General features: G+C 52.8%; 55 protein-coding genes and 2 tRNA genes (2 of these 57 cut by a window edge). 27 read left to right on the forward strand and 30 right to left on the reverse strand.

Annotated elements, in window-relative coordinates; all coding sequences use genetic code 11:
• Together asnS and pncB are read right to left on the reverse strand one after the other, a co-directional pair.
• Positions 1-219: the 5' portion of an asparagine--tRNA ligase gene (gene asnS, locus LJN55_RS07595; RefSeq protein ID WP_133841019.1), read on the reverse strand. The gene continues 1,182 nt to the left of window position 1, outside the view; 219 of the gene's 1,401 nt are visible here — the first part of the coding sequence; it begins with the start codon at positions 217-219; its stop codon lies off the left edge, out of view.
• A 226-nt stretch (positions 220-445) separates the two neighbouring features.
• Positions 446-1,651: a nicotinate phosphoribosyltransferase gene (gene pncB, locus LJN55_RS07600; protein ID WP_159337126.1), complete on the reverse strand. Its 1,206-nt coding sequence runs from the start codon at positions 1,649-1,651 to the stop codon at positions 446-448.
• A 264-nt stretch (positions 1,652-1,915) separates the two neighbouring features.
• Between pncB and pepN the strand changes: the two genes are divergently transcribed.
• Positions 1,916-4,531, forward strand: coding sequence for an aminopeptidase N (gene pepN, locus LJN55_RS07605; RefSeq protein WP_227535964.1), 2,616 nt, complete (start codon positions 1,916-1,918; stop codon positions 4,529-4,531).
• Positions 4,532-4,588: 57 nt separating this feature from the next.
• Here the strand turns inward: pepN and ssuB are convergent, their stop codons facing one another.
• Genes ssuB through ssuE form a run of 5 tightly spaced genes read right to left on the reverse strand, consistent with a single transcriptional unit; the run spans position 4,589 to position 8,861 of the window.
• A complete protein-coding gene (gene ssuB, locus LJN55_RS07610) occupies positions 4,589-5,377 on the reverse strand; it encodes an aliphatic sulfonates ABC transporter ATP-binding protein (RefSeq protein ID WP_227535965.1) in 789 nt (262 codons plus the stop codon).
• Positions 5,374-6,165 carry an aliphatic sulfonate ABC transporter permease SsuC gene (gene ssuC / locus LJN55_RS07615; RefSeq protein WP_133841015.1) on the reverse strand — a complete coding sequence of 264 codons (792 nt, stop codon included), beginning with the start codon at positions 6,163-6,165 and terminating at the stop codon, positions 5,374-5,376. Before ssuC ends, ssuB begins: the two co-directional genes overlap by 4 nt.
• A gap of 9 nt (positions 6,166-6,174) precedes the next feature.
• Positions 6,175-7,320 carry an FMNH2-dependent alkanesulfonate monooxygenase gene (gene ssuD / locus LJN55_RS07620; RefSeq protein ID WP_227535966.1) on the reverse strand — a complete coding sequence of 382 codons (1,146 nt, stop codon included), beginning with the start codon at positions 7,318-7,320 and terminating at the stop codon, positions 6,175-6,177.
• Positions 7,321-7,335: 15 nt separating this feature from the next.
• Complete coding sequence (locus LJN55_RS07625; protein WP_227535967.1) at positions 7,336-8,295, reverse strand: sulfonate ABC transporter substrate-binding protein; 960 nt, start codon at positions 8,293-8,295, stop codon at positions 7,336-7,338.
• A 14-nt stretch (positions 8,296-8,309) separates the two neighbouring features.
• On the reverse strand, positions 8,310-8,861 hold the full coding sequence (gene ssuE, locus LJN55_RS07630; protein ID WP_133841012.1) for an NADPH-dependent FMN reductase: 552 nt from the start codon (positions 8,859-8,861) through the stop codon (positions 8,310-8,312).
• 257 nt (positions 8,862-9,118) lie between these two features.
• Between ssuE and pyrD the strand changes: the two genes are divergently transcribed.
• Positions 9,119-10,129 carry a quinone-dependent dihydroorotate dehydrogenase gene (gene pyrD, locus LJN55_RS07635; RefSeq protein ID WP_133841011.1) on the forward strand — a complete coding sequence of 337 codons (1,011 nt, stop codon included), beginning with the start codon at positions 9,119-9,121 and terminating at the stop codon, positions 10,127-10,129.
• A 184-nt stretch (positions 10,130-10,313) separates the two neighbouring features.
• On the forward strand, positions 10,314-10,859 hold the full coding sequence (locus LJN55_RS07640) for a cell division protein ZapC (protein WP_227535968.1): 546 nt from the start codon (positions 10,314-10,316) through the stop codon (positions 10,857-10,859).
• A gap of 16 nt (positions 10,860-10,875) precedes the next feature.
• On the opposite strand, the gene LJN55_RS07645 is transcribed toward LJN55_RS07640, so the two are convergent.
• Positions 10,876-11,985 (reverse strand): YcbX family protein, encoded by a 1,110-nt coding sequence (locus LJN55_RS07645; RefSeq protein WP_227535969.1) that lies wholly within the window; start codon positions 11,983-11,985, stop codon positions 10,876-10,878.
• 132 nt (positions 11,986-12,117) lie between these two features.
• Here LJN55_RS07645 and rlmKL point away from each other — a divergent pair, with 132 nt between their 5' ends.
• The 6 genes from rlmKL (at position 12,118) to rmf (ending at position 20,091) form a co-directional block, all read left to right on the forward strand.
• On the forward strand, positions 12,118-14,235 hold the full coding sequence (rlmKL, locus tag LJN55_RS07650) for a bifunctional 23S rRNA (guanine(2069)-N(7))-methyltransferase RlmK/23S rRNA (guanine(2445)-N(2))-methyltransferase RlmL (protein ID WP_133841008.1): 2,118 nt from the start codon (positions 12,118-12,120) through the stop codon (positions 14,233-14,235).
• Positions 14,236-14,241: 6 nt separating this feature from the next.
• Complete coding sequence (locus LJN55_RS07655) at positions 14,242-16,155, forward strand: ABC transporter ATP-binding protein (protein WP_133841007.1); 1,914 nt, start codon at positions 14,242-14,244, stop codon at positions 16,153-16,155.
• A gap of 32 nt (positions 16,156-16,187) precedes the next feature.
• Positions 16,188-17,462: a membrane integrity-associated transporter subunit PqiA gene (gene pqiA / locus LJN55_RS07660; protein ID WP_133841006.1), complete on the forward strand. Its 1,275-nt coding sequence runs from the start codon at positions 16,188-16,190 to the stop codon at positions 17,460-17,462.
• Complete coding sequence (gene pqiB, locus LJN55_RS07665) at positions 17,449-19,089, forward strand: intermembrane transport protein PqiB (RefSeq protein ID WP_227535970.1); 1,641 nt, start codon at positions 17,449-17,451, stop codon at positions 19,087-19,089. The genes pqiA and pqiB overlap by 14 nt, the downstream gene beginning before the upstream one ends.
• Positions 19,089-19,646: a membrane integrity-associated transporter subunit PqiC gene (pqiC, locus tag LJN55_RS07670; RefSeq protein ID WP_133841004.1), complete on the forward strand. Its 558-nt coding sequence runs from the start codon at positions 19,089-19,091 to the stop codon at positions 19,644-19,646. The genes pqiB and pqiC overlap by 1 nt, the downstream gene beginning before the upstream one ends.
• Before the next feature lie 277 nt (positions 19,647-19,923).
• The gene (rmf, locus tag LJN55_RS07675; protein ID WP_072277417.1) at positions 19,924-20,091 is read left to right on the forward strand and encodes a ribosome modulation factor; all 168 of its coding nucleotides are present in this window, start codon (positions 19,924-19,926) and stop codon (positions 20,089-20,091) included.
• Between the two features lie 193 nt (positions 20,092-20,284).
• Here the strand turns inward: rmf and fabA are convergent, their stop codons facing one another.
• A complete protein-coding gene (fabA, locus tag LJN55_RS07680; RefSeq protein WP_133841003.1) occupies positions 20,285-20,803 on the reverse strand; it encodes a bifunctional 3-hydroxydecanoyl-ACP dehydratase/trans-2-decenoyl-ACP isomerase in 519 nt (172 codons plus the stop codon).
• A 68-nt stretch (positions 20,804-20,871) separates the two neighbouring features.
• On the reverse strand, positions 20,872-22,632 hold the full coding sequence (locus tag LJN55_RS07685) for an AAA family ATPase (RefSeq protein ID WP_227535971.1): 1,761 nt from the start codon (positions 22,630-22,632) through the stop codon (positions 20,872-20,874).
• A 185-nt stretch (positions 22,633-22,817) separates the two neighbouring features.
• Between LJN55_RS07685 and matP the strand changes: the two genes are divergently transcribed.
• The gene (gene matP, locus LJN55_RS07690; RefSeq protein ID WP_133841001.1) at positions 22,818-23,273 is read left to right on the forward strand and encodes a macrodomain Ter protein MatP; all 456 of its coding nucleotides are present in this window, start codon (positions 22,818-22,820) and stop codon (positions 23,271-23,273) included.
• Positions 23,274-23,362: 89 nt separating this feature from the next.
• Here the strand turns inward: matP and ompA are convergent, their stop codons facing one another.
• Positions 23,363-24,430 carry a porin OmpA gene (ompA, locus tag LJN55_RS07695; protein ID WP_159337121.1) on the reverse strand — a complete coding sequence of 356 codons (1,068 nt, stop codon included), beginning with the start codon at positions 24,428-24,430 and terminating at the stop codon, positions 23,363-23,365.
• 349 nt (positions 24,431-24,779) lie between these two features.
• Complete coding sequence (gene sulA / locus LJN55_RS07700) at positions 24,780-25,286, reverse strand: SOS-induced cell division inhibitor SulA (RefSeq protein ID WP_227535972.1); 507 nt, start codon at positions 25,284-25,286, stop codon at positions 24,780-24,782.
• 1,014 nt (positions 25,287-26,300) lie between these two features.
• Here sulA and LJN55_RS07705 point away from each other — a divergent pair.
• Complete coding sequence (locus tag LJN55_RS07705) at positions 26,301-26,930, forward strand: TfoX/Sxy family DNA transformation protein (RefSeq protein ID WP_133840998.1); 630 nt, start codon at positions 26,301-26,303, stop codon at positions 26,928-26,930.
• On the opposite strand, the gene yccS is transcribed toward LJN55_RS07705, so the two are convergent.
• Together yccS and LJN55_RS07715 are read right to left on the reverse strand one after the other, a co-directional pair.
• On the reverse strand, positions 26,927-29,068 hold the full coding sequence (yccS, locus tag LJN55_RS07710) for a YccS family putative transporter (RefSeq protein ID WP_227535973.1): 2,142 nt from the start codon (positions 29,066-29,068) through the stop codon (positions 26,927-26,929). The genes LJN55_RS07705 and yccS overlap by 4 nt on opposite strands.
• Positions 29,069-29,077: 9 nt before the next feature.
• Positions 29,078-29,524, reverse strand: coding sequence for a YccF domain-containing protein (locus LJN55_RS07715; RefSeq protein WP_133840996.1), 447 nt, complete (start codon positions 29,522-29,524; stop codon positions 29,078-29,080).
• Positions 29,525-29,660: 136 nt separating this feature from the next.
• On the opposite strand from LJN55_RS07715, the gene helD reads away from it, so the two are divergent.
• Complete coding sequence (gene helD, locus LJN55_RS07720; RefSeq protein WP_227535974.1) at positions 29,661-31,715, forward strand: DNA helicase IV; 2,055 nt, start codon at positions 29,661-29,663, stop codon at positions 31,713-31,715.
• A gap of 15 nt (positions 31,716-31,730) precedes the next feature.
• On the opposite strand, the gene LJN55_RS07725 is transcribed toward helD, so the two are convergent.
• Both LJN55_RS07725 and LJN55_RS07730 read right to left on the reverse strand, forming a co-directional pair.
• Positions 31,731-32,189, reverse strand: a complete 459-nt coding sequence (locus LJN55_RS07725) for a methylglyoxal synthase (RefSeq protein WP_133840994.1) — start codon at positions 32,187-32,189, stop codon at positions 31,731-31,733.
• 75 nt (positions 32,190-32,264) lie between these two features.
• Positions 32,265-32,906, reverse strand: coding sequence for a DUF2057 family protein (locus tag LJN55_RS07730; RefSeq protein WP_133840993.1), 642 nt, complete (start codon positions 32,904-32,906; stop codon positions 32,265-32,267).
• A gap of 189 nt (positions 32,907-33,095) precedes the next feature.
• Between LJN55_RS07730 and LJN55_RS07735 the strand changes: the two genes are divergently transcribed.
• Positions 33,096-33,509: a CoA-binding protein gene (locus LJN55_RS07735; protein WP_133840992.1), complete on the forward strand. Its 414-nt coding sequence runs from the start codon at positions 33,096-33,098 to the stop codon at positions 33,507-33,509.
• Between the two features lie 29 nt (positions 33,510-33,538).
• Here LJN55_RS07735 and hspQ read toward each other — a convergent pair whose 3' ends face one another.
• Both hspQ and rlmI read right to left on the reverse strand, forming a co-directional pair.
• Positions 33,539-33,856 carry a heat shock protein HspQ gene (gene hspQ, locus LJN55_RS07740; protein WP_133840991.1) on the reverse strand — a complete coding sequence of 106 codons (318 nt, stop codon included), beginning with the start codon at positions 33,854-33,856 and terminating at the stop codon, positions 33,539-33,541.
• 65 nt (positions 33,857-33,921) lie between these two features.
• Entirely contained in the window at positions 33,922-35,112 is a 1,191-nt protein-coding gene (gene rlmI, locus LJN55_RS07745; protein ID WP_133840990.1) for a 23S rRNA (cytosine(1962)-C(5))-methyltransferase RlmI, read from the reverse strand.
• An 88-nt stretch (positions 35,113-35,200) separates the two neighbouring features.
• Here rlmI and yccX point away from each other — a divergent pair, with 88 nt between their 5' ends.
• A complete protein-coding gene (gene yccX, locus LJN55_RS07750) occupies positions 35,201-35,479 on the forward strand; it encodes an acylphosphatase (RefSeq protein ID WP_133840989.1) in 279 nt (92 codons plus the stop codon).
• A 3-nt stretch (positions 35,480-35,482) separates the two neighbouring features.
• Here yccX and tusE read toward each other — a convergent pair whose 3' ends face one another.
• Positions 35,483-35,809, reverse strand: coding sequence for a sulfurtransferase TusE (tusE, locus tag LJN55_RS07755; RefSeq protein WP_133842087.1), 327 nt, complete (start codon positions 35,807-35,809; stop codon positions 35,483-35,485).
• Between the two features lie 104 nt (positions 35,810-35,913).
• Positions 35,914-36,570, reverse strand: a complete 657-nt coding sequence (gene yccA / locus LJN55_RS07760; protein ID WP_133840988.1) for an FtsH protease modulator YccA — start codon at positions 36,568-36,570, stop codon at positions 35,914-35,916.
• Positions 36,571-36,798: 228 nt separating this feature from the next.
• Here yccA and LJN55_RS07765 point away from each other — a divergent pair.
• Together LJN55_RS07765 and LJN55_RS07770 are read left to right on the forward strand one after the other, a co-directional pair.
• Positions 36,799-36,886 (forward strand) — tRNA-Ser (locus tag LJN55_RS07765).
• Positions 36,887-37,131: 245 nt separating this feature from the next.
• Positions 37,132-37,219 (forward strand) — tRNA-Ser (locus LJN55_RS07770).
• A gap of 43 nt (positions 37,220-37,262) precedes the next feature.
• Here LJN55_RS07770 and LJN55_RS07775 read toward each other — a convergent pair.
• Positions 37,263-38,114, reverse strand: a complete 852-nt coding sequence (locus LJN55_RS07775; RefSeq protein ID WP_133840987.1) for a hypothetical protein — start codon at positions 38,112-38,114, stop codon at positions 37,263-37,265.
• A gap of 403 nt (positions 38,115-38,517) precedes the next feature.
• On the opposite strand from LJN55_RS07775, the gene LJN55_RS07780 reads away from it, so the two are divergent.
• From LJN55_RS07780 to agp, 7 genes are all read left to right on the forward strand, one after another.
• Positions 38,518-39,045: a fimbrial protein gene (locus LJN55_RS07780; protein WP_133840986.1), complete on the forward strand. Its 528-nt coding sequence runs from the start codon at positions 38,518-38,520 to the stop codon at positions 39,043-39,045.
• 130 nt (positions 39,046-39,175) lie between these two features.
• Positions 39,176-41,662, forward strand: coding sequence for an outer membrane usher protein (locus LJN55_RS07785; protein WP_227535975.1), 2,487 nt, complete (start codon positions 39,176-39,178; stop codon positions 41,660-41,662).
• A gap of 5 nt (positions 41,663-41,667) precedes the next feature.
• A complete protein-coding gene (locus LJN55_RS07790) occupies positions 41,668-42,417 on the forward strand; it encodes a fimbria/pilus periplasmic chaperone (protein WP_133840984.1) in 750 nt (249 codons plus the stop codon).
• Positions 42,414-43,349 (forward strand): fimbrial protein, encoded by a 936-nt coding sequence (locus LJN55_RS07795; RefSeq protein WP_133840983.1) that lies wholly within the window; start codon positions 42,414-42,416, stop codon positions 43,347-43,349. Before LJN55_RS07790 ends, LJN55_RS07795 begins: the two co-directional genes overlap by 4 nt.
• A 163-nt stretch (positions 43,350-43,512) precedes the next feature.
• Positions 43,513-43,986: a LuxR C-terminal-related transcriptional regulator gene (locus LJN55_RS07800; protein WP_166653670.1), complete on the forward strand. Its 474-nt coding sequence runs from the start codon at positions 43,513-43,515 to the stop codon at positions 43,984-43,986.
• The gene (locus LJN55_RS07805) at positions 43,983-44,486 is read left to right on the forward strand and encodes a fimbrial protein (RefSeq protein WP_133840981.1); all 504 of its coding nucleotides are present in this window, start codon (positions 43,983-43,985) and stop codon (positions 44,484-44,486) included. Before LJN55_RS07800 ends, LJN55_RS07805 begins: the two co-directional genes overlap by 4 nt.
• Before the next feature lie 304 nt (positions 44,487-44,790).
• Positions 44,791-46,410, forward strand: coding sequence for a bifunctional glucose-1-phosphatase/inositol phosphatase (gene agp, locus LJN55_RS07810; protein ID WP_159337115.1), 1,620 nt, complete (start codon positions 44,791-44,793; stop codon positions 46,408-46,410).
• A gap of 133 nt (positions 46,411-46,543) precedes the next feature.
• Here agp and LJN55_RS07815 read toward each other — a convergent pair whose 3' ends face one another.
• The gene (locus LJN55_RS07815) at positions 46,544-47,917 is read right to left on the reverse strand and encodes an NAD-dependent succinate-semialdehyde dehydrogenase (RefSeq protein WP_133840979.1); all 1,374 of its coding nucleotides are present in this window, start codon (positions 47,915-47,917) and stop codon (positions 46,544-46,546) included.
• Between the two features lie 168 nt (positions 47,918-48,085).
• On the reverse strand, positions 48,086-48,316 hold the full coding sequence (locus LJN55_RS07820) for a YccJ family protein (protein WP_133840978.1): 231 nt from the start codon (positions 48,314-48,316) through the stop codon (positions 48,086-48,088).
• A gap of 331 nt (positions 48,317-48,647) precedes the next feature.
• On the opposite strand from LJN55_RS07820, the gene LJN55_RS07825 reads away from it, so the two are divergent.
• Both LJN55_RS07825 and LJN55_RS07830 read left to right on the forward strand, forming a co-directional pair.
• The gene (locus LJN55_RS07825; RefSeq protein ID WP_227535976.1) at positions 48,648-48,836 is read left to right on the forward strand and encodes a con-10 family general stress protein; all 189 of its coding nucleotides are present in this window, start codon (positions 48,648-48,650) and stop codon (positions 48,834-48,836) included.
• A 118-nt stretch (positions 48,837-48,954) separates the two neighbouring features.
• On the forward strand, positions 48,955-49,860 hold the full coding sequence (locus LJN55_RS07830; protein ID WP_171149384.1) for a DMT family transporter: 906 nt from the start codon (positions 48,955-48,957) through the stop codon (positions 49,858-49,860).
• Positions 49,861-49,980: 120 nt separating this feature from the next.
• Here LJN55_RS07830 and rutG read toward each other — a convergent pair whose 3' ends face one another.
• From rutG to rutA, 6 genes are read right to left on the reverse strand one after another with little or no spacing between them, the layout of a single operon-like run.
• The gene (gene rutG / locus LJN55_RS07835) at positions 49,981-51,309 is read right to left on the reverse strand and encodes a pyrimidine utilization transport protein G (protein ID WP_133840975.1); all 1,329 of its coding nucleotides are present in this window, start codon (positions 51,307-51,309) and stop codon (positions 49,981-49,983) included.
• Positions 51,310-51,360: 51 nt separating this feature from the next.
• Positions 51,361-51,894 carry an NADH-dependent FMN reductase RutF gene (gene rutF / locus LJN55_RS07840; protein ID WP_133840974.1) on the reverse strand — a complete coding sequence of 178 codons (534 nt, stop codon included), beginning with the start codon at positions 51,892-51,894 and terminating at the stop codon, positions 51,361-51,363.
• Positions 51,879-52,703, reverse strand: a complete 825-nt coding sequence (gene rutD, locus LJN55_RS07845; RefSeq protein ID WP_227535977.1) for a pyrimidine utilization protein D — start codon at positions 52,701-52,703, stop codon at positions 51,879-51,881. Before rutD ends, rutF begins: the two co-directional genes overlap by 16 nt.
• A 10-nt stretch (positions 52,704-52,713) precedes the next feature.
• Positions 52,714-53,100, reverse strand: a complete 387-nt coding sequence (gene rutC, locus LJN55_RS07850) for a pyrimidine utilization protein C (RefSeq protein ID WP_133840972.1) — start codon at positions 53,098-53,100, stop codon at positions 52,714-52,716.
• 29 nt (positions 53,101-53,129) lie between these two features.
• A complete protein-coding gene (gene rutB, locus LJN55_RS07855; RefSeq protein ID WP_227535978.1) occupies positions 53,130-53,876 on the reverse strand; it encodes a pyrimidine utilization protein B in 747 nt (248 codons plus the stop codon).
• Positions 53,876-54,967: a pyrimidine utilization protein A gene (gene rutA, locus LJN55_RS07860; protein ID WP_133840970.1), complete on the reverse strand. Its 1,092-nt coding sequence runs from the start codon at positions 54,965-54,967 to the stop codon at positions 53,876-53,878. Before rutA ends, rutB begins: the two co-directional genes overlap by 1 nt.
• A 299-nt stretch (positions 54,968-55,266) precedes the next feature.
• Here rutA and rutR point away from each other — a divergent pair, with 299 nt between their 5' ends.
• Together rutR and LJN55_RS07870 are read left to right on the forward strand one after the other, a co-directional pair.
• Positions 55,267-55,932 carry an HTH-type transcriptional regulator RutR gene (rutR, locus tag LJN55_RS07865; RefSeq protein ID WP_133840969.1) on the forward strand — a complete coding sequence of 222 codons (666 nt, stop codon included), beginning with the start codon at positions 55,267-55,269 and terminating at the stop codon, positions 55,930-55,932.
• Between the two features lie 25 nt (positions 55,933-55,957).
• Positions 55,958-56,938, forward strand: a complete 981-nt coding sequence (locus LJN55_RS07870) for a metal-dependent hydrolase (RefSeq protein WP_227536359.1) — start codon at positions 55,958-55,960, stop codon at positions 56,936-56,938.
• 35 nt (positions 56,939-56,973) lie between these two features.
• On the opposite strand, the gene cycA is transcribed toward LJN55_RS07870, so the two are convergent.
• Positions 56,974-57,546: the final stretch of a D-serine/D-alanine/glycine transporter gene (cycA, locus tag LJN55_RS07875; protein WP_133840967.1), read on the reverse strand. 822 nt of this gene lie beyond the right edge of the window; the window shows 573 of its 1,395 coding nt (coding positions 823-1,395); its start codon lies off the right edge, out of view; its stop codon occupies positions 56,974-56,976.

Genomic DNA, 57,546 nt, shown 5'->3' on the forward strand with positions numbered 1-57,546 from the left:
CGAACAGCCGGTAGTCAGGCGCAATACTTCTTCCTGATAATTATTCAGAGAATTATTAACGACAGCCTGAACGGGATTAAAGCAGGAACCGTCATAAACGGCGATAAAGGAAATACCGGCTTTTGAATCTCTTCGTGTACGCACCCAACCACGTACGGTGACTTCGCTGTCAACCGCGACCCGGCCGTGCAGTACATCCGCTACAGGCACAACGCTCATATAAGTCTCTCACTATTAATCTGAATGAATTACCCCGAATTTAGGGTCTTGCTATGTTACTTGCCGGGCGATGATAAACAAGCGAAATTCCGGCAATAAAGGCAGATTTCTTTAGAAGAAGAGGGAATCTGGGGCCGACACGTGTGCCGACCCCTGAGGTATTCCTATAAATTAAGACAGGCATAAAGCGGAGTGGCCGACCTTCTGTTTCGGTCGGCCAGTGATGCTAGCTGGCTTTTTTGACCAGCGGCAGGTCGAAGGCTTTGCGCAGGGCGCGAACAAAGGCTTTATCCTGGCAAATGGTTTTACCCGGACTGTCCGACAGTTTAGCAACGGGTTTGCCGTTACACTCCACCAGCTTAATCACGATATTAAGCGGTTTAACCTGAGGAATATCGCAGGTCAGGCGGGTACCAATGCCGAAAATAACATTAATACGCTGACCGAAATGGCGGTAAAGCTCCACCGCTTTTTCCAGATCGAGGTTGTCGGAAAATACCAGCGTTTTACTTAGCGGGTCGATACCCAGCTGTTGATAATGTGCGATGGCTTTTTCACCCCATTCCAGCGGATCGCCAGAGTCGTGGCGCAGTCCTTGATAAGCGCTGGCAAACTCAAGGCCGAAATCACGCAGGAAGGCATCCATAGTAATACAGTCTGTCAGGGCAATACCTAACTGGTCCGGGTACTCTTCAAGCCAGGATTGCAGTGCGGCGCGCTGGCAGTTAGCCAGCACCGGGCTAAGCTGCTGGTGGGCCTGGAACCACTCGTGTGCCTGGGTGCCCACCGGCATGATATCCAGCTGACGTGCCATCTCGTAATTACTGGAGCCAACCAGCCACGGGAAATCCTGTTTCAGCGTACTGACGATCGCCAGCTGAACATCGTGTGAGAAACGGCGACGCGTGCCGAAATCCATCAAACGAAAACGCGACATATCGAGATCGGCGGTCAGCGCTTTAAACTGTGCCAGTTTACTCTTCAACTGACTCACAGCCATTTCCGGCGTGACCTGCGGTGAACGATGGCGATGCACCACTTCGCTGATCAGCGCCAGCAGCGGCACTTCCCACATAATCACTTCACGCCACGGCCCGCTGATGCGGATATCCAGTTTTCCCTGGTGATTGCGCACGCGAACCTGAGCGGGGTCATAGCGGTAACTGCGCAGCCAGTTGAGATAATCCGGGGTGAAAAACGGCAGGCCAGAGAGATAAGTGAATTCATCTTCGGTCAGCGTTAATGCGGACATGGTTTCGATTTGTTGCTGTATTTCATCAACATAAATACCCAGCATGTCGTCACCCCGGCAGCGAAACTCGGCGGCCACAGTCACATCGTAATAACGATGGAATACTGCCTGCTGCATATGGAGTTTGTAGGCATCGGTATCGAGCAGCGTAGTCAAAATCGGGGAAGCGTGTCGTGTCATGGTGCGTTTCAGCATCCTCTGGCGAAGAGCGTTATCCCTGGTTCAAATGAAGAAAAAGTCGCAGGAGTATAACCCGAATAGATATTTAGTGAACCCAATCACAGCACAATTCAGGCTGAGAGGTCGAGGTAAATACGTGCGATTGTTAATGAAATGTCTTCTTTTATGGCAAAGGCCGCAATTGGCAGTGATTCAACGTGGCAACCTGGTGATAACAGGAATAGACTTGAAAAGGTTAACTAATTATCGACGTGAGAAGGACTTATGACGCAACTGCCACAAGCCAAAAATCGCCATGATTATCGTGCGCCTGACTACACTATTACCGACATTGATTTGACGTTTAATCTTGATGCCAGTACCACCCAGGTCATCGCCGTCAGCCAGATTAAACGGTTGGGAGCCAGTGGCGCCGAATTGCGCCTGGATGGCGAAGACCTGACGCTGATCTCGTTACATGTCGACGATCAGCCCTGGCCGCACTATCGGCAGGAAGAAGGGGCACTGGTGTTACAACAGCTGCCTGAGTCCTTCACGTTAAAAATCGTCAATGACATTCATCCGGATAAAAACACCGCGCTTGAAGGTCTGTACAAATCAGGCGAAGCACTATGTACCCAGTGTGAAGCGGAAGGTTTCCGCCATATTACCTGGTATCTCGACCGTCCCGACGTGCTGGCGCGTTTTACCACCACCATTATTGCAGAGCAGAAGCACTATCCCTTCCTGCTTTCAAATGGTAATCGCGTTGATGCCGGGCATATGGAAGATGGCCGCCACTGGGTTAAGTGGCAGGATCCATTCCCGAAACCTTGTTACCTGTTTGCCGTGGTGGCCGGTGATTTCGACGTGCTGCGCGACAGCTTCACCACCCGTTCCGGCCGTGATGTCGCGTTGGAAATCTTCGTTGATCGGGGCAACCTTGACCGTGCTGACTGGGCGATGACCTCGCTGAAAAACAGTATGAAGTGGGATGAAGAGCGTTTCGGCCTGGAGTACGATCTCGATATCTTTATGATTGTCGCCGTCGACTTCTTCAATATGGGGGCGATGGAGAATAAAGGGCTGAATGTCTTTAACTCCAAATACGTGCTGGCCAAAGCGGAAACCGCCACCGATAAAGACTATCTCGGGATTGAGGCGGTTATCGGTCATGAATACTTCCACAACTGGACCGGTAACCGCGTCACCTGCCGCGACTGGTTCCAGCTCAGTTTGAAAGAAGGACTGACGGTGTTCCGCGATCAGGAGTTCAGTTCTGACCTCGGTTCGCGTGCGGTCAACCGCATTGATAACGTGCGTGTGATGCGCGGTTCACAGTTTGCTGAAGATGCCAGCCCGATGGCGCACCCGATCCGCCCTGAGCAGGTGATCGAGATGAACAACTTCTACACCCTGACGGTGTATGAGAAGGGGTCTGAAGTGATCCGCATGTTGCACACCTTGCTTGGCGAAGAAAACTTCCAGAAAGGCATGCAGCTCTACTTCGAGCGCCATGATGGCAGTGCAGCGACCTGTGATGACTTTGTTCAGGCGATGGAGGATGCTTCCAATGTTGACCTGTCACAGTTCCGCCGCTGGTACAGCCAGTCGGGTACGCCCGTGTTGTCCATCCGTGATGACTACAATCCTGAGCTGGAACAGTACACGTTGCACGTGACACAGATGACGCCGCCAACCGCCGATCAGAAAGAGAAGCTGCCGCTGCATATCCCGCTGGATATTGAACTGTACGATGGGGAGGGGCAGGTCATTCCGTTACAGCACAATGGCCATCCGGTGCATCATGTACTCAATGTCACCGAGTCTTTCCAGACCTTCGTCTTTGATAAGGTTTACTTCCAGCCTGTGCCTTCCCTGCTGCGTGAATTCTCTGCGCCGGTGAAACTGGACTACAACTGGAGCGATGCGCAGTTAACCTTCCTGATGCAGCACGCACGCAATGATTTTGCCCGCTGGGATGCGGCACAAAGTCTGATGGCGAACTACATCAAAATTAACGTGGCCCGCCAGCAGCAGGGGCAACCGCTGTCGCTACCCTTGCACGTTGCGGATGCCTTCCGTGCGGTGTTGCTCTCTGAGTCCAGCGATCCTGCCCTGATGGCGTTGATACTGTCGCTGCCGGGTGAGAATGAGATTGCCGAGCTGTTCGACATCATTGACCCGCAGGCAAATGCTGTTGTGCGTGAGGCGCTGGTTCGCACGCTGGCAACCGAGCTGGAAGATGAGCTGCTGGCGGTGTATTACGCCAGCCAGACCCCGGAGTATCGCATTGAACACGCGGATATCGGCAAGCGGTCGTTGAAAAATGTCTGCCTGAGTTACCTGGCCTTTGCGGATGTGCCGCAAGCCGATAAGCTGGTCAGCGCACAGTATCACCATGCTAATAACATGACGGATACCGTGGCGGCTCTGTCGGCTGCCATGGCCGCACAGCTTCCTTGCCGTACGGCGCTGTTCGCTGATTTCGATGAGCGCTGGCATCAGGATGGTCTGGTCATGGATAAGTGGTTTGCCCTGCAGGCGACCAGTCCGGCAGCGGATGTGCTGGCACAGGTACGAGTACTGTTGAGCCACCGTTCGTTTACCCTGAGTAATCCGAACCGTATCCGCTCGTTGATTGGTGCATTCGCTTCGGCGAATCCGTCCGCATTCCATGCGGCAGACGGTAGCGGTTATCAGTTCCTGGTCGAAATCCTTAGCGATCTGAATACCCGTAACCCACAGGTCGCGGCACGCATGATTGAGCCGTTGATTCGTCTCAAGCGTTATGATGCAGGCCGTCAGGCGCTGATGCGCCAGGCTCTGGAGCAGTTGAAAGGGCTGGATAAGCTGTCAGGCGATCTGTTCGAGAAGATCACCAAGGCACTGAACGCCTGATAAAAGCGGTCAGTGATAAACAAAAAAATGGGCGATATCTTCGCCCATTTTTATTTTTTAGCCATGTGCATAATGGCGGTCCTGTTGGACGGGTGAACGTTTCATCACGCGGTCGAGCACTTCCGCTTCCAGTTCCGCCAGTTTGACCGAGCCTTTACGGCGTGGACGTGGCAGCTCAACCAGCAGGTCCAGTCCGATATTCCCTTCTTCAATCAGCAGAACCCGGTCAGCCATTGCTACCGCTTCACTGACATCATGGGTCACCAGCAACACGGTAAAGTGATGCTGTTGCCAAAGCGATTCAATCAGATCCTGCATCTCAATACGGGTTAAGGCATCCAGCGCACCGAGTGGCTCATCCAGCAGCAGCAAGCCCGGGCGATGAATCAGGGCTCGCGCCAATGCCACGCGTTGTTTTTGCCCGCCGGACAACGCAGCAGGCCACTCTTTGGCACGATCTGCCAGACCAACGGCATCCAGCGCCGCCAGCGCCTGTTCTTTCCAGGATTTGCCTTTCAGGCCAAGGCCAACGTTATCGATCACGCTTTTCCACGGCAGCAGGCGCGCATCCTGGAACATCAGACGAATATCTTCCCGTGCTTCATTCAGTGATGCACTGCCGGCCAGCAGCTCGCCACTGCTGGCTTTCTCCAGCCCGGCCAGCAGTCGTAACAGGGTGCTTTTACCGCAGCCACTGCGGCCCACCACGGCGACAAACTGGCCCGAGGGAATATGCAGGTTGATGTTATTCAGTACTGTGCGCTGGTTATATTGCTTGCTGACACCATTGATCACCAGCGGCGTACCGGCATTAAGACGCGCCGGAGACGTGTTTAATTCGCTCATGCGTTTTCCTCTTTTAGTTGATACGCTGGATGCCAGCGCAGCCAGACACGCTCCAGCAGTTGAGCGCTGACGTCAGCCAGTTTGCCCAGCAGGGCATAAAGAATAATCGCCACCACCACCACATCGGTTTGCAAAAACTCGCGGGCATTCATGGCGAGGTAGCCGATGCCGGAGTTGGCTGAAATGGTTTCGGCAACGATCAGGGTCAGCCACATCAGGCCCAGCGCAAAACGCACGCCGACCATAATGGAGGGCAGGGCGCCAGGCAACACCACCTGGATAAACAGACTCCAGCCAGACAGACCATAACTGCGTGCCATCTCCACCAGCCCGCGATCGATATTACGGATACCATGGTAGGTATTCAGGTAAATCGGGAACAGCGTCCCCAGCGCAACCAGAAAGATTTTGGCCGATTCATCAATGCCGAACCACAGGATCACCAGCGGGATCAGCGCCAGATGGGGGACGTTGCGCAGCATCTGCACGGAGGTATCGAGCAGGCGCTCACCCAGACGTGACATTCCGGTGATTAACCCCAGTATCAGACCAATCGATCCACCGATGCTGAAACCAATCGCCGCACGCCAGCTGCTGATCGCCAGATGTTGCCATAGCTCACCGCTGGCAGACAGCTTCCAGAAGGTCACCACAATGGCTTCCGGTGACGGCAAAATGCGCGTTGAAAGCCAGCCCATTTGTGAGGCTAACTGCCATACCGCCACCAGCAGGATCGGCAGCGCCCAGGGCAGCAGGCCATTGCCGATACGATTAAGGGTCTTACTCATTCTCCACCTCTAACTTTGCGATACTTTTTGTGGGGCAAAATCATGCGCAACATGTTCCCCGTGCGCCTGAACGACCTGCGGTTGCGGGATCGAAGGGACATTAAGATCCAGATGTGGGAACAGCAGTTCGCCCACGCGATACGCTTCTTCCAGGTGCGGATAGCCGGAAAGAATAAAGGTCTCAATGCCGAGATCGGCATATTCCTGCATACGGGTTGCCACCGTCGGGCCATCGCCCACTAAAGCGGTTCCGGCACCGCCACGCACCAGGCCCACACCTGCCCACAGATTCGGGCTGATCTCAAGCTGGTCACGTTTGCCACCGTGCAAGGCAGCCATTCGCTGTTGGCCAACAGAATCTGTTTTCGCCAGTGCGGCCTGCGCTTTGGCAATGGTCGCATCATCAAGATGCGAGATCAGACGGTCAGCGGCCTGCCATGCCTCTTCATTGGTTTCACGCACAATCACATGCAGACGAATACCAAAACGCACTTTACGCCCTAATGCGGCGGCTTTCGCCTGTACCTGAGCAATTTTTTCTTTGACCTGCTCAGGCGGTTCCCCCCAGGTCAGATAGACATCAACCTGTTCGGCAGCCAGATCCTGCGCGACATCAGACGACCCGCCAAACCACAGTGGCGGACGGGGCTGCTGAACCGGCTTAAACATCAGACGCGCGCCACGCACATGAACATGTTTCCCTTCGTAATCAACCGTCTCGCCTTCCAGCACGCGGCGCCATACGCGGGTAAACTCGGCAGACTCTGCATAGCGCTCACGGTGATCGAGGAACACGCCATCTCCCGCCAGCTCTTCCGCATCGCCACCGGTGACCAGATTAAACAGTGCGCGGCCGTTAGAGAGGCGGTCGAGCGTGGCTGCCTGACGGGCAGCCTGCGTGGGCGAGATCACGCCGGGGCGCAGTGCCACCAGGAAGCGCAGACGCTGGGTGACCGGGATCAGCGAGGCGGCAACCAGCCAGGCATCTTCACAGGAGCGGCCGGTCGGGATTAGCACTCCGCCAAATCCCAGGCGATCGGCAGCCTGCGCGATTTGTTGCAGGTAAGCATGATCCACCGGGCGTGCACCTTCGTTGGTACCCAAATATTTCCCATCACCGTGAGTGGGAAGAAACCAGAATACGGAGAGAGTCATTATGTTATTCCTCAATCAATGGGTTGACGGGCCATGCCAGATGCGGCTGGAAATATCGACTTTCACCGGCATCAGCTTGCTGGTGTAAAACAGATCGGCAGTTTGCTGCTGAGCCTTTGCTGTCTTCTCACTGACCAGGGTAATGGCGGTTGGCGGGCGATGATCGAAATAGGTTGAGATCACCGGTTTTGGCAGACCCATCGCCGTTGAAAGCAGGTCCACGCTCTGTTCACGATGGCTGCGCGTCAGGGCATCGGCCTGGCTGAAGGTGTCCAGTACCTGTTGCAGAAACACGCCATTCTTTTCGGTGAACGGGCGAGTTGCGAGGTAGAACGAGCCGGTCAGATTTAACGTGTCGCCATTTTTCAGTACGCGCACGCCGCCCTGCTGGATGGCCGCAGAGTAATAGGGATCCCAGATTGCCCAGGCGTCAACATCTCCCTGCTGGAAAGCGGCGCGGGCATCCGCAGGCGTCAGAAACGCAGGCTGAATATCATTGAAACCCAGTCCGGCCTCTTTTAATGCACGTAACAGCAGATTGTGGGAGCTTGAGCCCTTCTGGAAGGCCACTTTATGGCCCTTCAGGTCTGCCACGGTTTTCAACGGACTGTCTTCACGCACCAGAATCACTTCAGATCGTGGTTTTGGCGGTTCGGAACCGACATACAACAGATCCGCGCCAGCGGCCTGAGCGAAAATCGGCGGGATGTCGCCGGTGCTGCCAAGGTCAATGCTGTTGACGTTTAATGCTTCCAGCATCTGTGGCCCGGCAGGGAACTCTACCCATTTAATGGTGGTATGCGGGAAGCGCTTCTCCAGCAGCTGGTGGGATTTCGCCAGCACCATACTGACCGAGCCTTTCTGGTAACCAATACGGACCTGGTCGGGGGCCGGGATGGCCTCAGCAGCAATCGCCTGGCTGGCCAGCAGCCCGGTTATCAGCAGGGTGCTAAATATGCGAGCAAACAATGTCATAGACGGTCACCTTTTCAGACGGCAGCAGCCAGAGGTTGATGGCGGCGGGCAAGTGCATGCCAGAAGGTATCGATCGACTCTGCCAGCCGCTCAGCCAGAATCGGAGAGAGTTCAGGCGTCCGGTCGTAATGGCTGATCTGCGTATCGTCAGCGAATACCCCGTGCAGCACTTCCTGCGCTTTCAGTGCATTCAGAACGGGTTTCAGTGCGTAATCGACGGCCAGCAGATGGGCTACGGTGCCGCCTGTTGCCAGCGGTAACACCACTTTATGTTCCAGCGCACGTTCTGGCAGCAGGTCAAGCAGCGTTTTCAATGCCCCGGCAAACGATGCCTTATAGACAGGGGTTGCGACGATCAACCCGTCAGCCGATTCGAGGTCTTCCTTTAAGGCCAGCAGGGCGGGGGAATCGAAGCGGGCATACAATAAATCTTCGGGATTGAAGTTATGCAGATTCCACGGGATAACCTCGACGCCGCGTTTTTCCAGCGCATGCTGGCAAATGGTCAGTAGTGCGGTGGAGCGTGAAGGAAAACGGGGGCTTCCCGCCAGAGTAATAACGCGCATAACCTCTCCTTATAACCAAAAGTTATTGATAAACGAAATTCAAGAACCGATGGCTCATCCTGACAGAGCGCGTTTGGACGCTTAAATGATTTATCCGGCATATTTTTGCCAGTTTGCACATATAGCGCGGCATAACGGCCTTGATGAAGTAAAAAAACCGTCGATTCAGGCCCGCTTTTGCGCCAGGTCATTTCCCTTTACCCCATGAAACCCGGATAATACGACCCCGATTTTCCATCGGGACCTCAGGAGTGACCATGTATTACCCTTTCGTTCGTAAGGCGCTGTTTCAGCTCGATCCTGAGCGCGCGCATGACCTGACTTTGCAGCAGTTGAAGCGTATCTCCGGCACCCCGCTGATGGGTCTTATCCGTCAGTCGCTCCCTTTTAAGCCCGTAACCTGCATGGGACTGACCTTTAAGAATCCACTGGGCCTGGCCGCTGGTCTGGATAAAAACGGCGAATGCATTGATGCATTTGGTGCGATGGGGTTTGGTTCCATTGAAATTGGTACCGTGACGCCGCGCCCTCAGCCGGGCAATGATAAGCCGCGTATGTTCCGGATTGTGGCAGCGGAAGGGATCATCAACCGCATGGGCTTCAATAATATGGGCGTTGATAACCTGGTAGAGAATGTTAAAAAAGCCCATTTTGACGGTATCCTCGGCATTAATATTGGCAAGAATAAAGATACCCCGGTAGAGCAGGGTAAAGACGATTATTTAACCTGTATGGATAAGATTTATCCGTATGCCGGCTACATCGCCATCAATATCTCTTCACCTAACACCCCAGGCTTACGATCTTTACAATACGGCGAAGCGCTGGATGATTTGCTGGCGGCGATTAAAATCCGTCAAAACGATCTTCAACAGATCCATCATAAATATGTTCCTGTGGCGGTTAAGATCGCACCGGATCTTTCTGAAGAAGAATTGATCCAGGTGGCCGACAGTTTAGTGCGCCACAATATTGATGGCGTGATTGCGACCAATACCACCCTCGATCGTGAGCTGGTAAAAGGATTAAAGCACGCGGAAGAAGCGGGTGGGCTAAGTGGTCGTCCGGTACAGTTGCGCAGTACCGAAATCGTTCGCCGTCTGGCGCTGGAATTACAGGGGCGCATCCCAATTATTGGCGTTGGTGGGATTGATTCACTGGTTTCGGCGCGTGAAAAAATGACGGCGGGTGCTTCGCTGGTGCAAATATATTCTGGATTTATTTACAAAGGTCCGCCTTTGATAAAAGAAATTGTGACTCATCTCTAGGTTAATTTAGCGTTAAATATGCCAGGGGCTTTATTTTCGCTGCTGTCTCGTTTATATTTTGTGCTGTTCAGACAATATTCAAATTTTACAGAGCGAGCTGAGAGCGTTAACGAAGCCTCTGGTTTCCGGAAAGGGAATATGCTTTTCCGGCTACTTGTAACTAAGTATTAATACAGGAACCATCATGAGGATAAAACCAGACGATAACTGGCGTTGGTTTTTCGACGAAGAACATGACCGGATGATGCTCGACCTGGCGGACGGTATGTTATTTCGTTCCCGCTTTCCGCGCAAAATGTTAACGCCTGATGCTTTTGATGTTTCCGGTTTCTGTGTTGATGATGCTGCACTGTTTTTCACCTTTGACGAACGCTGCCGTGATACGCAATTGAATGCCGATCAGCGAGCTGAGCTGGTGCTGAATGCGCTGGTGGCCACGCGTTTCCTGAAACCATTGATGCCTAAAAGCTGGCATTTTGACAGCTATAATCAGGGAAACTGGCGTCCGGCTGACGGTGAACTGGTCAACGTCAAGGTCTCTGACAGCGGTGAATCGGCAAGTCTGCTGGTGGTAGAGTCTGGTGACAGCGCCGCACTGTGCCTGCTGGCGCAGGCGCAGTTAACTGTGGCTGGTCGTGGAATGGTATTGGGTGATGCGATTAAAATTATGCATGATCGCTTGCTTCCTCACGCCAGTGCAGATGGTATTCGCTTCGCACGCGCGGTGTAAGTCACCGCGCTTGCTATTAGCGCAGCACCACATCGCCCGCCGGAATACAGCTACAGCTTAATACGCTGCCGTCCTGACGTATCGCCCCTTTTTTCATCGCTTTCACTTCCCCACTGACCAGTGTGACTTTGCAACTTCCGCAGATACCTGAGCGGCAGGAATAAGGCACTTTAATGCCCTGAAGCTCCAGCTGTTCCAGCAATACCTGTTGATTGTTACCAGTAAAATGCTGGCCCTGCCAGTGGATGGTCACATCGCGGGCTGCAACGGTGGCAACCTCCAGCGTTTCTGTTACGCGTCCTGCACCGTAAGCGCGTGGCGTATGGCTGGTTAACACCTCAATTTTATCGCCCACGCGAACGACGCCGCTGCTGCGAGCCACCAGGTTAAGGCCAAAATCAATATCACCGCTTCCATCCAGCGCACTGCGAAACCCCTGTAAGGTATTCAGTGGCTCGCCGCCGGGATGTTTACGACCATATTGTGTGCTGACGGTGGTTAATACACAGCGGCTACAGGGTTTCGGCACATCGAAGATAATGTCCCCGATACGTAATGACGACCAGCTATCTTCCGCCCATGCACCCGCACCGCTAACCACCAGGTTGGGGCGAAACTGTTCCATTCTCACCCCCGCCGGACAACGTTGTTGCAGATCGTGCAAAGAGGCCTCATTGACCAGCAGAAACGGGTAACCGTCAGCAAATCCTAACGGAACCTCGTCAAAGCGTTTTACCCGGCGGGTCATCTCCGGGCCGACCCAGCGTAACTGGACCTGGCGCGGGAAAAAATCACTCAGCCATTGATTAATCGTGTCGGGGGCGATTAACGCGGTGAACTGGCTACCCCAGACTTCGGTTGGGGCAGGGGCCGTGAGGAAATCCTCAAAGCGAACGGTCGCACTGCTGCCATCCGGCGCACTCAGGTGCAGTCCGTCGACGATCAGCGCCGGGGTAAACAGCACCATTTCAGGATATTGCCGCGCGGTAATAAAGGTGCCATCGGGTTCGGTCAGCATAAAGATACGGTCGAAGGCCAGACCGCTGTTCAGCGCCTGCGCATGGGAAACCTGCATCCCTCGCATTGATTTAACCGGATGAACAAATAAACGAGACAGACTGATCATGGCGATTCTCCATTGCGCCCACCGCGGACCCTGTTATTTACAGGGTTTTTGCAGTAATAAACGCTAACTTTATGACATGACGTCATGATTAGCTATAATGCGCAGCAATTTCTGATGACGATAAGTGACGCTATGAATTCTCTGTTTGCCAGTACGGCGCGTGGGCTCGAAGAGCTGTTAAAAAGTGAACTGGAAGCGCTGGGGGCCGAAGGCTGCCAGGTGGTCCAGGGCGGCGTACATTTCCAGGGCGATGATCGTCTGATGTATCAGAGTCTGATGTGGAGCCGACTGGCTTCACGTATCCTCCTGCCGCTAACCGAATGCGGCGTTTACAGCGACCTCGATCTTTATCTCGGGGTGCAGGCGATTGACTGGCCAGCCATGTTTGGCAGCGACCAAACCTTCGTGGTGCATTTCAGCGGATTGAATGAGGTGATCCGTAATAGCCAGTACGGCGCGTTGAAAGTGAAAGACGCTATCGTTGATAGCTTTACCCGTAAAAACCTGCCGCGCCCGAATGTTGACCGCGAGCAGGCGGATATTCGCGTTAACGTCTGGTTGAATAAAGATACGGCCAGTATTGCCCTGGATCTGAGCGGGGACGGCCTGCATCAGCGCGGCTATCGCCAACAGACGGGTCAGGCTCCGTTGAAAGAGAACCTGGCAGCGGCCATCGTGCAGCGATCCGGTTGGCAGGTGGGATCGCCGCTGGTGGATCCGATGTGTGGTTCCGGGACCTTGCTGATTGAAGCCGCAATGATCGCCAGCGATCGTGCGCCAGGACTGCAACGTAAACACTGGGGCTTTACGGGCTGGAGCCAGTTTAATCAGTCCCTGTGGAGCGATGTGACGCGCGAAGCACACGAACGCGCCCGTAAAGGGTTAGAGGAAACCACGTCGCGGTTCTACGGCTATGATAATGACTCCCGGGTGATCGAACGTGCCCGCGCCAACGCCCGTAACGCCGGGCTGACTGACCTCATTGAGTTCACGACCCAGGACGTGCTGAAGTTGACCAACCCGCTGGCGCAGGGAGTGACCGGGACGGTGCTGAGTAACCCACCGTACGGCGAGCGTCTGGACAGTGAACCTGCGTTGATTGCGCTGCACGGCCAGCTGGGCCGTATTATGAAAACGCATTTTGGTGGCTGGAACCTGTCTCTGTTCAGTGCTTCACCAGAGCTGCTGAGCTGCCTGCAATTGCGAGCCGACCGCCAGTTTAAAGCGAAGAACGGCCCGCTGGATTGCGTGCAGAAAAACTACCAGTTGGCGGAAAATCCGACCGGTGCCGCTGCGGGCCAGTTGGCAGAAGACTACGCCAACCGTCTGCGCAAAAATACCAAGAAACTGGATAAATGGGCGCGTCAGGAAGGGATTGAATGCTATCGCGTCTACGATGCCGATCTGCCCGACTACAATGTGGCGGTCGACCGCTACGGCGACTGGGTTGTGGTGCAGGAATATGCGGCGCCGAAAACCATCGAGCCAGCCAAAGCGCGTCAGCGCCTGTTTGATGTGATTGCCGCAACCCTCAGCGTGCTCGAACTGCCGGCTAACCGACTGGTGCTGAAAACCCGTGAAAAACAGAAAGGAAAAAATCAGTATCAGAAACTGGGCGAGAAGGGCGATTTCTTTGAAGTCGGTGAGTTTAACGCCAAATTATGGGTTAATCTGACGGACTATCTCGACACTGGCCTGTTCCTCGACCACCGTGTTGCCCGCAAAATGCTGGGGCAGATGAGTAAAGGGAAAGACTTCCTGAACCTGTTTGCTTACACCGGCAGCGCCAGCGTTCATGCTGGTCTGGGAGGCGCGCGCAGCACGACTACGATCGATATGTCGCGTACCTATCTCGAATGGGCCGAGCGCAATATGCGTCTCAACGGTTTGTCCGGGCGTCAGCACCGTCTGATGCAGGCAGACTGCCTGAGCTGGCTGCGTGATGCGGATGAACAGTTTGATCTGATCTTTATCGATCCGCCGACGTTCTCTAACTCCAAGCGTATGGAAGAGAGCTTTGACGTGCAGCGCGATCATCTTGATCTGATGAAAGATCTGAAGCGTCTGCTGCGTAAAGGGGGCACCGTAATGTTCTCCAACAATAAACGCGGCTTCAAAATGGATTCTGCCGGCCTGGAAGCTCTTGGCCTGGCTGCTACTGAAATCACTGCGAAAACACAGTCGCAGGATTTTGCCCGTAATCGTCAAATTCACAACTGCTGGCTGATCACTCACGCCGGTAAGGAATAAGTTTTTATGTCACTAATCAGTATTCATGGCGCTTACCTCTCATTCAGCGATGCGCCGCTGTTGGATAACACTGAACTGCACATCGAAGAAAACGAGCGTGTTTGTCTGGTTGGCCGTAACGGGGCGGGTAAATCCACCCTGATGAAGATCATCAACCGCGAACAACCGCTGGATGATGGGCGCATTATTTATGAGCAGGACCTGGTGGTGGCACGCCTCCAGCAGGATCCGCCACGTAATGTGCAGGGCTCGGTGTATGATTTTGTCGCGGAAGGTGTGGAAGAGCAGGCGGAACACCTGAAAGCCTATCACGCGATCTCGCATAAAGTGATGGACGATCCGAGCGACAGAAACCTGAATGAGATGGCGCGCTTACAGGGCATTCTTGACCACCAGAATCTGTGGCAGCTGGAAAGCCGTATTCACGATGTGCTGCAACAAATCGGTCTGGATGGGGACGCCGAGCTGTCCTCATTATCCGGTGGATGGTTGCGTAAAGCTGCGCTTGGGCGCGCGCTGGTCAGCAATCCGAAAGTGCTGATGCTGGATGAACCCACTAACCACCTCGATATTGAAACTATCGACTGGCTGGAAACGTTCCTGAAAACATTCCAGGGCAGCATCATCTTCATTTCGCATGACCGTTCGTTTATTCGCAACATGGCGACGCGCATTGTTGATCTGGACCGTGGCAAGCTGGTTTCCTGGCCGGGCGATTACGATCTGTATCTGACCAGCAAGGAAGAAGCGCTGCGTGTTGAAGAAATGCAGAACGCCGAATTCGACCGCAAACTGGCGCAGGAAGAAGTGTGGATCCGTCAGGGCATCAAAGCGCGCCGTACGCGTAACGAAGGGCGTGTTCGTGCGCTTAAAGCGTTACGCCGTGAGCGTTCCGATCGCCGTGAAGTGATGGGTAAAGCCAATATGCAGGTCGAAGAGGCTTCTCGCTCCGGCAAGATTGTCTTCGAGCTGGAAAACGTCAGCTATGCGGTGGGTGGTAAACAACTGGTGCGTGATTTCTCCCGCCAGGTACAACGCGGTGATAAAATTGCCCTGATCGGCTCTAACGGCTGTGGCAAAACGACCATGCTGAAGTTGATGCTCGATGAGCTCAAGGCTGATAGCGGCCGCGTGCATATTGGCACCAAGCTTGAAGTCGCCTACTTTGACCAGCACCGCGCGGACCTGGACCCGGATCGCACGGTCATGGACAACCTGGCAGAGGGTAAACAGGAAGTGATGGTAAATGGTAAGCCACGCCACGTGCTGGGCTACCTGCAGGAGTTCCTGTTCCACCCTAAACGCGCGATGACGCCGGTGCGTGCTTTGTCTGGTGGTGAGCGTAACCGCCTGTTGCTGGCACGTCTGTTCCTTAAGCCAAGCAACCTGCTGATCCTCGATGAACCGACCAACGACCTCGATGTGGAAACGCTTGAGCTGCTGGAAGAGTTGGTTGATGGTTATCAGGGCACCGTTCTGCTGGTGAGCCACGATCGTCAGTTTGTTGATAACACCGTGACCGAATGCTGGATCTTTGAAGGCAATGGTGAAATCGGTGCGTTTGTTGGCGGCTACCACGATGCGCAGCTGCAGCGTAGTGCTTATAAACAAAACCGTGCCAGCGCAAAATCCACCAGTGCGCAGCCGCGTCAGGAAAACGCAAAAACTGACGCCGCAAAAAAACCTGCGGCTAAGTTAAGCTACAATTTGCAGCGTGAACTCGAACAACTGCCGAAGAAAATGGAAGAGCTGGAAGCCCGTCTTGAAACGTATCAGACGCAGGTTGCCGATGCTAACTTCTTCAACCAGCCCCATGATGTGACCCAGCCTGTACTGGATTCGCTCGCCCAGGCTGAACAGGAGCTGGAAGTCGCTTTCGAACGTTGGGAATACCTGGAGTCGTTAAGCAACGGCGCCTGATACTGCTGTTCTGAAATTATCGAGGGTCAGGTATGTGTTCGTCGCACCACGCGCATCAATGGATGCTTTGCCCACAGTGTGACCTGATGACACAGTTGCCAGATATCCGGCCGGGCAGCAAGGCAAGCTGCCCACGTTGTCATACCACACTTCAGTCTAACTGGGTTGAGCCGCGAAAGCGGCCAACGGCCTATGCGCTGGCAGCACTGTTTATGCTGCTGCTGGCTAACTTATTCCCTTTCATCAATATGCATGTTGCCGGACTCAGCAGTGAAATCACCCTGACCAAAATACCTCAGGTGATGATTTCCGATGACTACAGCAGCCTGGCGACGCTGTTTTTGCTGTTTGTTCAGGGGGTTCCGGCCTTCTGTATGCTGGTGATCCTGCTCTTAGTGAATGATATTACGTTGCCACAGGGGCTGAAACGCACTCTGGCACGCGTGCTGTTTCAGCTGAAAACCTGGGGCATGGCGGAGATCTTTCTCGCCGGTGTGTTGGTGAGCTTTGTAAAGCTTATGGCTTATGGTGATATCGGCATTGGCACCAGTTTTATCCCCTGGTGCCTGTTCTGCCTGTTACAGCTCAGAGCGTTTCAGTGTATTGATCGCCGTACATTATGGCTGCGGGTCGCCCCATTGCCTGTGCTTCCCTTCACGCCATTACCCGCCGTGAGTGGCTTGCGTCAGGGGCTGCGTTCCTGCAGTTGTTGTACTGCGGTACTCGCCAGCGATACTCTGGAGTGTCCGCGCTGTGGGGTTCATGGGCATGTCAGACGAAAGCACAGCCTGCAATGGACACTCGCTTTATTGATGACATCAATCTTGCTCTATATCCCGGCCAATCTGATGCCGATCATGATTACCGAGGCGCTGGGCAATAAAATCACCTCAACCATTATGGCTGGCGTGATCCTGCTGTGGAGTGATGGATCCTACCCGGTGGCGCTGGTGATTTTTATCGCCAGTATCATGGTCCCAACGCTGAAAATGATGGCCATCGGCTGGTTGTGCTGGCATGCCAACGAGCGCGACAGCAACCGGGACGACAGTGATAAAATGCATAAAATATATGAGGTTGTTGAGTTCGTCGGGCGCTGGTCAATGATTGACGTATTCGTGATTGCCGTGTTATCGGCACTGGTGCGAATGGGGCAGTTGATGAGTATTTATCCAGCCAGTGGTGCGGTGCTGTTTGCCCTGGTGGTGATCCTGACGATGTTTGCCGCCATGACGTTTGATCCCCGTCTCACCTGGGACCGGATACAAGAAAAGAAGACTGAGGAGCCTGCAAGTGACGGACAATAACCACGGCGTAGCCACGGTAGATAAGATAAAGCGCTGGTCGCCGGTGTGGATCATCCCCATCGTCACCGTCTTGATAGGCGCATGGATTTTGTTTTATCACTTCAGCCATCAGGGCCCGGTAGTCACGTTAATGACCACCAACGCTGAAGGTATTGAAGGGGGGAAAACCCTGATTAAAAGCCGCAGCGTTAACGTCGGGGTGGTCGAAAGTGCCGTGCTAACCGATGATCTGCACCATGTGGAAATCAAGGCACGGCTTAATTCCGGCATGGAAAAACTGCTGCGTGAAGACAGCGCTTTTTGGGTGGTGAAACCCGCTATTGGTCGTGAAGGGATCACCGGGCTGGGAACGCTGCTGTCGGGTGCCTACATTGAACTTCAGCCCGGGGCAAAAGGTGAAAAAGCGGCGCAGTATGAACTGCTGGGTTCACCCCCACTGGCGCCGCTGGATGCTAAAGGTATCCGCATTACCCTCGACAGTGAAAAAGCAGGCCAGCTTAATGCGGGTGACCCGGTGCTGTTCCGTGGTTATCGCGTGGGGTCTGTTGAAACCAGCGCCTTTGATGCGGACAAGCGCATGATGACCTATCAGTTGTTTATTTCCGCACCTTATGACCGCCTGGTGACCAGCAACGTTCGCTTTTGGAAAGACAGTGGAATAGCGGTGGATATGTCGGCTTCAGGAATGCGTGTGGAGATGGGATCGCTGACGACTCTGTTCAGCGGTGGTGTCAGCTTTGATGTACCAGAAGGCTGGGAGCGCGGCGAGCGGGTTGAAAACAAAGCGGAATACCGGCTGTTCAACGACCAGCGCAGCATTCAGGATTCACTCTATACCGAACACAAAGACTTCCTGCTGTTCTTTAACGACTCTATTCGTGGTCTGCAAAAAGGCGCGCCAGTCGAGTTCCGCGGTATCCGTCTGGGGACGGTCGCGGAGGTACCATTTACCATGCCAGGCCTTGCTCAGCGTCTGAATAATGATTACCGCATTCCAGTTCTGATCCGTATTGAACCGGACCGCTTCGAGAATCGCTTAGGTAATGATTTCAATATTGAGCAGCATCTGAAAGACGGTATCAAAAGTGGGCTACGAGCTTCACTGAAGTCTGCCAATTTGTTGACGGGCGCATTGTATGTCGATCTCGATTTCTACAACAACGCGAAACCTGTTAGCGGTCCGACGACGTTTGCTGACTATGAGCTGATCCCAACGGTCAGCGGTGGCCTGGCGCAAATTCAGCAGAAGCTGATGGAATCTCTGGATAAGATTAACAGTCTGCCGCTGAATCCGTTGCTGAACGAAGCGACCGGCACGTTGAAAGAGAGCCAGCGTACGTTGCGTGAAATGCAGAAAACGCTCGACAGTCTTAATCAGATCACTTCCAGCCAGTCGATGAAAGAGCTACCGGCGGATATGCAAAGCACGCTGCGTGAACTGAATCGCAGCATGAAGGGCTTCCAGCCAGGCTCACCGGCTTACAATAAGATGGTGGGAGATATGCAGCGTCTCGATCAGGTCCTGCGTGAATTGCAGCCTGTATTAAAAACGCTCAACACCAAGAGTAATGCGTTGGTATTCGAAGCCAAACCCGGTCAGGACCCACAGCCGAAGAGGGCGAAATAATGATGAAATGGATCCCCGTAGCTTTTGTGCTGGCACTGAGTGCTTGCAGCACCCCCAAAACGGCTTACTACCAATTGCCAACGGCGGGCAGCACGGCTGTTGTGGCCAGTCGGAACGTGGCGACGCCAGTATGGATAGAACGCGTATCGGTGCCGGATTACCTTGCCGGGAATGGTGTGGTCTACCAGAGCAATGATGTCCAGTTCGTGATAGCGGCGAATAACCAGTGGGCCAGCCCGCTGGATCAACAGTTGCAGCAAACGCTGGTGACCAATCTCAGCACGGCGTTGCCGGGAGCGCTGGTCTCGTCTTCTCCACTGGGACAGCAACACGATACGCTCAATGTCACCGTAACGGGTTTCCATGGTCGCTATGATGGACAGGCGGTGATCAGTGGTGAATGGATACTTGAACACAATGGGAAACTGCAAAAGCAGCCGTTTACGCTGGTACTACCGCAAAGCGAAGATGGTTACGATGGGTTAGTAAGAACCCTGGCTAAAGGATGGCAGCAGATTGCGGGGCAGGTCGCTAATGCGATAATTCGCGAACAATAAGAAAAAATTAACTAACGTACTAAGCCTTTGATTGTTGCAGAACCTGATTTCTGTGGCATCAAAGGCTTTTTTATTGCCATTCAGTCAGATAGCAGTGTTTTTTCAGCGAGCAGTGGCGAGAAATCATCATGGGTTTGATACACATTCATGACATTGGCGTGAAATTTGCGCGTTGATCTTTACTGAAAGTCGCGGTAGAACTTATGAGTGGTTGCGCGAAACGTAATCACTGTATCTTTCCACCAGATTCCACCAGACTAAATGAGGGAAACGCGGCATGAAGAGACAGAAACGAGATCGCCTGGATCGGGCACAATCACGGGGTTATCACGCAGGCATTACAGGACGCTCAAAAGAGATGTGTCCGTATCAAATGCTGGATGCTCGATCTCACTGGTTGGGAGGTTGGCGACAAGCCATGGAGGACAGGTCGGTTACCGCGTAACACCTGTCAGAGAAAGGGAAAAACCTCCGCTTATGCGGAGGTTTTCATTTTTATCCTTCATACTTCAAGTTGTCTCTGCGTTGGCTGCTTTCAGTCACCCGAATCACTGACTTCACTCAGCTCATCGGGATTCCTTCTTTTGCCGTCTTAATACAACTCGAATTATTTTGGATATCAGAAAGCAGTGAGAGACTTAGAACGCGGTGGTGTCTTTGAACAGGCCCACTTTCAGGTCAGTAGCGGTGTAAATCACGTTACCATCGACCAGTACTTCGCCATCTGCCACGCCCATCACCAGTTTACGGTTGATAACGCGTTTGAAATGAATACGGTAAGACACTTTCTTCGCGGTTGGCAGAACCTGGCCGGTAAATTTCACTTCACCCACGCCCAACGCACGACCTTTACCTTCAGCGCCTAACCAGCCGAGGTAGAAACCAACCAACTGCCACATAGCATCAAGGCCGAGGCAGCCTGGCATGACCGGGTCACCGATAAAATGGCAGCCGAAGAACCACAGGTCAGGATTGATATCCAGTTCAGCTTCAACGAAGCCTTTACCGTAGTTACCGCCGTCTTCGGTCATTTTAACCACGCGGTCCATCATCAACATATTGCCAGCTGGCAATGGCGGGCCTTCCGCGCCAAACAGTTCACCGCGACCAGAGGCAATCAGGTCTTCTTTTGTATAGGATTCGCGTTTATCTACCATGTTTTCAATAAGCCTTATTTTAATGAAGCAGGGAGTTTAGCTTACACGTGTACGCCGGACAAGTCCGATCAGCCGGGCGTAAACCAGTTTAACCAACGCAACGGCCACGGTCGATGGCGTGGTTCAGGGTGAAGTATCTGTGCGATACGGTCCTGCATCGAACGTAACAGGCACGCTCCTGTCTCTTTGTCCCACTCTACACCCGTTAACAGCGGCAGAGCTTCATCAACGCTGGAGACGGCCCACAGATGGAATTTACCTTCACGAACGGCATCAACCACCTCCTGCTGAAGCGAGAGGTGACGCACATTGGCCGCAGGAATAATGACACCCTGGGTTCCGCTTAATGTGCGTTGATTACAGATGTGGAAGAAGCCTTCAATTTTTTCATTCAGCCCGCCAACAGGCTGCACGCGACCAAACTGATCGACGGAACCCGTCACAGCCAGCTGTTGATTGAGCGGCTGTGAGGCGAGGGCACTGATCAGTGCACACAGCTCAGCCAGGGAGGCGCTGTCACCATCGACTTCGGAGTAGGATTGCTCAAAAACGATTGAGGCAGAAAACGGCAGCTGTTGCTCAAGCTCCAGTTCTGCAATCAGCCATGCCTGCATGATCATCATACCTTTGGCATGAATATTACCGCCAAGCTCGGCTTTGCGCTCTACGTCGGTGAACTCACCATCGCCAACATGAACGACGCAGCTAATGCGTGAAGGTTCACCAAATGCGCGAGGATGGCCTGGGAATTCCATGACCGACAAGGCGTTGATCTGACCGATCATCTCGCCTTCTGTTTCAATCAGAATCTGATCAAGCAGGATCTCGTCACGAATGCGCTCAGGCAGGAAACCTTCACGCCATTCGCGCGTGCTGAGGGCATCCTGAAGATTTTCGGCAGTGAGCTGATTGTCTTCGCTGTAGAGTGCGGCTTCCTGTAACTGTCGGCCCAGCCATTGAGGATCCAGTGGAAGGGTATCCTGATCGCCGGTATAGCGTGCGGCCTCACGGATCAACACTGGCCAGAAATCAGGCGCAGGAGAGGGATAGCCAAGACTGTGGGCAACACTTTGCACCCACTGTAACCAGTGGTTGAATTCCTCTTCGTCCACGAGTTGAATATTGTCTTCGAACTCGCTGTACAGCGATAGCCCTGCCAGTTCAGGCTCCATATCCTGGAAATCTGCCAGCACATCGCGTTCACCCACCAGTACCAGGCGGAACTGCATTGGCATGGATGGGATCGCTAATGGCAGAGGACGGGTTTCATCCTGGGAATACCAGTCAAACCGTTGATTAACCATGATCTGTTTTAGCCGCAGCCACAGCAGCGGTTGCGCCATCAGGGCACGCATTGACAGGATCAATACTCCGCCATTGGCACGATGTACCAGACCTGGTGACAGCGTTATCGTAGACTGATGGATGCGTACACAGCCAAAGAGTTGTTCGGCTTCAATCCATTCAGCCTGATGAACTCCCCCTTCGCTGGCGAAATTATCCGCAGCGTTTTCCGCCGGACGCCAGTTTACCGCGTGTTCGCTGATGTCATATTGGCCACCAAATAAGGCCGGAACATCATCATCATCGACAGTAAGAGAGGAAAGAATATCCTGCAATAAAGCGAGATATTCAGCGCTCTCAGGGCTTTTGACCAGCATTAGCGGTACTTTGGCCGGGGTTTGCAGTAGCAGGCTCAAGCCATTAAACAGGCGTGCCTGCACGGATGCAAAGCACTCTGTATCGGCAGCATAGGCCTGCGAGAGGAGATGCTGGAAGCGTTCTGTATCGGGCTGTAGGGCGCGCCACTCTAATCGGTTGTTGGTCAAAGTTATCGTATTTTTCTTAGATGATTAAAAGCGGCATTATACAATATTTCAGCCGGTTAAGCACAGTGCACATGCACATCTGCGCTGCTTGCGTTAACATTGACGCTGATGTCCCTGTTTTCTTTACAGCCTGATGAAAAAAAGCTGTTATTCTTAATTCGTAATGTGGTCAGCATGAGATTCCGATGAAATACCAGCAACTGGAAAATCTTGAAAGCGGATGGAAATGGAAATACCTGGTCAAAAAACACCGTGAAGGTGAATTGATCACGCGTTATATCGAGTCAAGTGCAGCGCAGGCCGCCGTCGATGAGCTACTGGTGATGGAAAATCGACCAGTAGAGGTATTGAAATGGATCAGCCAGCATATTAATCCGCTGCTTGAAAATCGCATGAAGCAGACTATCCGTGCGCGTCGCAAACGTCATTTTAATGCCGAACATCAGCATACGCGTAAGAAATCTATCGATCTGGAATATCTGGTTTGGCAGCGGTTGGCTGGTCTTGCGCAGCGTCGAAATAGTACGTTGTCTGAGACGATAGTGCAGTTAATTGAAGATGCAGAACGTAAAGAGCAGTATGCCAGCCAGATGTCCTCGCTGAAGCAGGATCTAAAAGCGATTTTGGGCAAGCCTGAATAAAATCGACATATGCCTTATCCCTTCCTCTTTTTCACCTTATTCAGCCAATAAAAAACCCCGCCGGAGCGGGGTTTTTTTAACGAGATAACTTAAGCCTGTGGCTGAGTTACAACGTCTTTGATGCCTTTAACTTCGATTTCTACGCGACGGTCTGGCGCCAGGCAGTCGATCTGGGCGTTACGGCCTTTCACGCTGTCACAGGTGCTGCCGGTAACAGGGTTAGATTTACCCTCGCCACGTGCAGAGATCTTGTTAGCAGGGATGCCTTTAGACACGAGGTAGTCTACAACAGACTGAGCGCGTTTTTCAGACAGTTTCTGGTTGTACTGCTCTGAACCGATACGGTCAGTGTAGCCCAGAACGACAACAGAGCCGTCTTTAGGATCCAGATTGCTCAGCTGGGTATACAGCTGATCCAGAGCCTGCTGACCTTCTGGCTTCAGAGTGGCCTTGTTGAAGTTGAACAGAACGTCAGACTTCAGGGTGAAACGCTTGGTTTCAACAACTGGCGCTGGAGCCGGAGCCGGAGCAACAACTGGTGCTACTGCATCATCCTGACCGAAACGGTAGGAAACGCCAACACTCAGCATTGAGTTATCAGGACGCGCACCAACGGTACCTGCGTCACCGATGTTGTTAACCCACTGGTAATCCAGACGAGTTGCCCAGTTTTTGGTCACTGCGTATTCAACACCAACAGCAGCCAGCGGAGAAACGCCGGTGTCGTGGTCGCTGATACGAGTACCGTTAGCGTTCTGGGTGGAGTCTGCACGCCATACCATGCCGCCCAGACGAGTGTACACGTCCAGATCGTCAGCAACTGGGTAGCTTAATTTAGCTGCCAGCTGAACGCCCTGCGCTTTGAAAGCGCCGTTGACGTTGTTGCCTTTGTTAGGCATGCGGCCTAACCAGTCGTAACCCAGCTCGAAGCCCAGGTACTGGTTTGCCTGATAGCCACCAAATGCACCAGCGCCGAGCTGGCTTTCATGTGATGGGCCGTCGTTATCTTGGTAACCGTTACCGTAGTAACCTTTGTCGTGGTACTGAGACCAGCCCAGTTTAGCACCGGTGTACCAGGTGTCATCTTTAGGGGCGGCCTGCGCTACGGTAGCGAAGCCAGCCAGTGCCACTGCAATTGCGATAGCTGTCTTTTTCATTTTTGCGCCTCGTTATCATCCAAATAGGCAATGAGCTTTAAATTAGCTCTTTGATTTAATCCTTCGCCGGGTTGAGAAGCTCGATTGTGACTCTTCCAAAAAATGGAGGTTATTGAGCACCCTGGCGAGCTAAAGTCTACAACGTACCAGCAAACTTACAAGTATGATGTGACGATGGTCAGCAAAAAAACAGCGTTTCATACACATTTTTTAACATTTGAGGGTGAATTCTTTGCTCAAAAACAGGTCTGAGAACCCAGCTAAACCGTTGTCGCACCGCGTCATAACATTATTAGCCTGTTAAGAAGGGTCTGGCAGAGATAAAGTCTGAGAAAAATCTTATTTTTACTTAATGATACAAAGATGAGTGAATTCTTAATCCATTAAGCGGTCTGGCTGAGGAGTAAATGCTATTTTCTGAGCGCATAATTAACCCCAGTGCCTGCCCTGAACTTGCTGCTTCTTGCAAGCGTTGACGATCCACTTCTGATACTTCTTCATCCAGCCAGCCTAAAACCACACTGTAATTCCCTGTCTGCAAGGCTTTGATCATGGCTTCTACCGTGGTGATCGTACCGCAGTAGGGAGACTGCATGACTTTATCAAGGGGTAACCCGGAGCGCTGTAACCAGTCGCGGCTGAGCTTCTGTTGCGGTGTCAGCCATAACTGCCAGCGAGACTGCATCCCCAGCTGCTGCAACAAAGGCAGCAGCAGCAATTGAGTCATGTCAGGTTGATTCTCACTGTAAATCAGTTCGCTGATCAGGCCATTAGCACAAGTCGAGCCAAAGGACGCAGATGCGGAAGCATGCATGTTACGACTAACAGACTGAGATTTCAGGAAATGAGTACGCATAATGTCTTCGCTCACTAGGTTACTGTATGGATATACAGTATATGTGTGGTGAACAAAGATCAACCTTTAATCTGACTTCCTGACACATGTCGGCTCAGAGGCTGGTGTACTGAGAGTCTGTGTACACATGGCGAATGTATTAAGGCTTTTTTTCAGGTCTGACGGGTGTCGTTCCAGAGCTTCCTGACATTTCAAGCATTCTTGTTCTTACGGTTAAGAATTTAAACATTTGAGGTACATGGCAATCATTTATCAATGATAAGTGTCCGCACTTTGTATCGCAATTAACGATTACATCAGAAAGGAATAAAAGATAATATCGCTGCGAGTACCTATTTTCATATTCTATTTCCCGCCCTGGAAAGTAACGATACTTAACTTGTTTCTCATCGGGGGTATTAACGTTTACTCAGTCATGGTCGAGTAGGTGCTCGGGGCTTTCTGAACATTTGGTGGATGGCGATGAAAACATGAAAAATTCACCCATACATCCGCAGGATAAAAATTGTGGAATACATCCATTTTGGATCTCATTGGAACAGAATATCAGCATGTTTATTTTTCATGGTAACCCAGCCTTAACGGGCTGCAGAGGGATTCGATAGGGGGAGAATCGTGGTTTTTTTTTGATGAAGGGCCGTGAAACGCGGTTTGTACAGTATCTTCTTGCTTAACTTACTCTGTTAGCATGCCCGTTTGGTTGACCGGCTTTGTCGCGTTACTGTTATCCCGCTGGACGAAAAAATATTTAAGACTGAATTTTAACGAAGTGTGTTTTATTGAGTTTTTAACCGGATGCAGATATTGTGGTTTTTAATGCTATTTTTTCTAAGGAGAAAATGCCGTCCTTGAATGTATTCTTATGAGCGATTTTTTTCGTAACGCCTCGCAAAATTACAATGTAAACACATGAAATAAAAATTAATCGTTGAACCTGTAATGAGTATTGCCTATTTTCTAATATGTTTTACCGAGACCTTATGAGTTATTTCTTAACTAACTTGGGATGAGAATATGGATCGTTCGAAACGTAAAATTGCAGAAGCGAAACAACGACTGGCTCAGCTTGGAGAGGTGCAGTCCCGTACACAGTTTGGCGGTTATTGCCTGGCAGTGGAAAAAACTGTGTTTGCCGTGGTGGCTCAAGGAGAGCTTTATCTTCGCGCCTGTGAAGAGGTTCAATCCTATATTGTTGAGCGTAAGATGACACCGCTGAGCCTTAGTAAGCGTGGTGTGCCAGTAGAACTCAATTACTATCGTGTTGATGGTGCCTTGTGGTCTGATGGTGAACAGCTGGTAGCCATCTCCCAGCTTTGCCTGCAGGGAGCGAAGCAACAGCAGAGAGAGCGTCAGAATAACCGCCGTCTGAAGGACCTGCCCAATATGGGCATCAGAATGGAAATGTTACTACGGCAAGTGGGTATTTCAACCATCGAGATGCTGGTTCAACAGGGAGCAAAACGAAGCTGGCTGCTGCTACGTAACAACAACAAGAATTTAGGGTTAACGGTGCTCTTCGCTTTGCAAGGGGCCATTGTCGGTCGCCACTATGCCGCGCTTCCACAAGAGATGAAAGAAGAGCTGCGCCTTTGGTTTAACTACAATACGCAGCGAGAGCGTAAAAAGCCGCGTGAAGAAGATTAACCACGTAAGGCTATTTGTTTTTTAAGGCGCGTAATTTCAGGTAAAAGAGCCACCAGTAAACCAACCTGCTGCAAGACCAGTGGTTCTTTTGTTTCGGCATTGGCTTCGCTGTGCTGTAAGCGTAGCGCCAGACTGTCGATCATACGCTGTGCTTTCGCCTCATCGACGATGTCAATATGCAGTACATCGTCGACATAACAGACGGCATCATCCATGAGCTGCAGCATGGCATCGTTTTCCAGCTTCTCACGATGCGCGCCTAAAGCAGAAATGTAGCTCAAAAATGAATGGTTAAGGCACAGCAAACGGAAAGCCGCTTCTCGCAATGCCAGATCAGATTTATTTTCGACCGAGAGATTAGAAACAACGGATGCCAGTTCTGCATCACCGTTATGGGCATCGCGGCGAGCAATACGATAATCCAGTCGGTTATCTTTACCCTGGTGATACTGCACCAGAATAGCATCGAGATAGCGGCAGTTCGCATTCAGGGTGCGTTCAGCAACGGCAGGAAGCCGGCGAAAACGCCAGTCAGGCCAGATAAATGTCACCGCCAGCCAGGCAATACCGCAGCCAACCAGCGTATCAACAATACGCGGTATCGCGACTTCAAATCCTTCGCCCAACAGGTTGAAGCACAGTAACACCAGCAAGGTAATAAACATGGTGGCATGCGCATACTGAACGTTGCGGAAAGCGAAGAACAGCACGCCCGTAACCACAATCAGCATCAATTGTCCTTCAACAGAAGGAACCAGCCACAGCAACGGCAGACCCAGTACAATCCCGGCGAGTGTACCGATAATACGTAATGCCAGGCGACGACGCGTCGCACTGTAATTGGGCTGGCAGACAAACAGACTGGTCAGCAATATCCAGTAACCGTGTTGCACCCCGGTAGCCTGAATAATGCCATAGCCAACGCACAGCAGAAGCGACATGCGGACTGCATGACGAAACAGCGGAGACTCCGGGCTGAGATGGCGGCTCAGGCGAAGAAGAATATCGCTCCAGCCAGTTAGCCCCTCGCTGGATAGCGTCTGGTCATGCGGGGCATCGCCCTCTGTCAGAACTTGCTCTGATTCAATAGTCGCCAACTGGGCATCAATCGCTTTAAGGTTGTTCAGCAGGTAGGCCATGGCTTTGACCTCCGTGCTGTCAGGCTGCGCGGTTTCAAGGCGATGCAGCGCAGCGTGCAGGTTTATAAAGACTCGTTCGAAGCGCGCATCATGCTGATAAGGCTCTCGCAGTAAGATTGAGCGCGAGAGCCGTCGGCAAGCTTGTGCCTGTAAAGATAAAAGACGCTGAAAGCGGAACAGAATATCGCTTGCCCCCCAGGCTTTACGCAGTGCGTGATACTGCACATGGGAAGAGCTGGCTCGTTCATGGATATCCTGAGCAACAAAATAGTAGTGTAGCGTTCTGCGAGTACCACGCTGACCACGGTCACCGCGCAGTCGTGACTGAATCGATGCTTTGGCCTGATTAAGCAGTTGAACCAGTTGACTGTTCGCCATTGCCACGTCGACCAGCGTTTGGTGATCATCCCCTTCAATATCGGGATCAAACAGGTTGGCTTTGGCTTCCAGATAGCGCGCCAGTTGCGCAAAGCAGCGAGATATATTTTCCTGCAACGGCCGGATAGGGAACAGCAGATGTCCGGATAAGGTCAGAAGGTTGTACCATACTGCACCCAGCAGTAGCAGCACCGGTTGCAGATACCATTGCGGAAATAAATGAATGCCCAGCATGGTATAAATGGCGATCAGTAATGCGCCAAAGGCGATTGTTGCATAACGAGGCCCCAGTGCGCCGAGCAAAATGAAGCCCCAACTGGACAGCGCTAGCCCGGCAACAAATAGCCACGGATGCGGGAAGAGTAATTCGACTGAAACGGAAGCAATACAAAAACAGACCAGCGTGATCAGCAGGTTACGTAATCGTCCGGCAAGACGATCGTCAAGATCCGCCAGCGCAGCAGCCACCACTCCCAGCGTTAGTGGGATCGTCCAGGTAATCTGATGCAGCCACCAGGGTACGGCAGTGGTGCCTGCCAGCGCCAGAGTGATGCGGATATTGTACAACCAGGTACTGTTAAAGGCGTAGCGGCGTACATTGCCGATCATGGTCTTGTTCATTATCGTAACTTAGCGGAAACGCGCACGTGCGTTGGCTTCACGAGCGGCCTGAGCAACTTCGACGGAAACCACGCGGCGGCCAACCGGCCACAAGGCAATAGCAGCAATTTTAAAATTAGCGATACCAACGGGAATGCCAATAATCGTCACACACTGTGCGATGCCTGCCATGATATGCATCACGCACAGCCACCAGCCAAACAGTACCAGCCAGAAAATGTTCAGCAGAGTGCCGCCAGAATTCAGAAGCGCATTTTTACCTGATGGGTTCAGCTCATCAACATGCACTGCTTCATTACCATAAGGGAGGAGAGACAGTTTGGTTATCTCCCAGCAGGAGCGGGTGAGTGGCAGGGTAAAGATAAAAATAATGCTCACAACCGTGGCCACCAGCCAGGAGAATGTGGTCAGGAATCCACCCAGCACAAAATTCAGAACATTTAATACGGTGCGCATAAAAGAGTTTCCCTTCAGCAGATAACGGTGATTAACCGACAATACCTTGATTGTAACGTGTTTTAGCGCTGGAGAGGTACACGTCAGCCAGTTAAACTGTCTGATGATGAAAATAACCTCAGCCAGGGTCACCGGAATGGAACTGAAAGCAACAGCGTTGGGTAAACATCTGGCACAGCATCCTTATAATCGGGTGCGTCTTCTGACCGCAGGTGTAGAAGTTAGCGGTGAAAAGCATGAGTATTTGATCCCGTTCAATCAGTTACTGGCAATTAAATGTAAGCGTGGGCTGGTATGGGGTGAGCTTGAGTTTACGCTGCCTGACGAAAAGGTCGTGCGCCTTCACGGCACCGAATGGAGTGAAACACAGCGCTTTTTCCACTATCTCAACCAGGAATGGCAGCAGTGGAGTAAGGAAATGAGCGATGTTTCAGCCAGCGTTCTGTTAGCACAGCAGCAGCAAATTTATGAGGCGGAACAACAGGACAAATGGCTGCGTCGTAGTGATATCAGTGCCTGGCAACTGGCGATCCGTAAAGCGTTTGACGCCGTGCCGTTGCCCGCAGAACGATTGGGGGAATTTGATAATTGTCGTGAGCCCTACCTTTACTGCCAGCAGTGGCTCCATAACAGCGATGCACACCGTGTTCAGCGCAACAATGAATGGACCAACCGTATGCTGGAACAGCATGCGGATTTCTTTAATCAGGTGGAAACCTCACCGCTGAATCTTTCCCAGGCACGCTCCGTTGTTAACGGAGAGGATGCCGTGCTGGTTCTGGCGGGGGCAGGCAGTGGTAAAACATCCGTGCTGGTGGCGCGGGCAGGTTGGTTGATGATGCGTCGGCAGGCCAGTGCGGGGCAGATTCTATTGCTGGCGTTTGGTCGCCAGGCGGCCAAAGAAATGAACGAACGTATCCAGGAACGCCTGCATACCGAAGAGATCCAGGCGCGTACTTTCCATTCCCTGGCTTTACACATCATTCAGCAGGGCAGCAATAAAGCCCCCACGATCAGCAAACTGGAAACCGATCATGGTGCGCGTCAGGCGCTACTGATTGAGATCTGGCGACAGCAGTGTAATGAGAAAAAAGCGCATGCGAACGGCTGGCGGCAGTGGCTGACAGAGGAGCTGGAGTGGGAACTGGAGGAAGGCAGTTTCTGGCAGGACGATCGCCTGGCGCGGCGCCTAGCCAGTCGGCTTGAGCGTTGGCTTGGACTGATGCGTATGCACGGCGGAGCACAGGCTGCGATGATCGAGAGTGCACCTGACGAAGTCCGCGATCTTTTCAGCAAACGGGTCAAATTAATGGCACCGATGATGAAAGCGTGGAAGGGTGCGCTGAAAGAAGAGGGAGCGGTTGATTTCGCCGGGCTGATTCATCAGGCGGTAAATATCCTTGATAAAGGGCGCTTTATCAGCCCCTGGAAACATATTCTCGTCGATGAGTTTCAGGATATCTCTCCGCAGCGTGCCGCTTTGCTGGCGGCACTGCGCCGTCAGAATAAACAGACCACACTGTTTGCGGTGGGGGACGACTGGCAGGCTATCTATCGCTTCAGTGGCGCTGAAATGAGCTTAACAACGGCCTTCCATCACCATTTTGGTGAAGGCGACCGTTGTGTGCTGGATACCACCTACCGTTTTAATCAGCGTATTGGCGAAATCGCGAATACCTTTATTCAATGCAACCCTCATCAGTTAAAAAAACCACTTAACAGCCCGATTAAAGGCCATAAAAAAGCCATCTCTTTGTTGCCTGAAGAGCAGTTGGAAGCGCTGATGAACAAGCTGAGTGGCTATGCCGCTGCTGGCGAGAGAATTCTGGTTCTGGCGCGTTATCACCATCTGCGACCGGAAATACTGGATAAAGCCGCAACGCGCTGGCCGAAGCTCAATATTGATTTTATGACTATTCATGCCAGCAAAGGGCAGCAGGCAGATTATGTCATTCTTATGGGGTTGGCAGAGGGCAAAGAGGGCTTCCCGGCAGCAGCCAGAGAGTCAGTGATGGAAGATGCGCTGTTACCTGCCCCGGAAGACTTTCCGGACGCCGAAGAGCGAAGACTTGCGTATGTTGCCATCACGCGTGCGAAGCAGCAGGTGTGGTTAATGTATGATCGTGATCATCCCTCGGTGTTTGTTGCCGAGTTCAGCCGTCAGGGCGTACCGGTATTACGTAAACCCTGACGGCCAGCGCCTGAGTTACTTCAGGCGCTGTTGCAGGTAGCGTTCGTAATCCGGGATCTGGATTTCAACCTGGCGGGCGAACAACGGTGACTGAATAATGAAGTCAGCGGTGGCACGGTTCGTTGCAACAGGAATATTCCACACGGTGGCCAGACGCAGCAGCGCTTTCACATCGGGGTCATGTGGTACCGCATTCAGTGGGTCCCAAAAGAAAATCAGTACATCAATTTTCCCCTCCGAAATCAGCGCACCGACCTGCTGATCGCCGCCCATTGGGCCACTCAGCATCGCCGTTACCGGTAATCCGGTGGCGCGTTGTACCAGATTGCCGGTTGTTCCGGTGGCGTAAAGCGTATGATGCTGCAACTGCTCTTTATGAACATCCACCCACTGCATTAAAGCATTCTTACAGTGGTCGTGGGCTACCAGCGCGATATGTTTCTGTGGCTGGAGAGTGCGGGTTGTCTGATCCATTCAGTATCCTGGTTGGGTAGGGCAAGAGGAATAAGCAAACAGAGGATTGAGTGTAGCGCCGGGTATCTGCCGATATCAACTGGTATGCAGGGCCTTCATCAACATCACAAAACGCTGACGGGTGGCTGAATCGACCTGCAAGTACCAAAGACGCAGCATGCGTTCGGCCGGATGCTGGCTGGTTGAGGGATCGGGAAGAACAGAAGCCGATTGAGAGGTACGGCGCATTGGCTGAGCAAAGCGTGGCACCGAGGCGACTTTGTTATCGAGGTTATACTGTATCATTGCCTGTTCGAGATCGTCCTGCGTCTGCAAACGAAGCGCATCCCGTTGGCTCTCAATCTCGACGCCGTGTTCATTCACCAGCGTAAACTGCGGATTTTTGTCGAAGTGCTTTCCGTCATGCAACGTTTGCAACGCGGGTAACTGAATCACGACCGACTGAGTGCTGGCAGTAAATTTGACAATCTGAGGCGCTGAAACCCAGTTGATCGGCGTCTGCGCGTTGCGTGTGACCGTTCTTTCTACACGAAAGAGCAACTGGTGTTCCCCGCGCTCGAGTTCCAGACCTTCTGCGCCTTTGAGCAGCGAACCCGAAATCTTGTGTCCATCCAGTACCAGCAGGTCAATATCGGCTGAAAGCTTCAGCGTTGTCGCCTGCACGGTTGCGGCAACCAGCATCGCTATCAGTCCGGTGATGACCATACGCAGCTTCATTCTTTCTCCAGCAGGGTAAAGGATATAAGGGGGTGTGAATGTATCAAAGTCTTTCAGTATGGCAGCATATTAACATTTAAAAATACTTAATCGTGCTATAAATCGAGAATCGCATGAGTTGCATTTTTTAATGTGGTGAATAAGCCACACTTAGCGGCAATAGAGCCAGTAAGGCAAATGGAGGCAACAATGAGTGATAAAACCATCGCTGATGTTCTGACATCGACAAAAACCATTGCACTGGTCGGCGCCAGTGATAAACCCGGGCGGCCAAGTTACGGTGTGATGGCTTACCTGTTGTCACAAGGTTATCAGGTCATCCCGGTTAGCCCCAAACTGGCAGGCAGTACTTTGCTGGGGCAAACCGTTTACGCTGAACTGAGTGATATTCCCCACAGCATTGATATGGTCGATGTCTTTCGCAATACGGAGGCTGCGTGGGGTGTGGCGCAGGAGGCGATTGCTATTGGCGCAAAATCGCTGTGGTTCCAGATTGGCGTGATCAACGAACAGGCCGCTGTTCTGGCTGGAGAAGCCGGGTTGAAGGTGATCATGGACCGCTGCCCGAAAATTGAAATTCCCCGCCTGGGGCTGGAAAAATAACAAAAAAACCCCGTGTTAACGGGGTTTTTTTAATGCCTGAGGCTGGGGGCCTGGAGCTGCTGGCGGATTGATGCCGCCAGTTCATCTAGAGAGGGCTGTTCAGGATGTTCACCAGGTGATTCCCATGCGATTTGCGCTTCTGCCAGGTAGGTTTGCACCCGCTGACCATCATCATCTTCCATCACCACGTGATACCAGGGTGAGGAGCGAAGCGTTTCGGCGCCGTCAACCTCGTCTATAGCGGGCTCGGTTAATGAGTATTCCGGGTCGACATCAACAATAACCCCGAGAAAACCGAGTAGCTGGTGGCGTACCTGTTGTCCGATACCATATTTGCTGGCAATCATCGTAACCTCCTGAGAAAAGTTGCCCTTATCTCTATATATATGGAGGCAAAGGCAGCGTTTTCAAGTTACAACACGCGGCAGGCAAATCCTTTCAGATACATTCCTTCCGGATAGCTGGCGATAACCGGGTGATCGGCAGCCTGACGGAACTGCTCAATAAATTGAACGTCGCGCTGTGCATCAAGGGCGGCATCGGCAATGATTTTCTGGAACAGGTCAGTCGCCATCAGGCCTGAGCAGGAGAAGGTCATCAGCATCCCGCCAGGATTGAGTAACTGCATCGCCAGCATATTGATGTCTTTATAACCACGGCAGGCACCCATCAACTGGTTTTTGTTCTCAACAAATTTCGGCGGATCCATGATGATCAGATCGAATTTTTCGCCTTCCTCGCGATAACGGCGCAGCAATTTAAAGACATCGTCACGCTGGAACTTCGCTTTGCTCACATCCAGACCGTTCAGCTCCACGTTCTGGCGGGCCACATCCAGCGCAGCCTGTGAGGTATCTACACTGATCACTTCTGAGCAGTTACCCATCAGCGCCGATACCGCAAACCCACCGGTATAAGAGAAGCAGTTGAGCACACGACGGCCTTCCGCGTAGCGGCGGGTTGCCAGGCGGCTGTCACGCTGATCAAGGTAGTAACCGGTTTTATGCCCGGTCTGAATGTCGACCAGCAGTTTCATACCGTGTTCGGTAATCGGCAGCAGCTCAGGCGGAGTATCACCCAGCACTACGCCCTGGGTCAGTTCCAGACCCTCTTTTTTACGCACGCTGACATCAGAGCGGTCATAGATAGCACAATCCGGGTAGCAGGTCTGCAGAGCGGTAATCAGCGGTGCTCGCTGATACTCAGCACCGGCAGAAAGCAGTTGCAGCACCAGGAAGTTGCCGAAGCGGTCGATGGTGATACCCGGTAAGCCATCAGACTCACCGGCAATCAGTCGGTAACTGTCAAGGTTATCGCGCTGCGCCAGCCAGTCACGCAGCTGCTGCGCGGCCTGTAAACGGCGTACGAAGAAATCGATATCAATCGACTCATCCTGCTGCCAGCTCCACACGCGGGCGCGGATCTGCGATTCCGGTGACCAGGCGGCACGTGCCAGCCATTTACCCTGGCTGTCACAGACATCAATAGTTTCACCCGACTGGGCTTTGCCTTCCATACGGGCAACTGCCCCTGAGAAAACCCACGGATGGCGACGAAGTAAGGACTTTTCACGTCCTTTGGCAAGAATCAAACGAACAGTCATATTTTGCTATGCTTACACTCAGAGAATCAGTCGATATTGTCCGGTGCCGACCACGAAAAAGCAATCGGTGTTGGCAAGAGGAGAGAAAATGGCAATCATCTGCATCCGCGTATGGGTCCACGGTAGTGTTCAGGGCGTCGGGTTTCGTTACAGCACTCAGCGGGAAGCAAAAGCGCTGGGCGTGAAGGGGTATGCCAAAAATCTGGATGACGGCAGTGTTGAAGTGCTGGCCTGCGGTGAGGCGCAGCAGGTTGAGGCCCTGCTGGCGTGGCTAAAAGCAGGTGGGCCACGCAGCGCCCGCGTGGAGAAGGTGCTGGCGGAGCCACACCATCCCGCACACCTTCCGCACGGATTTAGCACGATTTAATGTTTACAGGCACTTGGCAGGTTTTGGTAGTCCGGCAATTTTTGTTGCCTGCTTCGCAGGGCCTTTTGGAAACAGTCGGAACAGATAGCGGCTGTTACCTTTCTCTTCGCCGTACTTTTGTGCCATCGCTTTCACCAGCATTCTCACCGCCGGGGAGGTATTGAACTCCAGATAGAAGGCGCGCACAAAGTGCACCACCTCCCAGTGGGCCTCACTTAATTCAATCCCTTCCTCTGCGGCTAACAGCGGGGCCAGCCCTTCGCTCCACGCGGCAGTAGATTTCAAATATCCCTGAGCGTCACGTTCAATCTCTTTCCCGTCAAACTGCACTGTCATTGCCTCACACTAAAAATCGGCGATCAGTTTACCAAACTTTTGGCCCAGCAAAAATAAAGCCCCGCAGTGCGGGGCTTTAATAACGTTGTTTGTATGACTTAGTTACTGCGTGACATACCCAGCAGGCTCAGCAGACTGACAAAGATGTTGTAGATAGAAACATACAGACTGACGGTGGCGCGGATATAGTTGGTTTCGCCACCGTGAATGATGTTGCTGGTTTCCCACAGAATGGCCCCGGTAGAGAACAGCACAAACAGCACGCTGATCGCCATATGCAGGGCAGGGATGTTAAGGAAGATATTGGCCACGACGGCAATCAACAGCACCACAAAGCCCGCCATCAGCATCCCGGAAAGGAAAGACATGTCCTTACGGGTGGTCAGCACATAGGCTGAACAGCAGAAGAAGACTAATGCTGTGCCCCCTAATGCCAGCCCGATCACATCACCCATTCCAGCAGACAGGAAGCTGTTCAGGATTGGGCCCAGGCAATAACCCAGGAAACCGGTAAAGGCAAAGGCCGCCAGAATACCCGCCGGGCTGTTAGCCAGGCGATGGGTCAGGAACATCAGACCATAAAAGCCGACCAGCATCAGTATTAAACCGGGTGCCGGCAGCGCGTACACAGTACTTAGCGTGGCAGTCACCGCTGAGAACGCTAAGGTCAGGCCGAGCAGAAAATAAGTATTACGCAGGACTGTGTGCGTGCTCAGTAACGAGCTGTCGCGCGTGGACGAAACAATGCGATCCATAAATCACCTCTTAGGGTCACGAAAGTAAGACTCAGACTATCATGCAGAATAAGGAGCAGATGGCGGTGGGGAAAGGCGTTTTACCCTTCTTTACGCGCTAATCCGCTGATTCTTTAAACAAGATGGCGATATTAGCGACAATCAAACCGTTTGAGGCTTTTTTTTTGGCAGTTGATACAAAACTCACTTTACAAGCAGAACAGGGATGTTTATAGTGCGCCCCATTGTGGAAGCGTGGCCGAGTGGCTGAAGGCACCGGTCTTGAAAACCGGCGACGGGAAACCGTTCTAGAGTTCGAATCTCTACGCTTCCACCATCAAATCCAACGGGTCAGCGTAAGCTGGCCCGTTTTGCTATGCGCGAAATAAAAAAGCGGGTGATGTGCTGCTGCGGCTTTTTTCTCCTTTTTGATCTCTATTGCTGAAATTTACAGCAAACAATCACAAATGCTCACAAAATCAACAAAGTAGCGAAAAATAGTGTTGGCAAAGTGAAAAACATCTCCTATACTGCGCTCCATCAGTTAGCGAGAGTCTTCTTAAGCAAAGCTGATAACCGTGTGGAAGCGTGGCCGAGTGGCTGAAGGCACCGGTCTTGAAAACCGGCGACGGGAAACCGTTCTAGAGTTCGAATCTCTACGCTTCCACCATCCATTCTGACCCCGTGCTGGCAACAGCGCGGGGTTTTTCGTTTTATCGCATCCCAGATAACCCGTGTTCAACAGTCGCCAGATAAATACAAAAATAATCTTTTACCATATCAATAAATTCCTGAGAAAGTGCGAGTTGCTGTGACTCGTCCTGTATCTTCAGCAGATTGACCTGCTCTGCTGCCTGTAGGCAGCGCCGAATATGTGACCTTGAGACGCCACAGAAAAAAGCGGCTTTGAGAATATTGTAATGAATGATCGGTGATTTCTGTTTGATGCTCTCAAGATAGATATTAAACATAATCATATGACCGCCATCCCGACTCAAAAACTCGCCGCTGCCTGGCACCAAATCATGCAGAAATAACCGATTCAGGGTGATCTCTGAGTAAGTGCGGAAGAATTCCGGCACAAAATTTGGATGTTTTTGATAAAAGTTTAAATCAAAATCATCTATCAACATGGCACAAGGAATCAGCATCGTGTTAATCATGCGCCGGGTTTCTGCCAGCGCTTTCGTTGTCGGTTTATAGTTGAGCTTACGTTTATCTTTTGCATCGCGATAAACCTCCAGTCTTCCCCCCACGCGCAAAAAAAGCAAAAAAGAATCCAGTGAATTACTGCTAAACAGGTCATTTCCAATACAAAATCGTTTAATGTCTTTAAACGTACTACCTGAACGTGTGTAGTAAATACCTAATATGGCTGAGCCGACAATAAATCTGTTTGCCTTGAACAGAGTCTTGAAATAGAGCGGATTAGTTAAGTACTGTTTAAGTAAAAGATCATAGTGGCATTGAATGGCATCATCAATCTTACTCCTCTCCCTGAATTCCCTGGACATACTTTTTAGCTTAACTTCCAGCGCTAACTTCTTCCTACTAACAAAAGGCATACGTAAATATCTTATTTTCTTATTTTAAAATTGATAAGAATTATCTTATTTGCCACAGGTGATTGTGTCAACCAACTAAGATATTTTGCTTTGCGTTTTTCTCTATGGATTCGATAGCTGGATAATAAACACCTTGTTTTACATGTGTTTAGTTGTTGTTGAATATATCGCTCCACTTAAAAATGCTATCACAATGTTAATAATATATTTAACTTTATGTTTTTTAAGGTTTTTAAATTAACAACAAAAATGGACAGTGACTTGATGAAAGATCGGATTAGTATTGCGGCACTTCACAACGGAATACCCGAGATGAGTCTGGCTGTCATTTAAGTAAACTAAAGCCGGAGCTTTTGTGAGGATGGATCATTCTGCAAGACAGATAAAACTCAAGGATATCTAAATGGAAATTAAAAAAATCGCTGCTATTTCACTTTTCACTATCGCAGCGTCAGGTGCAGTTAATGCCGCCGATGAAGGAAGTGGTAAAATTACTTTTTACGGTTCAATCGTCAATGCACCTTGCTCAATTGCACCCAATGTTGACGACCAGAAAATCCCTCTGGGGCAGGTGTCGAATACATTGCTGGCTAACGGCGGAGAGCAGACTGCGATCCCTTTTACCATTGATTTACAGAACTGCGATAACAGCACGAAAAAAACGGTAACCGCGACCTTTACCGGTAAATCCGGTGTGGATGGCCGACTGGGTATTACCGGAGAAGCAAGCGGTGCCAGTATTCTTTTGCGCGATGGTAGCGGCAAGAAAATCGAGCTGGGTACAGCAACTACAGCACAGAATATTAATGGTGGTGCGAACACTCTGCAATTCACCGCAGCACTGAAAGGTGATGGTACAACCGATGAACCTGTTGCTGTAGGCACGGGTGCATTCACCGCGGTCACAAATTTCACCCTGGCTTATCCCTGATATCCTTTTTGCCGGATGAACATGGCGTCCGGGATCCCGGGCGCTATTTATTTGTTTATCAGACGAAAACGGATCCTCCGCCTGCTTAATTATGGAAAAAGTAACATTAAAAATAAAATTTCCAGGGATATTGGCTATTTCCATTTTTCTGGGGTTGGCGGTATGGGGTGGTCGTGTTCATGCTGATGATATTCAGTTCAATACCGATCTGTTTGATGTGGAAGACCGTCAGAATATTGATGTATCGAATTTTACCCATAAGGGCTACATCATGCCGGGTCGTTACCCCATGAATATCCGTCTGAATAACGATCCGCTGGCAGAACGCGTCATCAATTTTTATTTAGCGGAAGACCATCCTGAGACGAGCCTGCCGTGCCTTGATGCGCAACTCGTCAGCGAGCTGGGGCTGCGATCCGAATCTGTCAGTACGTTGAAGTGGTGGCATGAGGGGCAGTGCCTCGATATTCGCAGCCTGAAAGGAATGCAGGCAAGGGGCGATCTTTCCACCACAACGCTGGCGATTAGTGTGCCACAGGCATTCCTCAACTATCAGTCCGCCAACTGGGATCCTCCCTCGCGTTGGGATGAGGGGATCCCTGGCGTGCTGTTTGATTACAACCTGAATAGCCAGGTCCGTTTTACCCCTCATGCCGGTGAGCAGCGAACCACCACCGGAACAGGCGTCGCCGGTGCCAATCTCGGTCCCTGGCGGCTACGTGCAGACTGGCAGGGGCGTCGCGACACACTCAATGGTACTACGCGCAATACCTTCGACTGGACGCGTTACTCTGCCTCACGCGCGCTGCCGGAAAGCGGAGCCAGGCTGGTAGTCGGTGAGGACTATCTGGTCTCTGATATTTTCGACAGCTTCCGCTTTGCTGGTGTCAGCCTGATCACCGATGACAATATGTTACCTCCCAACCTCCGTGGCTACGCACCGGAAATTACCGGTGTGGCGCGTACCCACGCCAGAGTCGTCGTGATGCATCAGGGACGTGTCCTTTATCAGACTCAGGTGGCCGCAGGGCCGTTCCGCATCCAGGATATTGATGATTCAGTGCTGGGGGAATTACAGGTTCGTATCGAAGAAGAGGATGGGTCGGTTCAGACTTTCACCCTTAACACCGCGACGATCCCCTATCTGACGCGTCCCGGACAGTTGCGTTACAAAATGGCGCTGGGGCAGCCGATAAACGGGCAGCACAGTATGAGTGGGCCGCAGTTTGCCAGCGGCGAATTCTCCTGGGGAGTGAATAACGGCTGGTCGCTGTATGGCGGAGCGATCGGCAGTGAGCACTATCAGGCGCTTGCCAGCGGGATTGGTCGCGATCTGCTGGTGTTCGGTGCCATGTCTTTTGACGTGACTCATTCGGTGGCCCGACTTCCGTGGGGAGATACCCGTCAGGGGAATTCATACCGACTGAGCTATTCCAAACGCTTTGACGATTATGGCAGTCAGGTCACCTTTGCCGGCTATCGCTTTTCTGAACGCGAGTTTATGACGATGGATGCATTTCTCGATGCCGAACGTCACGGTAACGGGCAAAGCAACAGCCGTGAAATGTACACCGTCACGCTGGCTCAGGATTTGCGGGCACTGGGAACCAGCGCACAGCTCAGTTACAACCGTCAAACCTATTGGGACAGGCCGGAAAGCGAACGCTATAGCCTGGCATTGTCGCGCTACTTCGACATTCTGCAGTGGAAAAATGCCAGCCTTTCATTCTCTGCCTGGCAGAACCGTTATAACCAACTGAGTGATAAAGGGCTTTATCTCTCTTTATCATTACCTATTGGTCATCAGGGCACTCTCAGCTATAGCGGTTCGAGTGGGCGAAATAATAACAGCCAGCAGGTTAATTATTACAACCAGATAAATAATAACGACAGTTACAGTCTCAGTGCCGGAACCACCAATAGCAGTAATACCCTGTCCGGATATTATCTGCATGATGGCAGTAGTGCACAGCTAACCGGAAGCGTCAATGTGCAGCAAGATAATTATCAGGCCTTTGGCGCCTCGTTGAAAGGTGGAATAACCGCGACAGCAAAAGGGGTAGCGGCGCACCGTCAGAACTCTCCTGGGGGAACGCGTTTATTACTGGATACCGACGGTGTTGCCAATATTCCAGTGCGGGCCAACGGCGGAATTGTTTACAGCAATAGTCGCGGGAAATTAGTGATTTCCGATATCAGCAGCTATTACCGAAATCAGGTGGGCATTGATATTAATAAACTGCCGGAAAACGCCGAAGTTACCTCATCCATTGTGCACGCCACGCTCACCGAAGGGGCGATTGGTTATCGTCATTTTCCGGTACTGGCGGGATTGAAAGCGATGGCCGTTATCCGTCTGGAAGAGGGGACATCCCCGCCGTTCGGAGCACAGGTGATGAATGCCCGTCAACAGGCGGTGGGGTTGGTGGCGGATGGCGGCAGCGTTTATCTCAGTGGCATGCAGTCAGGAGTACATTTGAGCGTCTCCTGGGATGGCAGACAACAGTGCCAGATTACGCTGCCGCTATTGAATAAAGACAGGCTGGATAATCTTCTACTGCCGTGTATCGGCGACCACGCGATGTCGGGTAAGCCCCAGAATCAAATCAAGGAATAAATGTAATGAAACAGTCAACAAGCACGGGGGTGCTGAATACCCTTGCCGCCGGTATAGTCTTTTTTTCATCCTGGTCGCAGGCGGCTCTTTCTCTCGATCGTACCCGTATTATTTTGGATGCAGGAAACCCGTCGGTCAGCCTGACCATTGCCAATGAAAATCCCCGGCTTCCTTATCTTGCTCAGGGCTGGATTGAGAATGAACAAGGTGAAAAAGTGAATTCACCGTTAACGGTACTGCCGCCAGTACAGCGCATAGAGGCCGGTGATAAAAGCCAGATAAAGATACAGTCGCTTTCTTCGGTGAATTTACTTTCCCAGGATAAAGAAACGTTATTTTATTTTAACCTGCGCGAAATTCCACCGCGCTCCGATCAGCCAAATACGCTGCAAATCGCGTTGCAGACGAAAATAAAATTATTCTATCGCCCGGAGGCGCTGCAGATTTCGTCCGCGCAATATGCCTCACCGATTCAACAGCAGGTGCAGCTGGTCCGCAAAGGAGGGCGCTACCGTTTGCACAATCCCACGGGTTACTACATCACGATTATTGAAGCCAGCCACGGCAAGGGAGAGGAGCCTCTTAAGGACTTCACCCCGGTGATGGTTGCCCCGCGTGCTGACGTGGAGCTGAATGTCAGCCCCGCTGCGTTGGGGGACGCGCCGGTACTCCAATACGTCAATGATTTTGGTGGCCGATCCAGCCTGATATTCCGCTGCCATGGGATGACCTGTAAGGTCATCACACAAGCATGAAACGTTTGATGCTCTGGCTGATCGTAATGCTGCTGCCGCTAAAGGCGCTGGCCTTCTCCTGCATTGATAAACGCGATGGTAAAGCGTTTGATGCTGTCGGACAGCGCAATATTGATGTCACCGTTAACCTGTCGCCGGAAATTATGATCGGTGACGTAGTGGTGTTCGATCTGTCCCAATACTTTACCTGTCAAAACACCATCCCTGCCCGCTACGTCGACTATATGCGCATCAATGCCGGGACCTATCAAACCTCGCTGGATGCCTCTTTCAACAGCGGTCTGGAGATTAACGGTAAGCGCTATCTCAACCCGATAACCTCAGCGCTGACGATTTATGAGCTGCGCGATGGTAACTGGCATGATCTGCAGGTTAAAGCGTTCTATCAGTTGAAAGATAATCCAGGGCGCGGCGTGTATATCAAGGCCGGTACCGTTGTGGCCAGTATGCAGATGTATAAATGGAGCGCGCCCGCCGGCGGCGTGTTTACCGCTAACTGGCGGGTGATTGCTGCCAATGATGCTTACTACACCTCCGGTACCTGTGCGATCAACAACGGGCAGGATATTGATGTGAGTTTTGGCTATATCGCGCGTAATCAGTTAAGCCAGAGCGCGACCCTGTCGCCGTTCCGCCGTGAAGTGCACATTCCCTATCAGTGTAAAGATACCAGTAGCTGGCCGATAAAAATGACGCTATCAGCGGATGTCAGCAGCTTCTCGGGCAACGCGATTAAAACCACCAATCCTGACCTGGCGGTACAGATTTACCATCAGGGCAAACTGGTCCGTCCGTTCGACAGCATCAGTAGCCGGATTACCCATGGTGTGGGCGGCGATGATTTCAGCTTCGTGCTGCTCAGATCCTCCAATGCGGCGGTGGCTACCGGGCCATTCAACGCCACGGCGGTATTGGTAATGAGTCTGCAATAAAGCCAGTTGCTATTCGGGTCAAGGAGAAAAGATGTCCGATCCACGCTGTTTAACGCTGGTAATGTTCGATCATGACCGTTTCTTTGTCGAGGGGGTTCTGCGCTTTCTACAGTCTCAGTATCCGCATACTGTCAGGAGGCTATCGACCAGGCCGGTCAAAAAAGTGGACCTGTTACTGACGGGACTGGATGCCGTTTCACTCTGTGCCTCGCTGCAGTTCGGGCGGATGATGACAGCAGAAAGCCAGCTAGTCGTGGTTCATCATTCGTTTGAAGAAAGCTGCAGAGGATTACCGCCAGGCCTGCAACGTTACCCCACACGGCATCTTCACCCCAGGCAGTCACTGGAACAACTGGGCAAGGTGTTTAAGCAACTGATACCGGATAAAAATCGGCTGATTACCCTTATCGACCCGCGGGCGGTCAAAGAAGATGTCCTTACGCCACGCGAGAAAATGCTCATTGCACATTTGCGCAGCAGCTTAACACCGCGCCAGATTGCAGCCAGCATGGCTTTACATCCTAAAACCATCAGTACTTACAAACGTTCGGTGATGTTGAAACTGGGGATGCAAAAAAATCTGGAACTTTATCACTGGTTATTTTATTCCTCATTATCAGAAGGGGAACGATCATGACACGATACGGGTCAGCGTGGTTGTGCCTGGCGGTTGCTTTTAGCTGTGAAGGCGCGGATAACGGCTATGGAAAAATTAATATTTCTGGCGTGGTGGTGGATGCCCCATGCTCTATCTCTCCGGGGGCCGATAATATCCAGGTCAACTTTGGTGATGTCAGTGCTTCTGCGCTGCAGAACGGGCATGAGTCCGCAGCGGTGGACTTTTCGCTGGATCTGCTGCGCTGCAGTACCTCGCTGAAAAATCGGGTACGCGTGACTTTCCAGGGTACGGCGTTTCCTGATGGTTTATTTTCGGTCGGGCAGGGTAACACTACCGTGGGTATTGCCGTTCGTGACCGCTTCGGGCAGCAGGTATTCAATAACCAGCCTGTTGCATGGCAGCGCATTAATAATGGCGATAATCAGCTCCGTTTTTCCTCGGTACTGAAAGGACGTGCAGCGGTGGTGAGCAGCGGCAGCTTTCAGACTCAGGTACTGTTTACGGTGGAATACCTCTGAGCCATAAGAAACAGGGCGTAACCGGGACGAACACCCTTCTGTTTTCCCCGGCTTCCTGTTATTTTCTTCACGGGTGGGCGATTAGATCATTCCTAAAAACATCTTGTTTCTTTTCAAACTCCTGAAGCCACTAAACCGCCGGGTGCAGAGTCTGCTATATTCTCACTATTCATCTTTCTATGAGCATCTGGCTTGTACTCTGGAGAGCGGTTGTGGTGAGTCAGTGCCGATGCGCTGATTTATTTCTGCGCTGCATGTTAGGCCAGCCAGCCAGTTTACCCCTTTGAATCAATGGAATACACACATGATCAACAAGTATAGTCTTTGTGCGTTAGCCGTTTGCTCCGCACTTTCCGGGGTTCCTGCCTGGGCTGCTGATAGTGATTACCAGCTGGAACAAGTGCTGATGATGAGCCGCCACAATCTGCGTGCTCCCTTAGCGGATAACGGCAGCGTACTGGCACAGGCGACAAAAAAAGCCTGGCCGAAGTGGGATGTAGCGGGTGGACAGCTGACCACCAAAGGCGGCGTGCTGGAAGTGTATATGGGGCGCTATACCCGTGAATGGCTGGCACAGCAGGGCTTGGTAAAAGACGGTGAGTGTCCGGCACCTGATGACGTCTATGCTTATGCAAACAGCCTGCAACGCACCGTTGCTACCGCCCAGTTCTTCGTGGCGGGGGCTTTCCCTGGCTGTGATGTTGCCGTTTCTCATCAGGATGAGATGGGATCGATGGACCCGGTGTTTAATCCGGTGATCACCAACGGCAGTGAAGATTTTAACAAACAGGCGCTGACCGCGATTAACGGCGAAGGCGAGAAGCTGGCATTGAAACCCGCTTTCCAGCGTCTGGAAAAAATCATCGACTATAAAAATTCACCTGCCTGTGACGGTAAAAAGCAGTGTGATCTTTCCAGCGATAACCAGAACAAATTCAGTGCCGATAACGGTAAAGAACCGAATGTGTCTGGCCCGCTGAAGGTGGGGAACTCACTGGTTGATGCCTTCACCCTACAATATTACGAAGGCTTCCCGATGGAGCAGGTCGCCTGGGGGCAGATCAAAACGCCTGAGCAGTGGAAAGAACTGGCGGCGATCAAAAATGGTTATCAGGACACGCTGTTCACCTCTCCGATTGTCGCACGTGAAGTGGCTGCCCCGCTGGTGGACTACATCCGCAGCTTGCTGGTCGATCAGGATCAAGCCACTGCGCCTAAAGTAACCTTAATGGTTGGCCATGATTCGAATATCGCGTCACTGCTGACAGCCCTTGATTTCAAACCTTATGATCTGCCAGGACAAAACGAGCAAACGCCGATTGGCGGTATGGTGCAGTTCCAGCGCTGGCATGATAAGAAAAATGACCGTGAGCTGGTGAAGGTGGAATACGTCTACCAGACGTCCAGCCAGCTGCGTGATGCGGAAGCTCTGTCCCTGGATAACCCACCGAAGCGTGTCACTCTGCAAATGGCTGGTTGTCCGACCGATGCTAACGGTTTCTGTTCATGGGATCAGTTCACTCAGGTTCTGAACAAGTCGTTGCAGGGAACGCCGTTACAGGTGGCTGAACAGGCACCGGCTGCTGCGCCAGCTACCCCGGCGACCAAACCGGCTGACGAAAAAGCCGTCGTCAATAAGACACTGGCGGACAAAGCGGCCGCAGACCAGGCCGCAGCGGATAAAGCGGCTCAGGCCAAAGCCTCTGCGGAGAAAGCGGCTGCTGATAAAGCCGCTGCAGATAAAGCAGCGAAAGAGAAAGCCGCTGCAGATAAGGCCGCCGCTGAACAGGCCGCAAAAGATAAAGCGGCAGCAGACAAAGCCTCCGCAGACAAAGCGGCTGCCGATAAAGCCGCAGCGGATAAAGCGAAAGCGGACAAAGCAAAAGCAGAAAGCGCGCCAGACGCGAAACCTGCAGCTAACTGATCTGGGGGGAGGCATTGACGTCTCCCCACGTTCAGAGATGAAAAGGGGCGACCTGCTTAACAGGTCGCCCCTTTTTTAATGGCGATATTTTGATGAGCGGGAGCGGCTAAAGAAGACGACTCCCGACACATCCTTAATCCTTACTGATCACAACCAGTTTCTGGTTCACAAACTCTTTAATGCCGAGGTCGGAAAGTTCACGACCATATCCTGACCGTTTCACGCCCCCGAAGGGCAGTTCTGCCGCGGTATTGCTCGACGAGTTGATGTACACCATCCCGGTTTCAATCCGCGAAGCCAGTGCTTTGCCACGGGCGATATCTTTCGTGAACACGGCGCCACCCAGTCCGTAGTGCGAATCATTGGCCAGTTTCACCACGTCATCGTCATTTTTCACCACATAGATCTGAGCCACCGGTCCGAAGAACTCTTCAAAGTACGCCGGATTGTCGCGTGTGATGCCGGTCAGGATGGTGGGCTGATAGAAACAGCCGTCACCCGGTACGGGCGCACCACCGAGCAGCACGTTAGCGCCTTTCTCTTTCGCCTGCTGAACCTGCTTATGCAGACGATCGCGTGCCTCAGCGGAGGAGAGTGGGCCGAGAGTGGTGCTGGCATCAAGTGGATCGCCAATTTTCACCGCCTTAAATGCCTCGGTCATTTTTTCCAGGAAGCGATCGGCCACCTTCTCATGCACCAGGAAGCGTTTGGCGGCGGTACACACCTGGCCGCAGTTGCTCAGGCGGGCACCAACACCGGCCTTCACGGCTTTCTCCAGGTCGCTGTCGTCCAGTACCACAAACACATCGTTGCCGCCCAGTTCGAGCGTGGTCTTTTTCAGATATTTCCCCGCCTGCTGTGCCACTGCGCTGCCTGCACGCTCGGAACCGGTGAGAGCGGCACCCTGCACACGGTCATCAGCGATCAGCGCTGCCACCTGATCGTTACTGGCGAAGATATTGGTCCACGCCCCCGCTGGCGCACCGGCTTCGGTCACCAGAGCCTCGAATAACACGGCACAGTGCGGAACATTTTGCGCATGTTTTGCCAGCACCGGGTTTCCGGCAGCGAGGTTAGGCGCCAGCACACGCATTAGCTGATAAAACGGGAAGTTCCAGGGCTCAACGGCCACCAGAACGCCAATCGGATGGTTCTCTACCCAGGCCTCGCCAAGTTCACTGGGGTAGGGCGTTGGCGCAAGAAAACGCCCGGCATTCTCGGCATAGTAGCGGGCAATCTGTGCACAGAGTTGCACTTCACCGCGACTTTGCTCAATCAGTTTTCCCATCTCAATACTGGCCGCTTCGGCCAGTTCGTCAACACGGCTATCAATCAAATCTGCCAGTTTTTTCAGCACCTGCACTCGGGGCTGGAGATCGCCTTTGGACCAGTCAGAGTGATACAGCGCATCGGCGGTGGCCAGCGCCTGTTCAATCTGGCTGTCGCTATGGTCAGGCCAGGACTTGATCAGCTTATTACTTGCGGGATTAATCGTCTGGTACGGCATTACGCCTCCTTTGGATAGTGTCAGTAATCAGCCGGGTTCTGGCTGTCAGTATGTCAACCCAGCATTAAGCGTAGACGACATGACGGCAGGTTGGTGGGTTCTCAGAGGAGTCTCAGTTGCAAAATGTAAGCGTTGAAACGGCGGGCGCAGATACCCGCCGATGGGGTATCAGACGTTCCTGCGCTCAACCACCTTATTATCCCAGGTGAGCACATCTGCACCGGTCTTATCAAAGGCGCGCAGCAGGACCTCATCGCTACCCTGTTGCTGCCAGATAGCTTCGGCCAGACGCTCATCGTAATTCGCGACCTCAAAGATAGCTTCGGCGATTTCGGGTGACGTTCCGCGCAGACTTGCCCATTCGCCAACGTGATGCGCTTTCGATTGTTGTGTTGCCATAACGCTCTCCTGTGGTTGATGTTGTCCGTTCAATGCCTGATTCGTCAGTATAGAAGAGTGCGCGTTGCCTGCTCGTGGTGCAATCAATGTTTGCTTAAAAAAACAGCGCGTTCACATTTTTTGCCACAATGCATTAATAAAAATTAAGGGGATAAATCAGTGCATTCGGGGCTATCTGGCACAGGAAATGGCGAGTCAGCGATGCATCCTTAGTTGAATACACTATGCTTAACAACGCGGCAGGCCAGCGTTTGCCGCCATTGTTGCCGGGAAACGCCAGCTGAGCACGGGCACAATGCAGTATGATGTCTTAACTATTCGGAGGTAAGAAATGGCAGAACATCGTGGTGGATCTGGAAATTTCGCTGAAGACCGTCAAAGAGCATCAGAAGCCGGGCGTAAAGGCGGCAAGGTCAGCGGGGGGAATTTTAAGAACGATCATCAGCGCGCCTCTCTGGCAGGAGAAAAAGGTGGCCGCAACAGTCGCGGGAGCAAAAGTAAGACCGATGACGGTAACTAAGCAGCCATGCCGCCCGCCGCCGGGTTCTCCGGCGGCATAAACATCCCCCCATTTTCAACGCTTGCCCCCCCGCAGCGAACGCAGCACACTGACGCCAAATTTCCAGCAGAGTGCGCCAATGTCCGGTTTTTTATCACGTTATAAATTTGCAGTGAACCCCCAGGAAGGGGTGCTGATCCTGATCACGATGGTCTGGGGCGGCACCTTCCTCGCCGTGCATCATGCCATGACGGTCAGCGGCCCCTTCTTTTTTATCGGCGTGCGCTTTGCTACAGCGGCCGTGTTGCTCGGGCTGATTTCATGGCGGGTTCTGCGGGGTGTCACCTGGTATGAGGTGAAAGCGGGGGCGCTGATTGGTCTGGCGATTGGCCTTGGCTATGGTTTGCAAACCTACGGCATGCAGACGATTACCAGCAGCAAATCGGCGTTTATCACGGCGCTCTATGTGCCGCTGGTGCCGCTGTTGCAGTGGGTTTTTCTTGGCAGAATGCCCGGGCTGATGTCGTGGGTGGGTATCGTGCTGGCTTTTGGCGGTCTGCTGCTGTTGGCGGGGCCGGAAAGCGGTGAGATGGCGTTCAACGCCGGAGAGATTGCCACGTTGTTGAGCACGCTGGCCATCGCGGCGGAGATCATCCTGATCAGCGCCAGTGCAGGAAACGTCAATGTGCAGCGAGTCACCGTGATCCAGCTGGCGGCGGCTTCCCTTTTTGGCTTTGTGATGATGGTTCCGAATGGTGAGTCGGTGCCGCCGTTCAGTCCTTATCTTCTCTACAGCGCCATCGGACTGGGCATCGCCAGCGCACTGATCCAGGTGACGATGAACTGGGCGCAGCGCAGCGTGTCGCCAACGCGAGCCACGGTCATCTATGCGGGTGAGCCGGTTTGGGCCGGGATTGTCGGGCGTATTGCCGGGGAGCGATTGCCGGCTATCGCCCTGCTGGGCGGGGCACTGATCGTACTGGGCGTGCTGATCAGTGAGCTGAAGCTGAAACGGAGAAAAGCGGCCCCTGAAAAGCCTGCGTAAAACGGATGGCATGCCTCATCTCTACGAGATGAACGAAGTGTTCAGCTGTGGATGGGACATGTGGACCGAATTGTTTCGTAGGGGTCGGGCATGCCCGACCCGCACATTCGTACAGAGGGATTAATGATCCTGACGCACTACACTACTGCCGCTGAGTGCGGCGGCGCGTTTATGGCTGAGTAGGGCGTTCAGTAAAATCGCCCCAAACGTTGCCGTACCGATCCCACCGAGCGTAAAGCTGCCGATTTTTAGTGCGAAATCTCCCGCACCCAGTACCAGTGTCACGGCAACCATAATCAGATTACCATTCTGGCTGAGATCGACATTGTTCTGTACCCAAATGCGAGCACCGGCTACCGCAATCAAACCAAACACAACGATTGATGCGCCGCCAATAACAGGCCCCGGGATGGTATGAATCAGAGCGCCAAATTTGGGTGAGAAGCCCAGTACCATGGCAATCAGAGCCGCGGCGACAAAGACCAGCGTGGAGTAAACTTTCGTCACCGCCATCACGCCGATATTTTCCGCGTAAGTGGTGACGCCGCTGCCGCCAACGCCGCCGGATAACATCGTTGCCACCCCGTCACCGACAAATGCCCGGCCCATATAAGGGTCAAGATTGCGTCCGGTCATACCGGCTACGGCCTTGATATGTCCGAGGTTTTCGGCCACAAGAATGACCGCCACCGGCGCAATCATCACCATGGCCTGAGTACTGAACGTCGGGCTGGTGATCAGCGGCATGCCAAACCAGGGGGCATTCGCCAGCAGGCTGAAGTCGACGGGTTTCCCTAATCCAAAGCCGTTGGTCAGCAGCGCATAGATTGCCCAAGCGACAATCAGCCCAACGAGGATCAGCAGGCGCTGCACCATGCCGCGGGTGAATACCGCGACCACGCCGATACACAACACAGTCATGACTGCCATCCAGCTATCGAACATCGAGGCTGAAACGCCGCGCACGGCAATCGGTGCCAGGTTCAGACCAATCGCCATGACAACGGCACCCGTCACCACGGGCGGCATCAATTTTTCTATCCAGCGGGTGCCTGCTTTCATCACCACAAAACCGATCAGGGTGTAAACCAGACCGCAGGCAATGATGCCACCCAGCGCCACGCTGAGGTTCGGGTTCAGTCCCTGACCGCTAAAGCCCGTCACGGCGATCACCACGCCCACAAACGCCGCGCTGGAGCCCAGATAACTGGGTACGCGGCCTCCGGTGATCAGGAAGAACAGCAACGTACCCACGCCCGACATCAGGATCGACAGGTTCGGGTCCAGCCCCATCAGCAAAGGCATCAGCACGGTGGCACCAAACATGGCGACCGCGTGCTGCAGGCCCATCACTACCGTTTGCCCGAGGGGCAGTGTTTCATCAGGCGCGACAATACCGGTTGTCGACGCCGTCGTTTTCGACCATTGAGGGAACCAGGAACCTGCCATCGTTATCTCCAGAGTGTGAGCACTGCATTGACCGGCGAGTAAAGCCCGGGATCAGAAACTACGTTGTGGTAACGGGTGGTAGCCACGATCGAAATAGATCAGGCCATGATTGCTGTCGCTGAACACCAGTGCCTGTGCCTCGCACACTAAAATATCGTGGGTGCCGACGCTCATCACCTGTGTCACCAGACAGTCAAACGACACCAGTGCGCCGCTGAGGATCGGCGATCCGGTGACCTGCGTTGACCAGTCAGCGGCGATAAATCGCTCGGCCATCGGCGTTTTACCGCCAAACAGGTTAGATAGCGCTTCATGACCGGACGCCAGCGTATTCACGCAAAGCTGTCTGTTTTCTCTGAAGGTCTCATACACCGATGCGGAACGGTTCAGGCACACCAGCAGCGTCGGTGGTGTGTCGGTGACGCTACACACCGCCGAGGCAGTAAATCCGGCACGTCCGGCAGGGCCATCGGTGGTGATAATATTGACGGCGGCACCCAGGCGTGCCATCGCATCGCGGAATTGTTGCTTTTCCACGCCGGTGACAGGCGGGGTGGGTGCCAGGGTATTCAAGGTTTCTGCCATAGTGACTCCATATCAGCGGTATTCGCGGCCAGGCTGTCATCTTGCAGCCAGCCCATCAGCAGGTGATTAAAGGTGGAAGCGTCGGTGACACTCATAGCGTGGCCACCCCAGTTCATGCGTTGCAGGGTGGCGTGCGGCAATGCTGCCAGCAGTTGTTCGGAACAGGTCCATGGCACCAGCAGGTCGTCGCGTGAACAGAGCAACAGCACGGGCTGGGTAATCTGCGCGGCATGAGAACTGTAGTCGCAGGCCATCAGCGCATGCAGGCGCTTGAGCAAGTTATCCATACCCTGAAAATGCGCCGTATGCAGCGTATCTTCAGCTTCAATACGTGCCTGATGTTCCGACAGCCAGTCAGCGGGATAAAGAAACAGTGGCTGGGCACGAACATAAGCCTCGACCCCGACATTAAGCAGCAGATCCTGGCGTACGCGGAAACAGCGACGGGTGTGTGCATCCAGTTGTAACCAGCCGTTAACCAGCACCAGCCGCGACACACGTTCGGGGTAGTTGAGTGCCAGCTGTAGGGCAACCATGCCACCGAGCGCATGGCCAACTATATCGAACTGCATAATATTGTGCTGTTCCAGCAGCATCGCCAGCTCACTGGCCATCTGCGACATACTGTAGCCTTCAGGCAGCGTATCCGGACTTTTTCCGGTGCCGCGCTGGTCGTAAACCACCACGCGAAATGCCGCGCGTAGCGCATTCATTTGCGGCAACCAGAAACTCCCCAGTCCGCCCAGTCCGGCAGATAACACTACGGTTCTGGCCCCGGGTTCATCGCGACCTGACAGCTCAATATGCATGAGTCACTCCTTATTTACCGATATGCGCCACGCTGGCGATTTCAATCAGCGCATCGGGTTTCACCAGTCCGCACTGAATGCAGAAGCGGGCGGGCTTTTCGCCGGGAAAATAGTCTGCGTACACCGCGTTCACGGCAGCGTAGTTGCTCCAGTCGGTAATAAAAATGGAGTTAAATGTCACGTCATCCATTGTGCCGCCTGCGGTTTCAATCACGCTCTTAATCGTTTCCAGCACGTGTCGGGTTTGCGCGGCGGCATCTCCCACGTGAACCACATTATTGTCTTTATCGAACGGCAGCGTGCCGGAGACATACACCACGCCATCGGCCAGCGTTCCCGGAACAAAAGGGGCGATCGGTACGCTGGTGCCTGGTGGGGTAATAATCGTTTTTGGCATTGTTTTTTTCTCCGTTTAAAAAGCAGGTGTCAGGCTGTCTGGGCCGCAGTGGCCGGTTCCGTTTGTAATGCCGAGCAGAAACTGCCGACGTCAGACACCCAACCAAAGAAGGTTTCAATATTGAACAGGGCGGCCTGCTGGGCAAACAGTGGACCTGCCTGATAGGTGGCGTCCTCAAGGACGATGCCGAAGTATTCAAGGAAGAAACCGTCACGCAGGGTGGACTCCACGCAAACGTTGGTGGCAATGCCGGTAAACACTAAATGACGGATGCCCCGACTGCGAAGCATGCTGTCGAGTGCAGTATTAAAGAAGCCGCTGTAGCGCGGTTTAGGCAGCACGATATCGCCCGGCTGCGGTGTCAGCTGATCGACCAGCTCATAATCCCAGCCACCCTTTGCCAGCAACGTGCCCTGCAGTTCCGGGTTCTGGCGCATGGTTTTCAGCGCATTCGATTTATGCCAGTTCGGTGAACCGGGTCCGCCAGCTTCGACGTACTGATCGTCCCAGCCGTTCTGGAACCAAATCACCTGGATCCCGGCCTGACGGGCAGCCTTGACCGCCACATTGATCTGATCGATGACCGGGCGAGTGGCCGACACGTCAAACCCGGCGAGATCGAGATAGCCGCCGGTGGTGGCATAAGCATTCTGCATATCCACGACGATCAGCGCCGTTTGCTCCGGTGGGAAGACAATCGCTTCCGGGCGCGCGGGCAGGGTGATAGCGTTTTGGGTGGATGCGGTAGTGCACACAACAGCAGGTTTGTTATTCATTATGCCACCTCCTGTGCAGCATCAATCACATCGATACGGCACTGCATCAGCGGCTGGATACGCTCGCCAAAGTTCTCAATACCTTGCAGGAAGTCATCGAAGGTCAGCAGCACGCCGTGGGTGCCTTCCACCGTGGCAACGTCGTCGAGCATCCGCGCCACGTTGGCATAGGAGCCGACGAGGGTGCCCATATTGATATTCACGGCGGAAGTCGGGTCGGCCATCTGGCGTACGTTGGTGTCGCTGCCGGATCGTTTGTCCTGCTGGCTTTGGGTGGTCAGCCACGACAGCGCCTCTTCATCGGCACCGGCTTTGTAATGTTCCCATTTGGCGCGTGCGGCCTCATCGGTTTCATCAGCGATGATCATAAACAGCACATAGGAGCCGACATCGCGGCCTTGTGCATCGGCTGCGCTTTTCATCCGAGCTGCCGTCGGGGCGAAAGCGGTTGGCGTATTCACACCCTTACCAAAACAGAAGTTGTAGTCGGCGTGTTTGGCTGAAAATTCCATGCCTGCGTCGCTCTGTCCTGCGCAGATGACCTTCATCGGTTTCTGCGGTTGCGGGCTGAGGCGGCAGTCATTCATGGTAAAGAACTCGCCTTTCAGGTCGGACTTACCGTTGCCCCAAAGATCGCGCAGGACGCTGACATATTCAGTCAGATAGTCGTAACGGCGTGAGAAGTATTCATCACCCGGCCACAAGCCCATCTGATCGTATTCGGGTTTCTGCCACCCGGTCACCAGGTTGACGCCAAAGCGGCCATTAGAGATGGAGTCGATGGTTGACGCCATGCGGGCCACAATCGCCGGAGGCAAGGTCAGGGTGGCGGCGGTGGCATAGATTTCAATGCGCGAGGTGACGGCGGCCAGGCCTGCCATCAGGGTAAAGGACTCGAGGTTATGGTCCCAGAATTCGGTTTTGCCACCGAAGCCGCGCAGTTTGATCATAGAGAGCGCAAAATCGAAGTGATAATGCTCTGCCTTCTGCACAATCGCTTTGTTCAGTTCAAAGGTCGGCATGTATTGCGGCGCGTTTTGAGAAATTAGCCAGCCGTTGTTACCGATCGGGATAAAAACACCAATTTTCATGTGACATCCTCTGCTTGAGTGAAAGAGTGAATCCCGGCGCTGCGATGCATCCTGCAGTTTCCTTTGAAGCGGCGCTGTGAATCAAATTGCAAAGGCTGTGCCAGTTTGAAAATTGTTATTTAAAACAGTGAATTGTTTTTCGTTTGTAAAATTTTGGTGGAATGAGTGGTCCATTTCAGACCATTTGGTAAAAAAGGTTGCACAAAAAGCAGGCGAGGATGGTCAATTAGAGTGCATGCCTAAGGGACAGCGCTAATTAGGTATGCGTCAGCTGTTTTGCTATTATCCCCGCAACCCACATGGATCATGGAGTCACGGTGAATTCTACTGATAAGTTACCGGCTAAAGCCCCGACGCGTCGCTCGCGCGCGGTGGCTGCAAAGCGTTCCGCTATTCTCTCTGCGGCGCTGGAGTTTTTCTCACAGTTCGGCATTCATGGCACCAGCCTGGATAAGGTAGCCGAACGTGCAGATGTATCGAAAACCAATCTGCTTTACTACTTCCCCTCTAAAGAAGAACTTTATATTGCTGTGCTGAAGGATCTGCTGGATGTCTGGCTGGCACCGCTGCGCGCGCTGCGCCACGATCAGCATCCTCTGGAGGCAATACGCGATTATATTCGTCTTAAACTGGAGGTTTCACGCGATCACCCTCAGGCTTCACGTCTGTTCTGCATGGAGATGCTGCAAGGCGCACCGTTACTTAAAGCCGAACTGGCGGGGGATTTGCGTCATCTGGTTGAAGATAAGGCGGCCATCATAGAAACCTGGGTTTTGCAGGGAAAACTGGCCGCTGTTCAGCCTGATCATCTGATCTTTATGTTGTGGGCCACGACCCAGCACTATGCTGACTTCGCCACCCAGGTGGAGGCGATAACCGGGCAGACGCTGAATGATGAGCATTTCTTCAACCAGACGGTCGAAAATGTGCAGCGTATGGTGATTGAAGGTATCCGCGTACGCTAAGAGCCGTGATTAACAGGGAGCGATGATGGATTCCGTTTCACAACTGGTATTGGGCGCATCGGTCGCTGTTGCCGTGATGGGGCGTAAAGCCCCGGTATGGCAGGCGGCTGCCGTGGGGGCGGTTTGTGGTACGCTGCCCGATCTGGATGTCTTTATTGATCACGGCGATGCCATCCGCAATATGACTCTGCATCGCACTGAGAGCCATGCGTTGTTCTGGCTGACGCTGGCGTCGCCGCTGCTTGCCGGGTTGTGCAGCCGTCTGTGTCGCCAGCCGCAGGCTTTCGGACGCTGGTGGGCGGCAGTGTGGCTGGCGCTGATTACTCATCCTCTTCTTGACCTGACCACCGTATATGGCACGCAGTTAGCGCTGCCTTTCACCGATCGTCCTTTTGCCATCGGCAGCATGTTTATTATCGATCCGCTATATACTCTGCCCTTGCTGGTCGGGCTGATAGCGGCACTGGTATGGCGACACCGTCACGGGCGGCGCTGGAATACGCTGGGCTTAAGTCTGAGCTGCCTGTATCTCGTCTGGAGCATGGTGGCGCAGGCATGGGTCACTCACGAGGTGAAGCAACAGCTGGTTCAGCAGCATGTGAGCGCAGAGCGACTGCTGGTGACGCCCACGGCATTTAACACAGTACAGTGGCGTGTGGTGGTGATGTCGGCTGATGATTATCAGGAAGGATTTTGGTCGTTATTGAGCCCGGATAAGCCGCTGGCGCTTACCCCTCATGACAACGGCAGGGCACTGTATCAACAGTACAGCAGAAACTGGTATGTACAGCGCGTGGTCTGGTTCAGTCGTGGTTTTTATGCGATGAAGCGGGTGGGGGATCATATTACGATCACTGACCTGCGGATGGGGGAAGAACCCAATTACAACTTTACCTTTGATCTCGGCCCTGAGCCATTACAAGACGGGCCATTTAAACCGGAACGCTTGCCGGTTCAGCGCCCTCCACTGGGGCAGGCGCTGCATAAACTGTGGTCACGATTCTGATGCAGCAGGCAAGGTTGACCTGGCCTGCTTGTTTATCAGGCAGATTTACGCTGACGCAGGAACCATCCCACCGCCAGAATGATAAACCACAGTGGCGTGACCATCAGCGCCTGACGGGTATCCTCTTGCAGCGTTAACAGCACCAGCACAAAGGCAAAGAAGGCCATACACACCCAGCACATAAATTTGCCCAATGGCATTCTATAGCTGGATGTCGCGTGGCGTTCCGGATGCTTCTTGCGGTAGGCCAGATAAGAGCAAAGGATAATCGTCCAGACAAACATAAACAGAATGGCAGATACCGTCGTGACCAGCGTGAACACCGTCATCACATTGGGGATCAGGTAAATCAGCGCGACGCCGCCCAGCAAACACAGGCAGGAGAAGAACAGACCTGTGGTCGGCACCGAACGGCGTGACAGCAACCCAAAGCGGCGATGTGCCACACCCTGCTGAGCCAGACCGTAAAGCATGCGGCTGGTCGAGAAGATGCCGCTGTTAGCCGATGAGGCCGCGGAGGTCAGTACCACAAAGTTCACGATGCTCGCCGCTGCCGGTAAACCAATCAGCATAAACATTTCAACAAACGGGCTACGATCGGCCACCAC

Origin of the sequence: Erwinia rhapontici (genome assembly GCF_020683125.1) — a bacterium.
GTDB classification, from domain to species: Bacteria; Pseudomonadota; Gammaproteobacteria; order Enterobacterales; family Enterobacteriaceae; genus Erwinia; species Erwinia rhapontici.

Coding starts and splice junctions, on each gene's coding strand:
- LJN55_RS07725 (WP_133840994.1), bottom strand. CDS start 32,189: ATGGATCAGACAACCCGCACTCTCCAGCCACAGAAACATATCGCGCTG.
- pqiA (WP_133841006.1), top strand. CDS start 16,188: ATGTGTTCGTCGCACCACGCGCATCAATGGATGCTTTGCCCACAGTGT.
- pyrD (WP_133841011.1), top strand. CDS start 9,119: ATGTATTACCCTTTCGTTCGTAAGGCGCTGTTTCAGCTCGATCCTGAG.
- LJN55_RS07815 (WP_133840979.1), bottom strand. CDS start 47,917: ATGCCGTACCAGACGATTAATCCCGCAAGTAATAAGCTGATCAAGTCC.
- LJN55_RS07790 (WP_133840984.1), top strand. CDS start 41,668: ATGAAACAGTCAACAAGCACGGGGGTGCTGAATACCCTTGCCGCCGGT.
- yccA (WP_133840988.1), bottom strand. CDS start 36,570: ATGGATCGCATTGTTTCGTCCACGCGCGACAGCTCGTTACTGAGCACG.
- rutC (WP_133840972.1), bottom strand. CDS start 53,100: ATGCCAAAAACGATTATTACCCCACCAGGCACCAGCGTACCGATCGCC.
- LJN55_RS07820 (WP_133840978.1), bottom strand. CDS start 48,316: ATGGCAACACAACAATCGAAAGCGCATCACGTTGGCGAATGGGCAAGT.
- LJN55_RS07625 (WP_227535967.1), bottom strand. CDS start 8,295: ATGACATTGTTTGCTCGCATATTTAGCACCCTGCTGATAACCGGGCTG.
- ssuE (WP_133841012.1), bottom strand. CDS start 8,861: ATGCGCGTTATTACTCTGGCGGGAAGCCCCCGTTTTCCTTCACGCTCC.
- rutG (WP_133840975.1), bottom strand. CDS start 51,309: ATGGCAGGTTCCTGGTTCCCTCAATGGTCGAAAACGACGGCGTCGACA.
- LJN55_RS07640 (WP_227535968.1), top strand. CDS start 10,314: ATGAGGATAAAACCAGACGATAACTGGCGTTGGTTTTTCGACGAAGAA.
- LJN55_RS07730 (WP_133840993.1), bottom strand. CDS start 32,906: ATGAAGCTGCGTATGGTCATCACCGGACTGATAGCGATGCTGGTTGCC.
- rutR (WP_133840969.1), top strand. CDS start 55,267: ATGGATCATGGAGTCACGGTGAATTCTACTGATAAGTTACCGGCTAAA.
- sulA (WP_227535972.1), bottom strand. CDS start 25,286: ATGCGTACTCATTTCCTGAAATCTCAGTCTGTTAGTCGTAACATGCAT.
- rutF (WP_133840974.1), bottom strand. CDS start 51,894: ATGGCAGAAACCTTGAATACCCTGGCACCCACCCCGCCTGTCACCGGC.
- LJN55_RS07655 (WP_133841007.1), top strand. CDS start 14,242: ATGTCACTAATCAGTATTCATGGCGCTTACCTCTCATTCAGCGATGCG.
- LJN55_RS07735 (WP_133840992.1), top strand. CDS start 33,096: ATGAGTGATAAAACCATCGCTGATGTTCTGACATCGACAAAAACCATT.
- rlmI (WP_133840990.1), bottom strand. CDS start 35,112: ATGACTGTTCGTTTGATTCTTGCCAAAGGACGTGAAAAGTCCTTACTT.
- LJN55_RS07715 (WP_133840996.1), bottom strand. CDS start 29,524: ATGCGCACCGTATTAAATGTTCTGAATTTTGTGCTGGGTGGATTCCTG.
- pncB (WP_159337126.1), bottom strand. CDS start 1,651: ATGACACGACACGCTTCCCCGATTTTGACTACGCTGCTCGATACCGAT.
- fabA (WP_133841003.1), bottom strand. CDS start 20,803: ATGGTAGATAAACGCGAATCCTATACAAAAGAAGACCTGATTGCCTCT.
- LJN55_RS07795 (WP_133840983.1), top strand. CDS start 42,414: ATGAAACGTTTGATGCTCTGGCTGATCGTAATGCTGCTGCCGCTAAAG.
- pepN (WP_227535964.1), top strand. CDS start 1,916: ATGACGCAACTGCCACAAGCCAAAAATCGCCATGATTATCGTGCGCCT.
- pqiC (WP_133841004.1), top strand. CDS start 19,089: ATGATGAAATGGATCCCCGTAGCTTTTGTGCTGGCACTGAGTGCTTGC.
- rmf (WP_072277417.1), top strand. CDS start 19,924: ATGAAGAGACAGAAACGAGATCGCCTGGATCGGGCACAATCACGGGGT.
- yccX (WP_133840989.1), top strand. CDS start 35,201: ATGGCAATCATCTGCATCCGCGTATGGGTCCACGGTAGTGTTCAGGGC.
- rutB (WP_227535978.1), bottom strand. CDS start 53,876: ATGAATAACAAACCTGCTGTTGTGTGCACTACCGCATCCACCCAAAAC.
- rutD (WP_227535977.1), bottom strand. CDS start 52,703: ATGCATATTGAGCTGTCAGGTCGCGATGAACCCGGGGCCAGAACCGTA.
- LJN55_RS07830 (WP_171149384.1), top strand. CDS start 48,955: ATGTCCGGTTTTTTATCACGTTATAAATTTGCAGTGAACCCCCAGGAA.
- LJN55_RS07645 (WP_227535969.1), bottom strand. CDS start 11,985: ATGATCAGTCTGTCTCGTTTATTTGTTCATCCGGTTAAATCAATGCGA.
- rutA (WP_133840970.1), bottom strand. CDS start 54,967: ATGAAAATTGGTGTTTTTATCCCGATCGGTAACAACGGCTGGCTAATT.
- LJN55_RS07805 (WP_133840981.1), top strand. CDS start 43,983: ATGACACGATACGGGTCAGCGTGGTTGTGCCTGGCGGTTGCTTTTAGC.
- LJN55_RS07705 (WP_133840998.1), top strand. CDS start 26,301: ATGGATCGTTCGAAACGTAAAATTGCAGAAGCGAAACAACGACTGGCT.
- LJN55_RS07825 (WP_227535976.1), top strand. CDS start 48,648: ATGGCAGAACATCGTGGTGGATCTGGAAATTTCGCTGAAGACCGTCAA.
- LJN55_RS07775 (WP_133840987.1), bottom strand. CDS start 38,114: ATGCCTTTTGTTAGTAGGAAGAAGTTAGCGCTGGAAGTTAAGCTAAAA.
- rlmKL (WP_133841008.1), top strand. CDS start 12,118: ATGAATTCTCTGTTTGCCAGTACGGCGCGTGGGCTCGAAGAGCTGTTA.
- matP (WP_133841001.1), top strand. CDS start 22,818: ATGAAATACCAGCAACTGGAAAATCTTGAAAGCGGATGGAAATGGAAA.
- ssuD (WP_227535966.1), bottom strand. CDS start 7,320: ATGACTCTCTCCGTATTCTGGTTTCTTCCCACTCACGGTGATGGGAAA.
- helD (WP_227535974.1), top strand. CDS start 29,661: ATGGAACTGAAAGCAACAGCGTTGGGTAAACATCTGGCACAGCATCCT.
- ssuB (WP_227535965.1), bottom strand. CDS start 5,377: ATGAGCGAATTAAACACGTCTCCGGCGCGTCTTAATGCCGGTACGCCG.
- yccS (WP_227535973.1), bottom strand. CDS start 29,068: ATGAACAAGACCATGATCGGCAATGTACGCCGCTACGCCTTTAACAGT.
- LJN55_RS07780 (WP_133840986.1), top strand. CDS start 38,518: ATGGAAATTAAAAAAATCGCTGCTATTTCACTTTTCACTATCGCAGCG.
- agp (WP_159337115.1), top strand. CDS start 44,791: ATGATCAACAAGTATAGTCTTTGTGCGTTAGCCGTTTGCTCCGCACTT.
- hspQ (WP_133840991.1), bottom strand. CDS start 33,856: ATGATTGCCAGCAAATATGGTATCGGACAACAGGTACGCCACCAGCTA.
- ssuC (WP_133841015.1), bottom strand. CDS start 6,165: ATGAGTAAGACCCTTAATCGTATCGGCAATGGCCTGCTGCCCTGGGCG.
- LJN55_RS07870 (WP_227536359.1), top strand. CDS start 55,958: ATGGATTCCGTTTCACAACTGGTATTGGGCGCATCGGTCGCTGTTGCC.
- ompA (WP_159337121.1), bottom strand. CDS start 24,430: ATGAAAAAGACAGCTATCGCAATTGCAGTGGCACTGGCTGGCTTCGCT.